This is a genomic window from Pseudoalteromonas sp. SIMBA_162, assembly GCF_046535955.1.
Taxonomy (GTDB): Bacteria; Pseudomonadota; Gammaproteobacteria; order Enterobacterales; family Alteromonadaceae; genus Pseudoalteromonas; species Pseudoalteromonas marina.
The window spans coordinates 1-57,671 of sequence record NZ_JAWJBQ010000009.1 but is presented as its reverse complement, the minus strand read 5'-3'; the positions used below and the strand labels follow the sequence as shown (position 1 = coordinate 57,671).

The window sequence follows — 57,671 nt, the reverse complement described above, 5'->3', positions numbered from 1 at the left end:
TTAACCTTGTATTTAACGCCTTCGGTAAGGTTGGCCGTAACATATACAGATTCACGCTCTGGGCTTACCGATACCTGCGTCGAATCAATATTAAAACGTAAGTAACCACGGTCTAAATAAAAGCTGCGGATTTTTTCTAAATCACCTTCAATGGTTTGTTTTTGGTAGCGATCGCTACCCATAAATTGCCACCAAGGTAAATCTTGCTGAGACTCAGCAAGTTTTAATAATTCTTCGTTAGAAAAAAGCTCGTTACCCACTAAGTTAATTTGGCGGATAGACGCGGCATCACCTTCATCAAACTCCAATTTAAGTTTTACGCGGTTACGTGGCAATTTGGTAACGCTGATATCAACCGTTGCATTGTATTTACCAATACTATGGAAAAACTCTACTAAGCCTTTTTCAATATTATCAATTACGGTTTTATCTAATGGTTCGCCTTGGCGAATATCTTGTTGATCAAGCGACTCGTTAAGTTGCTCATCTTTGATATCTTTATTGCCTTCAAACTCAATAAAGCTAATTGTTGGGCGCTCTGTTACTTTAAAAATAACGTTGTTGCCATCACGTAATGCTTTGATGTTGTCGAAGTGACCAGAACGATAAAGTGACTTTATTGTTTTTGAAATTGTGTAGTCATCTACATTATCGCCTACGTTAATAGGAATATGAGTCAATGCAGCACCAAGTGCTACGCGTTGTAAGCCTTCAACTTTCAAGTCTTCAACAATAAAGGAAGTTTGGCCTAGGGCAGCAAAGCTTGCACCCAATAAACTTGAAACTGCCAAATGTTTTTTTATAGCCATTTTATTATCTTTATCCTTTACAACTGTATTACCGCTTAACACCTAAAATATGGGTGCGTTACAATCGTGTTCTAATTAGTAAATGTTGCGCTGTAATTACAAACGCGATACATCATTGAACAAAGCGAAACATGTTAGAAAAATGAGTAGCAACGCTCCCACTTTAAAACCAAATTCTTGCGTCTTTTCAGAGACCGGCTTTTTACGAAAAAGTTCAATTATGTAATACATTAAGTGTCCACCATCAAGCACTGGCAGAGGTAATAAATTAAATACGCCCAAGTTAACGCTTATCAGGGCTAAAAAGCTTAAAAAAGCAACTAAACCATAGCTTACGCTAGTCCCCGCTCCCACTGCAATACCAACAGGACCACTTAAGTTTTTAACCGAAACCTGACCTGTAATTAAATTACCAATCATGTCAAAGCTCAGCGTAATCAACCGCCAAGTTTCTTTTGTACCACGAACAATACTATCAAGTGGTCCAAAACTTCGGGATTGTACGTACCCCTCTGGCCATTGCTGAACAACAGGTGCTACACCTAAAAAACCTTGTTCTATACCATTGCTGCCAACACGCCCTTGTGGGGTCACTGTTATGCTTTTTATACTATCTTGTCTTTTTACACTAAATTGTAAAGATTTGTTAGCCGATTGCGTAATTACATTAACTAATTGCGGCCAATTGCTTATAGTTTCACCGTTTACAGCCAAAATAGTATCGTTAACTTGCAAATTCGCTTGTTCCGCTGCTGAATTTTTAGTCACCGCTGCAACCGTTAATGTTGCTTGTGGCCTAAAGGGTACAATACCCAAAGAGGTAAGTGGAGGAACATCTTGTTGGTCGAGCTTCCAACCATCAATATTGAGCGTTTTGACTCGTGTTTGTAAGTTTTCATCGCGAACTGTAATCTCTACACGCTCTTCACCTAATCGCGACATAAAAGCAAACGTCGCGTCTTGCCACGTGGATATATTATCATCACCAATTTTAATAATGTGTTGGCTTGGCATAAGCCCGGCTTGCTCTGCTCGGCTTCCTTCAGTAATGCTGCCTACGACTGGTTTTACTGATTGCACACCCACCATGTACATCACCGCTAACGCAAAAATAGCAAACAAAAAATTTGCCATAGGCCCAGCTGCAACAATGGCAATACGTGCTTGTACTGACTTTGAGTTAAACGATAAATGTCGCTGATTTGGTGGAACATCGTCCACACGCTCATCAAGCATTTTGACATATCCACCTAGTGGAATAGCTGCTATGACATATTCTGTATTGTATTTATCGTGCCATTTAATTAAGGGCTTACCAAAACCAATAGAAAAGCGTAGCACCTTAACACCCGCCTTTCGTGCTACCCAAAAATGGCCATACTCATGCACAGTAACTAAAATACCTAATGCCAAAATAAATGAGCCAAGATTCCAAATAAAATCAAACATACTAATGAGCCACTTTATTTATAAACTGAGTTGCGCTGACACGTGCAAGCTCATCGCATTGTAATATTTCATCTAAACTCTGTACGTTGGTGAATTGAGCCGACTCTAAGGTTTGTGCATTAATTTTATAAATATCTGTAAAACCAATTTTACCTTTTAAAAATGCAGCAACAGCTATCTCATTTGCAGCATTAACGGTCGTTGTTGCCCCCTGCCCCGCCGAACATGCATCAATAGCAAGTTGCAAATTAGGGTAACGGGTAAAATCAGGTTTGGTAAACGAAAAATCACAAATATCAGAAAAATTAAGCGGTTTAACACCTGCGTCAATTCGTTTTGGGAACGCTAATGCATGAGCAATAGGCGTACGCATATCAGGATTACCCATTTGCGCTAAAATTGAGCCATCATGATACTGAACCATTGAGTGAATAATGCTTTGAGGATGAATAACAACGTCAATATCATCGCTATTACAGTTAAATAGCCACTTGGCTTCAATAAACTCAAGGCCTTTGTTCATCATAGTTGCGGAGTCTACTGAGATTTTTTGACCCATAGACCAATTAGGATGAGCTACCGCTTCACTAACGGTGACATCTTTTAAGGTACGTATATCACGCGTTAAAAATGGACCGCCTGAACCGGTAAGTAAGATTTTACTGACACCATTATCTTGCAGGTTTTTATCGCTTTGAGCATTTTGTAGTGAGTGAGGTAGACACTGAAAAATAGCGTTATGTTCGCTGTCGATTGGCAGTAACGTTGCTTTGTGCTTTTTAACTTTATCAATGAACAATTGGCCCGACATAACCAGCGATTCTTTATTCGCAAGCAACACTTTTTTACCTGCTTCAACCGCACTGAGTGTAGGTAACAAGCCTGCGGCTCCAACAATGGCAGACATAACTATATCTACATCAGGGTGCGCACATAGATCACTCATTGCCTGTTGTGAATGCATAATCAGAGTTTGGCACGCTGTACCCTTTAAATGCAATGACAGTTCTTCTGCTGCACTTTGTGTTGCCATAACAGCATAAAGGGGTGAATGCTTAATACAAAGCTCAGCCATTTTTTTTGCATTTTGACCCGCTGTTAAAGCAAACACATCAAACAAATCACTGTTTTTTGCTACAACATCAAGTGTACTTAAACCAATTGACCCCGTAGCACCTAAAATAACTAGCTGCTGCTTATGACTCATAAACTTAAAGTCCACGCATAACACATTACAAACATAGGCGCGGCTGCTGTTAAGCTATCAATTCTGTCTAAAATACCGCCATGCCCAGGTAAGCATTTGCCACTGTCTTTAAGGCCTGCTTCACGTTTAAACATACTTTCAAGTAAATCGCCAATTGCTGAAAATAGCGCTATAAATGCCGTCATAATGGCGTAAATCGGCCATACGGCTAAATCCACGTCGGTAAAATGACAAAACGCCATAACAAATAATACTGATGCAACAATACCACCGGCAAGGCCTTCAATTGTTTTATTTGGACTTACTTTAGGCATAAGCTTGTGTTTACCAAAACTTTTACCTGTAAAATACGCACCAATATCAGCGCTCCACACAATACCTAACACAACCAAAATCAGCATAGAGCCAAAGTGAGTAGATTCAAGGTATTGCGCACTACGAAGCGTATTGAGCGCAAGCCATAACGGCACTAAAGTCAGAAGCCCTGCAATGCCACGCATTACTAGCCCTTCATTCCATGCTTTTGCCATGGCTGGATAACGCCATACTAAGTAACTAGCAACAATCCACCATGCAAACGCCAAAGTAAATAAATAATTAGCATCGCCCACTAGCTGACCATTTTGCCAAAGCGACTCTATCGGCCAGTGTAAATTAAGCACAGCGAGTAAAGCTGCAACAAGCACAACAAAGGCGCCTCGTTTTATTTTGTCACATAGCCCCATAAAAGCAGACCACTCCCAAGCGCCCATTAAAACGATGGCGGCGGCAAAGTAACTAAATAACGTCAATGGTGTATAAAAAACCAAGGCAAGCGCTGCGGGTGCTAACACTAGCGAGGTTAAAATGCGTTGTTTTAACAAAATTGTGACCCTTAATCTATTTAGGTTTGAGCGAGTAATTGTTTTATTTGTTCGCCCGTACAACCAAATCGTCGCTCTCTAGCAACGTAACACGCAATGGCCTCAGCAAATGCTGCTTCATTAAAATCAGGCCAAAGTGTTTCGGTAAAGTAAAGTTCTGCGTAAGCTGCTTGCCATAGTAAAAAGTTACTAATGCGAACATCGCCCCCCGTTCGAATAAGTAAATCGGGTTCAGGTTGATCGGCCATGCTCATATGCTGCGCAATACGCTCTTCAGTAATATCTTGTGCGTCTATGTCACCGCTTGCAACTTGCATTGCGAGTTGTTTAGCCGCGTTTGCCATATCCCAACGGCCACCATAATTAGCAGCCACATTTAAACACAACCCTGTGTTATTTTCTGTCAGTTGCTGCGCACTATGTACTTTGTTTTGCAACCCTTCAGAAAACCGAGATAGGTCTCCAATGATGGTTAGTTTTACATTGTTTTTGTGAAGCTTTTTAACCTCTTTTGTTAATACAAACAAAAAAAGCTCCATTAACGTATTTACTTCGTCTTCAGGGCGGCGCCAGTTTTCACTGCTAAATGCAAATAAGGTTAACGATTGTACGCCTAATTTAGTACAAAACTGAACAGATTGACGAACAGCGTCCACGCCTTTTTTGTGCCCATACACACGAGGCCTATTTCTAGCTTGCGCCCAACGTCCGTTCCCGTCCATGATGATAGCAACATGCTTAGGTAAACATTGTTGTGAAATTGTATCAGCGTTTAAAGCCATAAATATCGAGTATTCCATAAAAAAACGCCGCCTAGTATAACCCAGACGGCGTTTCAAAACTAATATATTTGTATACACTAGCTCAGCTTATTTAGCTGTTTAGATTTCCATCAACTCAGCTTCTTTCGCTGTTAATTGAGTGTCCATTTCTTTGATAAATTTATCTGTTAACTTTTGGATTGCATCTTCGCCTTGGCGCGCTTCGTCCTCAGAGATATCTTTATCTTTTAATAGTGCTTTAATATCACCATTAGCATCACGGCGAATATTACGAACAGCAACACGGCCGCCTTCAACTTCGCCACGTACAATTTTAATTAAATCTTTACGGCGCTCTTCTGTAAGTGGAGGAAGTGGCACACGAATAACTGTACCAGCCGACATAGGGTTTAAACCTAAGTCAGACGCCATAATCGCTTTTTCAACGGCTTGCGCTAATGACTTGTCAAAAACACCAATGGCAAGCGTACGTGAATCTTCAATTGTTACATTTGCAACTTGATTTAACGGTGTAGGAGCACCGTAGTAAGACACCATAATGCCATCTAAAATTGCAGGGTGAGCACGGCCAGTACGAATTTTAGAAAGTTGGCTACCTAGTGCTGTTACACTCTTTTGCATGCGCGCTTGCGCATCTTTTTGAATATCGTTAATCACGGTTCAATCCTAATTATTTGATTACTTCATCTGAGGCTTGTGAAGAGATAAGTGTTCCTTCATCTTCACCCATAATTACGCGTTTTAACGCGCCTGATTTATTCATGTTAAATACGCTTAATGGCATATTGTGATCGCGGGCTAAAGTAAATGCCGCTAAATCCATAACTTTTAATTCTTTATCAATAATTTCATTGTAGCTTAAGTGACGGTAAAGTGTCGCTTCTGGGTTTTTCACAGGATCGTCACTGAATACGCCATCAACCTTTGTTGCTTTAATGACTGTATCAGCTTCAATCTCAATACCACGTAGACACGCAGCAGAATCTGTAGTGAAAAACGGGTTACCCGTACCCGCTGCAAAAATAACAACGCGGCCAGTTTTTAATAAGCTTATTGCTTCAGCCCAGTTGTATGCATCACATACACCATTAAGTGGAATAGCAGACATTAATCGACAGTTTACAAAAGCACGATGCAGCGCATCACGCATTGCAAGGCCATTCATTACCGTTGCAAGCATACCCATGTGATCGCCTACTACACGGTTCATACCCGCTTCAGCTAATGACCCACCGCGTAAAAAATTACCGCCGCCAATAACTAAACCCACTTCTACGTCGAGCTCTACTAACTCTTTAATTTCTTGTGCCATACGGTCTAAAACTTTAGGGTCGATGCCGAAGCCTTCGTCTCCCATTAAAGCTTCACCACTTAATTTGAGAAGAACACGTCTAAAAATAGGTTTGCGATTGATAGTCATAGTTTTGGGGCCAACTTTTATTGAATTATGGATAAAAAATAACCGCGCTTATGTTAAACATAAAAGCGCGGTTATTTTAAAGAATTTCTAAGCGTGAAGCAAAAGCAAATAGTACTTTAATTGCATCTAATTTCCTTGTCCTTCACAGTTAGTCAATCTTACTCACCTTTAGCAGCAGCAATTTGAGCAGCAACTTCAGCAGCAAAATCTTCTTCTTTTTTCTCGATACCTTCACCAACTTCTACACGTACGAAGCCAGTAACTGTTGCGTTTTTCTCTTTAAGAACATCGCCAACAGATTTTTTAGGTTCCATGATGAATGCTTGACCAGTAAGAGAAACCTCACCAGTAAACTTCTTCATGCGACCAACAACCATTTTTTCAGCGATTTCAGCAGGCTTGCCTTCGTTCATCGCGATATCGATTTGAACTTGCTTCTCTTTTTCTACAACATCTGCAGGAACATCAGCAGGTGTTAAGTACTCAGGGCTTGAAGCAGCAACGTGCATTGCAACGTGCTTAAGTGTTTCTTCATCAGCAACACCAGCAACAACAACACCAATACGCTCACCGTGACGGTACTCAACTAGGTTTTCACCAGCGATGTACTGTAGACGACGTACGTTGATGTTTTCACCAATTTTAGTTACTAGCTCAACACGGTCTTCTTCAAACTTAGCTTGTAAGTCTTCGATAGAAATTGTTTCAGCGATTGCAGCGTCAGCAACTTTGTTAGCAAATGCTAAGAAGCTTACATCTTTTGCAACGAAGTCTGTTTGACAGTTAACTTCAACAAGTACCGCAACACCTGCATTTTGCTTGATGATGATAGTACCTTCAGCAGCAATGTTACCTGCTTTTTTAGCAGCCTTTGCAGCACCGCTCTTACGCATGTTTTCAATCGCTAACTCGATGTCACCATCAGTCTCAGTTAACGCTTTTTTACAATCCATCATGCCAGCGCCTGTACGCTCGCGTAATTCTTTAACTAGGGCAGTAGTTACAGCCATTAGTAAATCCTCAAATCTGAAATCTGGTTTAGATAAGCGGGTTACCCGCTCTACAAGAATAGCAAGTCTTCATCCTATTAAGATGAAGACTTGATGACAGCTAATTACTCAGCTTCAACGAAATCGTCATTCTCAGCTTGAGCAACGATGTTATTCTCGCGACCTTCAGTGATAGCAGCTGCAACAGCGCTAGTGTAAAGGGTTACAGCACGGATAGCATCATCGTTACCAGGAACGATGAAATCAACGCCGTCTGGATTAGAGTTAGTATCTACGATTGCAACAACAGGAATACCTAGGTTGTTAGCTTCACGGATAGCAATGTGCTCGTGGTCAGCATCGATAACAAAGATCGCGTCTGGAAGACCGCCCATGTTTTTGATACCACCAAGGCTCTTTTCAAGCTTTTCCATTTCGCGGTTAAGCATTAACGTTTCTTTCTTAGTTAATTTCTCGAAAGTACCGTCTTGGCTTTGGATTTCAAGGTCTTTAAGACGCTTGATTGATTGACGTACTGTTTTCCAGTTAGTCAACATGCCACCTAACCAGCGGTGGTTAACGTAAAACTGATCGCTTGCGATAGCAGCTTCTTTAACTGCGTCGCTTGCTGCGCGCTTAGTACCAACGAAAAGAACTTTACCTTTGTTTGCAGCAGCGCCACTTAAAAACTTAAGTGCGTTGTTGAACATTGGTACAGTTTGCTCAAGGTTGATGATATGTACACGGTTACGAGTGCCGAAGATGAAAGGCTTCATCTTAGGGTTCCAGTAACGTGCTTGGTGACCAAAGTGAACACCAGCTTGAAGCATGTCGCGCATTGAAACGTTTGCCATTTTATAGATCCTCTATAGTTGTTTAGGGTTAGGCCTCCACATATCCCATAGCACCAACACCGAAGTATTTAAACTTCTAATGCACCCAAGTGTATGTGACGATACGTGTGTGTGTTAAAATCAAATTGTGTTTGCCTTAAATACAAAAAATCATTTAAGAATTTATTTGTAAAAAGACGGCGCGCTTTATACCATATTAAAATTAAATACTCAACATCGCGTGCAAAAATTATGCAGCGATAAAATGTTAGAAACGCAACTTTGGAGCCTCAATGAGCGCTATTATCAAGACCCCTGAAGAAATAGAGAAAATGCGTGTAGCTGGGCGTTTAGCAGCAGACGTACTTGAAATGATCGGCCCACATGTCGTGCCGGGGATCACCACTGATGAGCTAAATACTATTTGTCATGATTATATTGTTAACGAGCAAAAAGCAGTCCCTGCTCCTTTAAACTATCATGGTTTTCCAAAATCAATTTGCACCTCTGTTAACCATGTAATTTGTCATGGTATTCCTAACGACAAACCGTTAAAAGAAGGTGACAGCGTAAATATCGACATCACTGTTATCAAAGATGGCTACCACGGCGATACATCTAAAATGTTTCACGTAGGTAAACCAAACATTCAAGGTAAGCGTTTGGCTGAAGTAACACAAGAAAGCTTATATCTTGCCATTAAAATGGTAAAGCCGGGTGTACGTTTAGGTGATATTGGCGAAGCAATTCAAAAATACGCAGAGAGCTTCAACTACTCAATAGTACGTGAATATTGCGGCCATGGTATTGGTAGCGAATTTCACGAAGAACCACAGGTTATGCATTACGGTAAAGCCGGTACCGGTGAAACATTAAAAGCGGGTATGTGTTTAACTATTGAGCCAATGGTTAATGCGGGCAAGCGCCAATGTAAACTGCTTAAAGATGAGTGGACGGTTGTAACACGCGACCGCAGTTTGTCTGCACAGTGGGAACACACGTTATTAGTGACTGAAAATGGTGTTGAAATTTTAACGCTACGATCAGATGATACTATCGACAGGATTATCGAACACTAATAAACCTACGCAGTTGATAGTACGTTTATCAATGTGGAAGGTTCAATGAGGAGCCAGCCCACGTGGCATTACCCAACAAAGTAAAAAAGTTGCTTAGCGATGCTGAGCAACTAAGTGACTATCGCGATTGTTCCAGCTATTTTTACAAATGGTTGCATAACGAATTTTCAAAACAACCAGTTGGTAATTTAATTAATGCCCGGGCTGAGTTTATCGACCGCCTGTTGATCAAATTATTTCATGTTTATGATCTATCTCATGAGCCTGATTTAGCGCTGATTGCCGTAGGCGGTTACGGACGGGGTGAGCTTCACCCTTATTCAGATATCGACTTCTTACTGCTTGTAACAGAGCAACCAAATGAAGCGGTATGTGAAAAAATAGGTCAATTTGTCACTATGCTGTGGGATCTTAACTTAGAGATTGGCCACAGCGTTCGTACAATTGATCAAGCAATAGAGCAAAAACGCGAAGACGTCACTTTTGCCACCAGCTTGCTCGAAAGCCGACTAATTTTTGGTAATCATATTGAGTTTGAAAAGCTTAAAAACTTTATACTCGAGACGCCAGTATGGGGCTCTAACGACTTTTTTGAGGCCAAAGTACAAGAGCAAAATCTGCGTCACCGTAAATGTCACGGAACAGCTTACAACTTAGAGCCAAACATAAAAGAAAACCCAGGTGGTCTCCGCGATTTACAAACTATTATTTGGGTAGCCAAAAAGCATTTTAGAGCCGAAACCCTCCAAGAGCTCATAAACCATGGCTACTTAACCCATGAAGAGTTTCAAGAGCTTTCAGAGTGTTTAGAAAACCTATGGAACATTCGCTTTGCCCTGCACTTAGCCGCAGGACGATCAGAAAACCGCTTACTATTTGATCACCAACCCCTTGCTGCAGAAATACTTGGCTTTGGTAGCGATGGTAAAGCGTCGGTTGAACGTATGATGAAGCGCTTATTTCGCATAATGAGCCGTGTACGCGAACTTAACCAAATGCTGCTTTCGTATTTTGAGCAAAGTATTTCGCCACTAAGCAGCGAAGCCGTTGTTGAAGTACTCGACAGAAATTTTGAGCGTGTTGGCCATCAAATTCGTGTTAAAGACCCATCTGTATTTTTTAGGCGCGATCAACTTTTTGTTCTGTTTGAGCACATTGCTGAAAATCCAGAAATTACCCATATTTATCCAAGCACCATACGCACTATTCGCCAAGTACGCCGTCGTTTGTTGGGTGACCTGCAAGATTACGCGGCCTGCCGTGAAGCCTTCTTACGTTTGGTAAAACACCCTAACGGTATGGGCCGCGCATTCACATTAATGCATAAGCACGGCATGCTTGCAGCATACTTACCGCAATGGCGTAATATTTTTGGGCAAATGCAGTTTGATTTATTTCATGCCTACACGGTAGACGAACACACCCACAAATTAATCAATAATATTTACCAATACTTTGATAAAACGGGCGTGAGTGAGTTTCCAATTTGTAGTGAAATAGTCACCCGAATGGATAAACCCGAGCTTTTATATTTAGCCGGTATTTTTCATGATATTGCGAAAGGCCGTGGTGGCGATCACTCAGAGCTAGGGTCGGTCGATGCTATTGCATTTGCTAAGTTACATGGGTTCTCATCATCCGATGGCAAGCTTATCGCATGGCTTGTTGGTAATCACTTACTTATGTCAGTAACTGCACAAAGAAAAGACATAAACGACCCTACAGTAATCAAAGACTTTGCAACACGTGTAAAAACAGAGCGCCAACTCGATTACCTTTATTGTTTAACTGTGGCAGATATTCGTGCCACTAACGACAACCTATGGAACGATTGGAAAAACACCTTATTGCGCGAACTTTATTTGCACACACAACGTGCATTGCGTTTGGGCCTTGAAAACCCAATGGACCAACGCGACCAAATTCGTGATAAAAAGCACCAAGCAAAACAACGCCTGCTTAATTTAGGGTACCTTGAAGAAAAAATTGACTTAATTTGGAGCCGCTTTAAAGCAAACTACTTTACTGCATTTAGCGAGCAGCAAATATCGTGGCAAACCGAGCATTTAGTAAATAGCACCGATTTAAGCCAACCGAGTGTAATTGTGTCGAATGCGCCTATGCACGGCGGCACGCAAGTGTTTGTTTACAGTCCTTACTCGGGTGCCCTATTCGCCCGTTTAGTAAACATAATTGGTACTAAAAAGGCACAGATCCAACACGCACAAGTACTGACCACCAAAGACGGTTATGTACTGTTTAGCTTTGTTATTCTTGAAGTCAGCGGCGACCCTATCGCAAGTAGCCGCGCGCAATCGATTAAACGCGGCCTTGAGCAAGCACTTAATGACCCGCGTAAAAAAATTCGCTTTAAAAAGAGTCGCTCACAACGTTTTAAAGACTTTAATATCAAACCCAAAATTGTGCTGCGCCCACATGCTAGAAAAGATCGCAGCTTAATTGAAATACAAGCGGTTGATATACCCGGTCTACTAACCAAAATAGCCGAAGTTTTCCAAGCACATTTACTCCATATTCATGCAGCCCGCATAACAACGGTAGGTGAACGTGCAGAGGATTTCTTTGTCGTATCAAATAACGAATACCAAGCCCTGACTGATGAAGAACAAGCAAAAATTCATCAGGCATTACGTAAAAAATTCAACGCCGAAACAGAATAAGAGGACACACATGTCAGATTTAAAAACAATGATCGAAAACGCATGGGATAACCGCGACAGCATTAGCCCAAGCACTGTATCTAGCGATGTAAAACAAGCCATTATTGACGTGCTAGAACTACTTGATAGCGGTGCCGCGCGTGTTGCTGAAAAAATATCAGGCGAATGGGTTGTACACCAATGGCTTAAAAAAGCAGTTTTACTATCTTTTCGTATTCGCGACAACCAACCAATGAACGACGGCGTTAATCAGTTTTACGACAAAGTACCGCTTAAATTTAGCGACTACACGCCAGAGCAATTTCAACAAGGCGGCATGCGCGTAGTGCCTAACGCAGTAGCACGTAAAGGCAGCTTTGTAGGTAAAAACGTCGTACTTATGCCTTCGTACGTAAACATTGGCGCATACGTTGACGAGGGCACCATGGTTGATACATGGGCCACTGTTGGCTCATGTGCACAAATTGGTAAGAACGTACACTTATCTGGCGGCGTTGGCATAGGCGGCGTTTTAGAGCCACTACAAGCTAACCCAACCATCATTGAAGACAATTGTTTTATTGGCGCACGTTCTGAAATTGTTGAAGGTGTAGTAGTAGAAGAAGGCGCTGTTATTTCAATGGGCGTTTATATCAGCCAAAGCACTCGTATTTACGACCGTGAAACCGGCGAAATTCACTACGGCCGCGTACCTGCAGGCGCAGTAGTTGTACCAGGTGCACTACCATCAAAAGATGGCACACACAGCCTTTACGCTGCAATCATTGTCAAAAAAGTAGATCAGCAAACACGCGAAAAAGTAGGCATTAACGCCCTACTTCGCTCGATTGATGATTAAATAGAAAACAATGGCATTAGTATAAATTATTGATGAAAAATAAGGCTCTGAACCTTTTTAGATTTAGAGCCTTACATTCTTTTAAAGCGTTCGTTTATATACGTTAATTCCCAAAAGCTACATCTACCATTTTGAATAGTGATCTTCTGCTAAGCCCCACTGCCCGTTGAGTGTTATCACTTCATTAGGAAGCGTTATTTGACCGAAATAACGACCGATTTTTTGTGTGAAATTCGTGGCCACAATGAGTAAATTAGTTTTATCAAAACGTTGGCTTACAGGTTCAAAAGTAAGATTAATCAGGCCGTCGTTTGAGTGGAGTTCCCACTTGTCACAATCAATTTCGTTACCATAACGATTAAACTTAAAATCAACCATATCAATTTTGTATAGCTTTCCGTCAAGCCAAATAGCATTTTCAGTAAATCCTGTTTCAATTACACCTGCTGAAAGGTTTACTCCCAAGTAGCGCCCATCAGGTAATTTGCAGGCAAAGCTTGCCCAATTCCAAAATGTTTCACGACGCATATAGCCTGCACTCCAATCTACACAGGCCAATGCGTTCATATGGCTAAAATCGTAGCGGGTATTTTTTAATAGAAGCGTGCCAGAGCAATTTAGCGCGGCCGATTTTTGGGTGAAATGGAAACCAGTATAACCAGCTCGAGCACATACACTTAAAGGAAGGTAATTATCTGACTCGTTAATTATTGCATCAAGGATCAGCGTGGTACTTATTTTAACTGTTACCTTTCGTTCACCGGGTCTATCTGTGGTATTAACGTAAACGCTGTTATCACCCTTTTTAAAATAACTATTGCCAGAATTTGGCAGCGGCTCAATTAATGTGTTTTTAGAAAATAAATTTACAAAGCTGTGCTCGTCTAACTGCTCTGTTTTTAAATTGTAAACATAAACAAAACAGTTGCTGGCAATTTTTAAATCAACGATTGCAAGCCCAATAACTAATTCATCGCAAGTAATACTTATAAACTGAAACTGGTTAAACTTAAATCTTTTTGCAAGTTTACCGCATGGCTTATCCATTGCGTTTCTTAAATCAAAATCTAAGTAATTAATATGCTCAATCCCCTGTGGGAATAAACCAAAGTTAGCCTGTCCATCAGGGTTAATCAGCTGCAGTTTTTTTGGCATGTAACTTATCCTTTCATTTACAGCCTATATTATTCTCGGACACAAAATAATCAACCTAAGAAGATAATTACATGGTAAATATTCGTTTTGTTATCCATATGCTTTTGTCGTAACAATTTTAATAAAGGGTGATAGTTTACCAACACCAATAAAAAAGCACTTATAAAAATAAGTGCTTTTAGGTTTGCTCAATTAACTTTTTAATTACAGCGCGTTAAATACGTCGTCTGTTTTAGCTGCGCAAATAAAGTCGTTTTTGTGCAAGCCTTTAATTGAATGGCTCCACCACGTTACAGTTACTTTGCCCCACTCGGTTAATAAACCAGGATGGTGGCCTTCGTCTTCTGCCATGTCGCCTACTTTGTTAGTAAACGCGATAGCTTGTTTAAAGTTTTTAAATTTATAAACACGCTCTAGCTGCATAATGCCGTCGCGTACTTCTGGTACCCAGTCTGGTATTTTTGTAATAAGCTGTGCAAGCTCTGCGTCAGACACTTTTGGTGCATCTACGTGGCAAGCTTCGCATTTTTGTTCACTTAATGAAGACATTTTAAATCCTTACTTTAGCGTTTCTTTTAAATTAAAGTTAACTGGCTAATTTTTCTTTTGGTGGAAATTTTGGGTCATGCAAGCCAAGCTCTTTAGCTTGCTCAACCAAAGTCATAATATCCATTTGCGATATATCAAACAGATCATGAATCGAATTAATGGTGTAGTACTGCGGTTGCATAATATCAATGCGATAAGGCGTACGCAGTACATCAATTACGCTCATAGGCGTTATTTCTGGTGTATCTGAATACACATACTGCGTTTCACCCGGGCTTGATAAAATTCCGCCACCGTAAATACGCAGGCCGTTTTCGGTTTGCATTAAACCAAACTCAACGGTAAACCAGTACATGCGTGCTAGGTAAACACGATCTTTTTTTTGCGCTGCGTACCCTAATTGCCCGTATTTGTGTGTGAACTCGGCAAAATCAGGGTTTGTTAGCATAGCGCAGTGGCCAAATATTTCATGAAAAATATCTGGCTCTTGAAGATAGTCAAACTCTTCACGGCTTCGAATAAACGTGGCAACCGGAAACTGCTTATTTGCTAACAACCTAAAAAACTCATCAAAATCGATAAGTGCAGGCACAGGCGCTACTTGCCAACCGGTGGTGGCAAGAAGTACCTCGTTAAGCTCGCTTAGTTGCGGTATACGGTCGTGTGGAAGATTTATTTTTTTAAGTCCTTCCATATACTCATCGCAGGCCTTGCCCTCTATGCACGCAAGTTGGCGTGCTACAAGCTCAGACCAAATTTTATTTTCTTCATCACTCCAATGTATAACACCATTTTCGTCTGGTGTTTTGGATGTGTATTTACTTGCTTTAGCCATAAGTACCTTCTGGGTTGTGAGCCCTAAATCGGTGTCAGTGTGATACTCAAACCTATCGAATATCGGGTGACCCCATACTATGTAAAAGTGAAGAAAAGTTTAATAGACAAGCTAACATCTGTACTTGGCGCGATCACCTCATTCGTAAAGTTAAAATTACACGTGTGACACATTAAAATTACAGCCACGAATATAAAGGCCCTACACGAAGCTTCATGTGTAAACAAATAAATACAGCTAAAGGACTTGAGTAAACGCCTGGTCTAAATCACTAATAATGTCGTTAACATCTTCAAGCCCAACAGAGAGCCTGATCAACCCGTCACTGATACCAGCGGCGGCTCTCTCTTCTGGTGAGTAAGGAGAATGGGTCATAGACGCAGGATGCTGAATCAGTGTTTCGGCATCGCCTAGGCTTACAGCAAGTGTACAAAGCTTCATGCTATCAATAAATTGCGCACCTTGTTGTAAAGTGCCTTTTATTTCAAACGCAATCACGCCACCTGCAGCTTTCATTTGATTACCAATAAATTTATTTCCTGGGTGTGATTTAAGGCCGGGGTAATAAACAATATTAACTTTATGATGCGCCTCTAGGTATTCAGCCACTGTTTGTGCACTCTGACAGTGACGCTCCATGCGTATGGCTAAGGTTTTTAATCCGCGATTTATAAGCCATGCGTCGTGTGGGCTTATGGTTGCACCAATGTCTTTTAGTACGGTCATTTTTATCAAGGTAATATGCTCAAGCGATCCACACACAAGTCCTGCCACCACATCGCCATGGCCATTTATGTATTTGGTTGCACTGTGCATAATGATATCAATGCCATATTGTTTTGGTGATTGCAGCAATGGCGTTAAAAAAGTGTTGTCTACCACGCTAATTAAGCTGTGCTGTTTAGCAATAGCGCCAATAAGTGCTAAATCAATCACAGCCATTGTTGGGTTTATCGGTGTTTCTACAAATATCATTTTGGAATTAGGTTTAATGGCAGCCCGAAGCTCGTCCTCGTTGGTCATATCAACAAACGTAACTTCAATTCCCCAGCGCGGTAACATGTGTGCAAAAAACGCGAACGTACAACCATATAATGCACTTGATGCTACAAGATGGTCGCCCTGTGATAAAAAGCTCAATACCGATGCCGATACAGCGCCCATGCCTGTGGCCGTTGCCGCAGCGGCTTCGCAGCCCTCTAGCTGTGCTATCTTTTGTTCAAGTTCGGTGGTCGTTGGGTTACCTAAACGGGTGTAAATATAACCGGGTTCTTCACCTGCAAAACGTGCAGCACCTTGTGCTGCATTTTCAAAATGAAAGGTGGAGGTTTGATACAAAGGCGACGTAAGTGCGCCATGTGGGTCGTTTGCTTTTTGCGGGCCATGGATACATTGTGTATGAAGATGATGCTTGGTCATTATCTTTGTGCTCATTTTTATTATGTGTTGTTAGTAACATAGATAAAAACGTACCACAGTTTAAATCACAAGCATGCCGGATGCTCAGATGGCTATTTGTGCAAAGTTTACCCGTTTACCTGTACACAAATATTTCCATGTTATTGTGTGGGCTCTGTTTTTCCTCGTTTTAAAATTTTACCTGCAATGCTCTGAACGGTCCCTTTCAATAGGCTGCGCTTGTGTTCTAGTTTAGGTAATGGGCGACTTAACTCCATTGCTTTATAGCCAATTCGCGCTGTAAAAATCCCTGCACTCACACCTTGTGCGGCTCGTCCAGATAGCTTACCAAGCAATTCTGCGCTGAGCGCAGTGGCTGCTAAATCAGAGATAAGCTCTGCACTGCCTACAAACATCACTTGTTTTATAAGCATACGGTAAAGCTTAATCCGGCTTGCGTAACCAAAACCAATGCCATAAATTTTACCTATTTGCTCAATTAACTTAGTACCACGCCAAAGCACAGCCATCATATCCACCAGCGCAATGGGGCTCAGTGCAACTAATAAAGCTGACTCAGTTGCAAAACGGTTTATAAGCTTTTTTGCTTGTGTGTCTTGCGTTATTAGTAAGCTATTTGCGTAAAGGGTCATTATTTCTTTATCACTGTGATGCTGTGCAACTTGCTTTTTAAAGCTGTCAAAATTATTAAGCTTTTGGTGCTTGTTTAGTTTTTCAAGCCACGGCAATGCGCCGCCTACTTGCTCGCTATTTAAAAGTCTGTCGGCTTCGTGGCGGTGTAACTGATTGCGCTTAAGGCTGCGCAACATTCTATATTCGCGCCATAACATGCGCCCAATAAGAAGCACACCACTTACCACTGCGGTTAAATACACACCGCCTAAAACAACCGACTGTTGAAATGCAAACACTAATGAATAAGCAAATTCAAGTAACACCAGTACTAAAAAGCTTATGGTAAACACCCCTTTAAGCGTTTGCCATTTTGACTTTTTATATACCGGCTCTAGGTCTATTTCATCTTCAATAAACTCTTCATCAGGCTCTTCAATGTATTCACTTTGACCCTGGGTAATTATTTTTGCAGGAGCAAGCGTAGGCTCAACCTGCTCATCTGCTTGGGTATCAATTCGCCTACCTGCTTGAAAAGTTTGCTGTGTGTCGCTCATGATAATTTGTCTCCTAATAGATACTGCATCACATGATCAAGGCGAATATGTTTAAGTTGCTTGTCGGGGGTTGGCATAGGCGCAAACGACAAAAACTCAAATCCCTGCGCTGGCCACTCATTTTTATTAAGCATGCGGTTAGGTGGTTGTGGGGGTAAGTAGGTTAGCCAATCTTGCTCGTTAAGTGGCTTGCCATAAATACACTCTAGCGTTTGGCCTTTATCGGTAACTTGGCGCGGCTGCGTTGCAGTAATTGACGACATAGCCATGGTTTCTATTTGTACGCCATCAAATTTTAAATAGTTAGTTTGCTCATGCACTAGCGAATCAAGTAGAAGTGCTAAGTCTTTGTGGTGCTTGGCACTTATGTGGTCTGACTTATTGGCAGCAAAGAGTATTTTATCTATGTTGGGTTTAAATAAGCGCTTAAAAAATCCCGACTCGCCGTAATTAAAGTGAGCGAGTAATTGGTTGATTACGCTACTTTGCTCTTGGAGTGTTTCGTGGCCTTCGTTTAATGCGCTGAGTACATCTACCAACACTATTTGGCGGTCAAAATGTTTAAAGTGCTCGTTATAAAAAGGCTTAACCACTTCTTTTACATAGGCATTAAAGCGCTTAATGAGATGCTCTAAATTAGACCCCGCAATAATATCATCGCTATTAACCTGCTTAAAATTAACAGGGAAAAACAATAATAGCGGTGCGCCTTTTAAATCACCAGGCATAAGCATTCGCCCAGGTTGTAACATAGCTAGTTTAGTGTCTTTTTTGAGACCTACCAACATATGTTGATAAAGTTCAGCAATTTGCGCAAGTACACTCTCATCTACAGGTGCGTTTAAATCAAGCTGATCAAGCGCATTTAAAAATTCACTAGAGGTGTTCACACGCGGGTGCTGTAATAACAGCGGGTACTGCTGCTCGCACCACTGGCTATAACTTTGCTCAAGCATAGGTAAATCAAGTAGCCATTCACCAGGGTAGTCAATAATATCTAAATACAACGTAGATTGTGGCGAAAAATGCCCACGTAACCCTGAGGCACTTTGGTATTTAATAGCCAAACGCAAGGTGTTAATACGCTCGGTTGATGCAGGCCATGTAGGCATCCCATCACTTGGGAGTAAAGCATTGAGTGCTCGCGGATAGTCAAACGTAGGGACCTTTAACGCCTCTTGCGGTACAACTTTAGTGGCTATGTGGCGCTGCTCTCGCATTACATCAAAAAAAGGGAGGTTTTTATCGTTAGCTTGTGTAGTTAACTGCTTGACTAGAGCTGTAATAAAGGCTGTTTTACCGCTACCGCTTAGCCCAGTTACAGCCAATTTTACATGCTGATCTAAACTACGGTGAAGGGCTTTTTGGGCATTGCCTTTAATACTTTTAAAGGTCTTTTTAGCAAATGAAGTACGACTCATAATGGGCTAGCACTTCATTGATGCTTAATCACCGAACAAAGTGCTATTAAATCCTTTAAAGTTTGTTGATTTCACGGCTTACCGTAAACTCGCTTGAGGTAACATGGCGTTCCATATCCTGAAGGCGTGTATCTACTCGCGCTAAACGCTCTTTTAAATCTTGTAAAGCGCGGCGCGGTGGCTCACCCTTTTGCCATACTTTAAATTTTACCTCTAACGGATCGCCAGCTTTTGTTGAGCTGCTCGCATGTGCAGTCGTTGGCTCTTTTTTGTCTAATATAAACCACGCTGCAATGTACGCTACCACAAACAATGGGCCACCTGCTAGCAGTACCGCACTAACAAATATAATGCGAACTAACCATAACTCCATATTAAAGTAGTCACTTAATCCCGCACATACTCCGGCTATTTTACCGCGTTGTGGGTCTCTTAATAATTCGCGTTTGGCATTCATACTTTGCGTCTCCATTGTGGTGACTCTTGGTCTAGCAATGCTTCAAGTGTTTCGACTCTATCAGCCATACGCTCAGCTTTGTGTGCTAATTCTAATAACTGGCGATGTTCGTGTTCACTTAACCCTTGGCTTACTTGTTTTTTGCTACGGTAGTGTAAAATTAACCACAGTGGCGCAACAAAAATCATAAACAAGATAAATGGTGCAACTAGTATCTCTGGATCAAACATAACCCTCTCCTGACAATCCGTTCAAATATGTTAAGCAGTGGGGCACATTACATGCCCCTGCGTAAATTACTTATCAGCAAGCTTCTTTTTAAGCTCAGCTAGCTCATCATCAATTTTTTCATTTTTTTGTAAATCAGCAATTTCGTCTGCTAACGTTTGCTTACCTAAATCGTAAGACTCTATTTGAGATTCTAGTCCATCAATTTTAGTTTCGTAACGTTCAAAGCGATTAAGTGCATCTTCTACCTTCGAGCTATCAAGTGCTTTTTTCACTTCTAGGCGCGACTCAGCTGAACGCTGACGAAGAATTATTGCCTTTTGACGTGATTTAGCATCAGCTAACTTTTCTTGTAACGTGGTCACTTCTTGCTGAAGCTTCTCAATATGAGACTCTACATGCTCAAGTTCACCTTCAACAGCCGTCACTGCATCTGCCGACTTTTGCTTTTCGAGCAATGCTGAACGAGCTAAATCTTCGCGGTCTTTACTAAGTGCTAACTCAGCTTTTTCTTGCCAGTCACTTACTTGAACTTTAAGTGTATCTAGGCGGCGAACAATTTCTTTTTTCTCTGCCAGAGTTTTAGCTGACGTAGAGCGAACCTCTACTAGTGTATCTTCCATTTCTTGGATAATCAGACGCACCATTTTTTCTGGGTCTTCTGCTTTATCTAAAATGGCATTGATATTAGAATTAACAATATCTGCAAAACGTGAAAAAATTCCCATAACATTTACCTCTGTAATTAAAACTTAGTTAGTCTGCTTTAACTAGTATCAATATGCTTGCCAACTTTTTAAAAACTAAAATACACTGTATTTTCATTAAGTTAAACTAAATATACAAATTACTTTAGTTATTCATAATTATGAAATACACTAACAGTTAGTAAAAATGACTAAGACTTAGGGAATATGAGCCAATATCGCCAACAAGACAATTTACTGGGCCAATCAGACAGCTTTTTATCTGTGTTGGATCAAGTATCGCAACTAGCTAATCTAGATAAGCCGGTGCTTATTATTGGCGAACGAGGCACAGGTAAAGAGCTTATAGCTGCCCGCCTGCATTTTTTATCTAAACGTTGGGATCAAAACTACGTAAAACTAAATTGTGCTGCCTTGAACGAAAACCTGCTCGAAAGTGAATTGTTTGGTCATGAAAGCGGCGCATTTACAGGGGCCAGTAAACGTCACGAAGGCCGTTTTGAACGTGCTAACAGCGGTACACTATTTTTGGATGAATTGGCAAATACATCCGCCATGGTGCAAGAAAAACTCCTACGCGTTATAGAGTATGGTGAGTTTGAACGTGTTGGCGGCAAGCAAACTGTAAAAGTAGATACTCGCCTAGTATGCGCCACCAATGAAGACTTACCACACCTTGCTGAACAAGGTGAGTTTAGAAGTGATTTACTTGATAGATTAGCATTTGATGTAATAACGCTTCCCCCACTGCGTGAACGTCAAGACGATATTATGCTGCTTGCAGAGCAATTTGCGATGAACATGGCACGCGATTTAGAGTGGGAGCTATTCAGCGGGTTCACTCGAAGCGCTACAGAAACGCTTTTATCGTATAACTGGCCTGGTAATATTCGTGAGCTTAAAAATGTGGTTGAACGTAGCTTATATCGCCACGGAAGTGAACATATTCCCGTTCACCAGATTATTTTAGACCCATTCGAAAGTCCATTTAGACCTAAAGCGCGTATTAAAGCACCAATAACCACTCAACATGTTAGTGCTGAGCCTGTTTCTGTTGCAGCGCCTGTAAACGTTTCTGAGCAAAAAATTGAAGCCAATATTCAATTTCCTTGTAGCTTAAAAGAACGCTCAAATGAATTTGAAATAAATATGATTAACAAAGCGCTTGAGCATAGCCAATTTAATCAAAAGAAAACTGCAGAAGTCCTTGGTTTAACGTATCATCAATTACGTGGGTATCTAAAAAAATACAATTTGTTGGATCAACAATAGTTAGAGGTTATGCGTGTGCATAAATTTTTACTTGCTTTACTAGCAGGCACTTTAGTTGGCTGCTTAGATAGTGAAGAACGCGTTATTGAAGAAAAAAACCAAGGCTTGGTCTATTGCGCCGAGGCAAACCCTGTGTCGTTTAACCCACAAGTGACAACCACAGGCTCAACTATTGATATTATTGCCAATCAGCTTTATGACCGCTTAATAAGTATTGATCCGGTTACTGCTGAGTTTCAGAGCGAACTCGCAACAGATTGGAAAGTAAGTAAAGATGGTAAATCGGTCACCTTTACTCTTCGAAAAGACGTACCATTTCATACCACCGCGTACTTTACACCTAGCCGGACTTTTAACGCCGATGACGTAATTTTTACCTTTAGCCGCTTATTTGATGTGTACAACCCTTATCATTTTGTGGGTGATGCCAGTTACCCTTATTTTCAAAGTGTAGGCGTTGATCAGCTTATTCGTAAAATTGTTCGCGTGTCTGACCACCAAGTTAGATTTGAATTATTTAATGCTGAAAGTAGTTTTTTAGCTAACATGGCCACTGACTTTGCGGTTGTTTTATCGGCCGAGTATGCAATGAAACGTAAAGCTGCAGAGCAAGAAGAATTTTTTGATCAATACCCTGTAGGCACTGGTCCCTATATTTATCGTGAATATCGACGTGATAATTTAGTCCGCTTTTACCGTAACCCCGATTATTGGAAACACGACGTTGCCCTTGAACAACTCGTTTACGACATTACCCCTAATGGCACAGCGCGCATTGCAAAGCTGTTAACTAAAGAGTGCGACTTAGCCGCTCATCCTAGTAGTGCTCAGTTGAGTATTTTAGCCCAGCGTGAAGATATTAATATTGAAAAAGAAACCAACCTCAATGTTGGCTACTGGGCCTTTAATACAGAGCGCCCACCTTTTGACGACATTCGAGTTCGCAAGGCGCTTGCACATGCCATTGATACAGATAAAATAATGCAAGCGGTATATTACGGTAATGGAACACGTGCCGAATCGATGTTACCACCAACCTCATGGGCTTTTAACGCTCAAACAAGTATGCCATCATTTGACCCTGACCTTGCTAAAAAGCTACTCGCTGAAGCCGGCTTTTCTGATGGGTTTGATATGAATATTTGGGCCATGCCAGTGAGTCGTATTTATAACCCCAATGCACGTAAAATGGCTGAATTAATGCAAAGTGACTTACGCAAAGTGGGTGTTAACGTAAGTATTGTAGAATACGAGTGGAATACGTTTATTCAGCGAATTGGTGAACATAGACACGATAGCGTACTCCTCGGCTGGGCAGCAGATACGCCAGACCCCGATAACTTCTTTAGCCCGTTATTGAGCTGCTCAGCAACATTTAGTGGCAAAAACCCGGCCAATTGGTGCAACCCTAAATTTGATCTATTACTGGCGCAAGCACTCGATACGACAGACTTAAATATGCGAAAAAAATACTACGCAGATGTGCAGTCGCTTATCATGGCTGAATTGCCCTTGTTGCCCATTGCTCATGGGTTACGCTTTCAAGCAAGCAGTGCCGATGTAGACGGCATAGAACTTGGCCCATTTGGGGCTATTTCGTTAGCCAATGCGAGGAAAAAATAATGATTCTCGATTATATTTTACGCCGCCTTGGTTTATTACTTTTTATGCTGCTCATGCTCAGTATTTTTACGTTTTCGTTGGCGTACTTATTCCCTGGTGATCCATTAAGTAACTTAAGTGGTGTTCCGAGTAATAATTTTTCTCAAAATACGCAACTAGAAGATAAATACTTTTACAACAGTAATTATTTTATGCAATACCTCGCCTTCTTAGGCCGAGTTTTTCAGGGGGATTGGGGACTATCGTTTGCTTCTGGCGACAATGTTTTTTCACATATTCTTGATTTATTACCAGCGACATTAGAGCTTAGTGTGTATGCACTTATTGTGTCTATATTTGTTGGCGTGCCTGCAGGTATTTTAGGCTCAGCTTATTACAATCGCTGGCCAGATAAGCTTATTAATTCAACCACCATTGTGGGCTATTCTATGCCTGTATTCTGGTTAGCTTTATTACTAATTATGATTTTTTCGCTCAAATTGGGGTGGTTTCCTATGTCGGGTAGAATGGGGCTTCTTTATGAAATTCCAGCGGCCAGCGGGTTTATGCTCATTGATATCATGCTTGCCGGCTTTCCGTATAAAGGAATGGCATTTGTAGATGCATTACACCACTTAACATTGCCCACAATCGTGCTTGCCACATACCCAACCACCGTGCTTGTAAGATTTACCCGCGAATCAATGTTGAAAATAATGGATCAAAATTTTATTAAAACAGCACGCGCGAAGGGGTTAAACCGACGTCAATTAATCATGCATCATGCACTGCGCAATGCACTTTTACCGGTAATTAAAAAAATTGGTTTGCAATTCAGTACACTGATAACGCTTGCTATGATCACCGAAGTTATTTTTTCGTGGCCTGGTATTGGCCGCTGGTTGATAGACAGTATTTACCAGCGCGACTTTCCTGCAATTCAGGGAGGCCTAATGGCTGTATCTTTATTTGTTATTTTAGCCACTATAACAACCGAACTTCTTTATAGTTTATTCGACCCACTCTCACGGAACCAAGCCCATGGCAAAGTTTAAGGTATTTTCTGAAGAGTCGAATAAATCGCCACTGGCGCGATTTTGGCGAAAATTTAAAAACAATCACCCTGCTCTTGTTGGTTTATGGGTGTTTTTGGCATTTGCCTTACTCGCTGCCAGCGCACCATTTTTAGCGCCTTATGGGGTAAACCAGCAGCACAGTGATGCGCTACTTATTCCACCCTCGTGGCGAGAAATGGGCGATGTGCGTTTTATTTTAGGCACTGATGATTTAGGACGTGATGTGTTGTCGCGTTTAATGAACGGCGCAACCTATACATTTGGTTTATCGGTCGTCGCTGCATTATTGACTACCATAATTGGTGTATTAGTCGGCACATTTGCTGGTATTAGTCGAGGTATGCGTTCAAGCTTTTTAAACCATTTACTTGATATCACCCTTTCAATACCGTCTTTATTATTGGCTATTATCATTATTGCAGTATTAGGCCCGGGCTTGATGAATACAGTATGGGCAATTATTTTAGCCTTACTACCGCAGTTTATTCACTCTATTAGAAACCTAATAGTAGAAGAGTTAAGCAAAGATTACATTACGGCGTTTAAACTCGACGGCGCTTCAAATTGGCATATTATCTCTCGCGGTATTTTTCCTAATATTTATGAACACATAGTGGTTATTTTTACTATGGCACTTTCTACGGCCATACTAGATATTTCTGCGTTGGGTTTTTTAAAGTTAGGCGCACAACCCCCAACCACTGAATGGGGCGCCATATTGGCAGAAAACCTTGGCCTAATTTATTTAGCACCTTGGACGGTTGCCTTACCAGGCGTATTATTATTTTTAGCGGTATTATCGACCAATTTAGTAGGCGATGGACTTAGACAAGTGCTAAAAGAGCGCAAGGCCGATTAAATGCAATTATTAGATGTTAGAAATTTAACCATTGAACTGCGTACTTCAGAAACAGTTATAAGAGCAGTTGATAGGGTCAGCTTTAGCTTAAAAGAAGGCGAAGTGCATGCGCTAGTAGGTGAGTCAGGCTCAGGTAAAAGCCTAATAGCAAAAGCAATTGTAGGTGTATTGAACGAACGCTGGAATATAACCGCTGATAGAATTCACTGGCGTGGTGTTGACCTAATGCGCCTAACTCCGGAGCAACGCAGACAAACGGTTAGCAAAGATATTGCAATGATCTATCAAGATCCTAGCCGTTGCCTTGACCCTACAGCGAAGATTTTTAATCAAATTGCTGAAACCTTACCTGAAGTCGCTCGCAAGGGATTCTTTTTAAAACGAAATCGCGAGCGAAAAGACCGCGTTAAAGCACTTATCCATAAAGTTGGTATTAAAAACCATGAAGCGGTACTAGATAGCTACCCTCATGAGCTCTCAGAAGGTGTGTGCCAAAAGGTAATGATTGCAATGGCAATCGCCCGAACACCTAAGCTATTAATTGCTGATGAGCCGACTACAGCACTTGAGAGTACTACCCGTGCGCAAGTGTTTAGGTTATTAAAAAGCCTTAATCAACTTAAGAATATGTCTATTTTAATGATTTCACACGAGCTTGAAGAGATTGCTGATTGGTCTCATGGGATTCATGTTTTATATTGCGGGCAAATGGTTGAAGCAGGTCCAACACATAAAATATTTAAGCAACCTCGCCATCCATACACCCAAGCACTTTTGAAAAGCTTGCCAGATTACGAGCAAGGCTTAGCTCATAAAGAACCGTTTTATGCCCTTAAAGGTACTATTCCTACTTTACAACATTTACCAATTGGTTGCCGACTTGGGCCACGTTGCCCACAAGCACAAAAAGAATGTGTAGTTACACCAGCTCTCACTAAACACAGTGGGCACAGCTACGCTTGTCACTTTCCGCTTATAAAGGAGGTGAAGTAATGCAGCCTACTCTCAAAGTACAAGCGCTATCGAAAACATTTGATGTGCGAGCGGGTTTGTTTAAACGCAAAAAGTTTGAAGTGCTAAAAAACATTTCTTTTTGTATTGGTAAAGGTGAAACCATTGCCGTAATTGGTGAAACAGGCTCGGGGAAAAGTACATTAGCTAAGTTACTTGCCGGTGCCGATAACGCAAACTCTGGGCAAATATTACTTGAAGGCAATGTAATAGAAGATAACGGTATTCGTGATAACCAATGTCGTCACATTAGAATGATTTTTCAAGACTCAGGGGCGTCGTTAAACCCAGGTTTAACTATTGGCGACATGCTTAATGATTGCTTGCAATATAATACGGACTTTGATGAAGAAGAACGCTCAGAAAAAATAAATACAACACTCTCTAAAGTTGGATTGCTAGTCGATCACCAGCATTACTATCCACATATGTTCAGTGTTGGCCAATTGCAGCGTGTGGCTTTTGCCAGAGCGCTTATTTTAGATCCTAAAGTGATGGTGCTCGATGAAGCTGTATCGTCATTAGACCCATCTATACGTGCCCAAATAGTAAATTTATTACTTAAGTTACAACGTGAAACAGGTTTAACTTATGTCATGATCACCCATCACCTTAGTTTAGTACGCCATATTAGTGATCAAGTAATTGTGCTTGATAAAGGCGAAGTGGTTGAATATGGTTTAACAGAAAGTGTATTTAATAATCCTCAATCAAAAATAACGCAGCGGCTATTAAGCTGTTAATACAGTTTTTTGTTATGTAAGTGCATTTTAGAGGGTCTTGTTATTAACTTTTACTTTTTAACAAGGCCACTCCATGATCAAACACACACTACTTAGTATTACTCCTCTACTGATTTTATCTGCCTCTGCTATTGCCGATACCCCTAACAAAGCAAAAAACTGGGTTGGTGGAATCGATCATTTAGGTTTAACTGTTTCAGATTTAGATTCATCTAAAGTGTTTTTTACTGATGTACTTGGTTTTAAAGTGGTGGGAAATGATGCGACTTATCCTGCATACTTTTTATCTAATAAAAAAACAACCATTACATTGTGGCGAATTAAGAATAATGAAAAACATGTAAAGTTTAATCGAGCAGACAATGTGGGCCTACACCATTTAGCACTCAGTGTTGAGAGCATTGAAAAATTAAGCAAGCTGCATAAGCACTTAAAAATGCAAAATAATATTACTATAGAATTTGCACCAGAGAATTTGGGTAAAGGCCCTGCGCAGCACATGATGATAAGAGAGCCTAGCGGTAACCGTATTGAATTTATTGCGAGGCCTATCTAGCGCCCTAAAATGATGAGTATTGTTACGCAGTGGTATAAACACACTCGAATTTAAAACAATAAAAAAGGCGCTCAGAGGCGCCTTTTTTTATAACCAAAATTAACTTATTCAGCAGCTTGCTCAACTACAGGTAAATTAAGCTCAGCTTTAGCTTTAAGCGACTCTATGAAAACCATATAGTTTTTGTTCGCTTGTGCCATTGTAATACTTTGTTTGGCCTGTGGGTCAATGTCAGCCGTCACGGCAGCATCTGTTACTGAGTTAAGTGCAACAATCGCTGCATCACCGTTATTTAAGTCAACAACATCTACCACTGCAGTATCTGCTGGGTGAGCCATTTTAAATGCCTGAGTAACAATCGCTGGCGATACAGCAAAGCTTTGACGATTTAGTTGTGACTCTTGACGAAGCGTTAAGCCTTGCTCAGTTGCAATATCATTCAAACTTTTACCTGCTTGAATTTCAGCAAACAAACTACGTGCTTTATCTTTGGCAAGCTCAGAGGTCTTGTCATTTACCAAGCGTGTTTTAATCTGTTCACTTACATCACTTAATGGTTTAGTTGACGCTGGCTGATGCTCGTTAATACGCACAATAACAATGTGCTCATCGCCCAACTCAATAACCTCAGAGTTAACTTTGTCTTCAAGTAAGTCAACAGATGTGAGTGCAGTAATGACAGCCGGTGTATTTAACGGCTCAGGTAAAGCGTTCAACGCTAAAAGAGGGGTTGACTGAACTTCTAGTTCAGCAACTTCTGCTGCATCATCTAAACGATCTGAAATTTCAAACGCGATTGCACCCATTTCGGTTTGCTTATCGTAAAATGCATCAATTTTTTCAGCACGCTCTAATTCAGCACGTAAGTCCGCTTTTACATCATCAAATGGTTTAACTTGTTGTGGCTGAATATCAGTCAGTTTAATGATGTGATAACCGAACTCTGACGCAACCACTTCTGAAAAATCACCTTTCGCTTCAAGTGAAAATGCTGCATCTTCAAATGCAGGATCCATTACATCGCGTTCAATCCAATCAAGGTCACCGCCCATCTCTGCGCTAACGATATCATCAGATGAAGACTCTGCGAGTTCAGCAAAGTCTGCACCTTGTTGAAGCTCAGCATAAAGCGCATCAACTTTAGCTTTAGCTGAATCATCGTCTTCACTATTATCTATTAATATGTGTGACACACGGCGTTTTTCAGGCTCAACATATTGCGCCTTATTTTGCTCATAAGACGCTTTCACATCTTCTTCAGTCACTGAACCAACAACAATATTTTCAGCTTTCAATTCGACATAGTTCACCGAGATAAGTTCTGGTGATAAAAACTGCGATGCATTTAGGTCATAGTAATCTGAAACCTCTTGCTCTGATACTTCAACATTATCTGCAAGTGACTCTTTATTAATTACTAAGTAATCAATGCTACGAGTTTGTTGTTGAAGAGCAATAGCACTTTTAAGCTCGCTTTCAAGCGCAAAGTCTGTGCCTGCAACTGCTGATACTAACTGACTGCGTGTCATGTCTTCGCGAAGGTATTCACGAAAAGTATCTGGTTGGAAGTTCATTTGACGAATTACTTGTAAATAACGATCGTTATTAAATTTATCGCCAAGTTGGAAGTAAGGCAATTCTAAAATTGTTTTACGAACTGTATCATCGCTCACGCGAAGGCCTAATTCTGCCGCTAACTGTGATTGCAATTCTTGTTGTACTAAGCGGTCAATTACACCTTGACGAATTTGTGCCATATAATTTGGATCTGCAGCAATTTGTGTAAAGTACTCACCAAATTGTTGCTCTAAACGATTACGTTCGTTTTGGTACGCGCGGTTAAATTCCGTTTGGCTAATTTTAACTCCGTTTACTTCAGCAACAGGTTGTTCCGTGGTTTGACCTAGGTAACTACCGATCCCTGCTAAAGCAAAAGATAAAATCACCGCGCCTAAAATTATTTTGGCTACAGGTCCTTGCGAACCTTCTCTGATTTTCTCAAGCATTTGTTTATCTCTTTTTGATCAAGGCTCAATACCTTGTCACATGTAAAAAAAGCGTATCTTACCAGATACGCTTTTTCACTTGAAGTAACTAGCGGTAAAGTTACTCAATTCAAATGTTAGGCTGATTAAGTAACTTTACTTTCGCCATAACTAATCTGTTTAAACTATTGATTAATTTACTGCGTCTTTAAGCGCTTTACCGGCTTTGAAAGCTGGAATGTTTGCAGCAGCGATTTGAATAGTTTCACCAGTTTGTGGGTTACGGCCAGCTCGTGCAGCACGTTCACGTACTGAGAAAGTACCAAAACCAACAAGTGCAACTGAGTCGCCATCTTTAAGCGCGCCAGATACAGATTCGATGAATGAATCAAGTGCACGACCTGCAGCCGCTTTAGAAATGTCAGCATCAGCTGCGATTTGATCGATTAATTGAGATTTATTCACAATATCATCCTCTTTCATTGTTATTATCAAGAGCGATGGTTTTTTAAACTAACATCACTTTTTTGAAAATTTTAGAGCAAACTTGTAATGCTCACATGATTATATTTTTCTTGAGCCTAGGCCACATAAGGCCTAGGCTTGAAAACCAGTGCTTAACTTATCATACCGTTTAGATTTGAAAAGCCCTAAAAAGCACTTTTTTTACGTTTTTTACTGCTTTTTCTCTGTTTCGACTGAAAAACTCTCAACAGGATGTACCAAAGCAAGTTTTAACACCTCATCAATCCATGTCACTGGGTGAATATCAAGACCTGCCAGTACGTTATCTGGGATCTCTTTTAAGTCACGTTCGTTAATTTTTGGAATAATAACGGTTTTTATTCCACCACGGTGCGCAGCTAGTAACTTCTCTTTTAAGCCACCAATAGGCAGAACTTCACCACGAAGCGTTATTTCGCCAGTCATAGCAACATCAGCTTTAACTGGGTTACCTGTTAAGCTCGACACCAGACCAGTCACCATGGCTGCACCAGCACTTGGGCCATCTTTTGGTGTTGCACCTTCAGGAACGTGAACATGAATGTCACGCTTTTCATAAAAATCACTGTTAATCCGAAAAGTATCAGCACGATTACGCACAACGGTCATTGCTGCTTGAATCGACTCTTGCATTACATCGCCAAGTGAACCGGTGTAGGTCAATTTACCTTTTCCTGGCACGGCTGCACATTCGATTGTCAGTAAATCACCACCAACCTCAGTCCATGCTAGACCTGTAACTTGACCAATACGATCACCATCTTCTGCTTTACCATAGTCAAAACGTTGAACGCCTAAGTACTCTTCTAAATTATCTTGATTAATAGCCACCGTTTTAGTGTCTTTTTCAATCAGAATATTTTTAACAGCTTTGCGGCACAACTTAGAAATTTCTCGCTCTAGATTACGTACACCCGCTTCACGTGTGTAATAGCGAATAATGCCGATAATTGCACTATCGTCTATTTCAATCTCGTTGTCTTTTAAGCCATTACGCTTTACTTGCTTAGTGATCAGGTGCTCTTTTGCGATATTAAGCTTTTCGTCTTCTGTGTATCCTGACAAACGAATAACTTCCATACGGTCTAAAAGAGGGCCAGGGATGTTAAAGCTATTCGAAGTAGCGACAAACATAACATCCGATAAATCAAAATCTACTTCAAGATAATGATCAGCAAAATGGCTGTTTTGCTCAGGATCCAGTACTTCTAACAATGCTGAAGCTGGGTCGCCGCGCATATCTGAAGACATTTTGTCGATTTCATCTAACAAAAATAGTGGGTTTTTAACCCCTACTTTTGTCATGTTTTGAATTAGCTTACCAGGCATAGAACCAATATACGTTCTACGATGGCCTCGGATTTCGGCTTCATCACGAACACCGCCTAACGCCATACGAATATACTTACGGCCAGTAGAACGAGCAATCGACTGACCAAGTGATGTTTTACCCACACCTGGAGGTCCTACAAGGCACAAAATTGGTCCTTTAAGCTTGTTAGTACGCTGTTGTACCGCTAGATACTCTAAAATACGTTCTTTTACTTTATCAAGGCCATGATGCTCACTGTCTAATATTTTTTGTGCACCAGCTAAATCTTTTTTAACTTTTGAACGTTTTTTCCATGGCACGTTAATTAATGTATCGATGTAAGAACGCACAACCGTTGCCTCAGCGGACATTGGCGACATCATCTTAAGTTTATTAAGTTCTGTCGTGGCTTTTTCTTGTGCTTCTGATGACATGCCCGACTCTTCAATACGCTTTTTGAGCGCTTCAAACTCATCAGGAACATCATCAAGTTCACCAAGCTCTTTTTGAATAGCTTTCATTTGCTCGTTGAGGTAATACTCGCGCTGAGATTTTTCCATCTGCTTTTTAACGCGGGTACGGATCTTCTTCTCAACCTGCAATAAGTCGATCTCACCTTCCATTAGGGCCATTAGGTATTCTAAACGCTCTGTTACGCTTGAAATTTCTAGCACTTTTTGTTTTTCAGGTACTTTTAAAGGCATATGCGCAGCCATTGTGTCTGCAAGTCGCGCTGGTTCATCAATACCTGATACCGAAGTGAGCACTTCTGGTGGAATTTTTTTATTGAGCTTTACATAGCCTTCAAATTGGCTAATTGCGCTTCGAATAAATACATCTTGCTCTTGTTCATCAATTAAATCTGATTCAATAAATTGAGCATCGGCAACAAAATACTCGTCGTTATCAACGAAGTCTTTGATTTCAGCGCGCTGTGTGCCTTCTACCAATACTTTTACTGTCCCGTCAGGGAGTTTTAATAATTGAAGTACAGTTGCAATAGTACCAATGCGATAAATATCATCTTGCTCTGGTTCGTCTACAGTTGCATCTTTTTGTGCAACCAAGAAAATTTGTTTGTCTTTATCCATTGCCGCTTCAAGGCATTTTATTGATTTTTCACGGCCTACAAAAAGCGGGATCACCATGTGTGGGTACACCACAACATCGCGCAGTGCTAGCACTGGGATTTCGACTTGGTCGGTTCTCTCAAGCGTCATTATATTTCTCTTCGCACTTCATTTATTTAAAAGATTACTCAAGTATATGGGGATAACCACATTAAAGTTCAACAATTTTCCCCGACTCGTTTAAATTAATTATAAAAAAAGGAGCCCTAGGCTCCTTTTTAATGCAAATAGCTTAAAAACTATTCAGATGCTGCTTTATCTTGATTATTATTTTCATATATCAAGATTGGATCAGACTCACCTTTAATTACCGTTTCGTCAATAACTACTTTGCTGACATCATCCATAGATGGAAGTTCGTACATGGTATCTAGTAAAATACCTTCTACGATAGAGCGAAGGCCACGTGCACCGGTTTTACGAACCATTGCTTTGTGAGCGATAGCAGATAAAGCATCATCACGGAACTCAAGCTCTACATCTTCCATACCAAACAACACTGAGAACTGTTTAGTAATCGCGTTTTTAGGCTCACTTAGAATCTGTACGAGTGCAGCTTCATCTAACTCTGTGAGTGTAGCAACTACAGGTAAACGGCCAATAAATTCAGGTATTAAACCGTATTTCACTAAGTCTTCAGGCTCTACGTCTTTAAACGTCTCGCTTAAAGAACGCGTTTCTGCAGACTCTTTAACACTAACGCCAAAACCAATGCCAGTATTTTTATGGCTACGTTGCTCAATGACTTTATCAAGCCCTGAAAACGCACCACCACAAATAAACAAGATCTTAGACGTATCTACTTGTAAAAATTCTTGCTGTGGGTGTTTGCGTCCACCTTGAGGAGGCACAGAAGCAATCGTACCCTCAATCAGCTTAAGTAATGCTTGTTGCACACCTTCACCCGACACATCGCGCGTGATTGATGGGTTATCTGATTTGCGAGAAATTTTGTCTATTTCATCAATGTATACAATGCCACGCTGTGCTTTTTCCACATCGTAGTCGCATTTTTGCAATAGCTTTTGGATGATATTTTCTACATCTTCGCCCACGTAACCGGCTTCGGTAAGTGTCGTTGCATCAGCCATTGTAAACGGTACGTCAAGTAAACGAGCCAGCGTCTCTGCTAGTAATGTTTTACCACTACCAGTCGGACCTATTAGCAAAATATTACTTTTACTAAGCTCAATATCTTGCTTGGTTGATTGATTACGAAGACGTTTGTAATGGTTGTAAACAGCAACAGACAATACTTTTTTCGCATGGTCTTGGCCGATAACGTAGTCGTCTAGGTGTTTTCGAATTTCTTTTGGAACAGGTAGTTTATCAGACGAGTCATGCTTAGGAGCAATATCTTTGATCTCTTCCCTGATAATATCGTTACACAACTCTACACATTCATCACAAACGTATACTGAAGGGCCTGCAATTAATTTGCGTACTTCGTGCTGGCTCTTGCCACAAAAAGAGCAGTATAACAATTTATTACTTTTGTCGCCGTCTGTAGGAGTGTCAGACATTCAGCTACCTCATCTTATTACGTTGGCCACCAAAATTTGTGGTGGCTATTTCAATACGCTTAACTATAACAAAATTTATTGTTTTTCGCATAGTAACTAAAAGTGATTAACAGGTCCCCTGCTCACCAAGCGCTTACTTTTTATCGCGATTTGCAAATACTGAGTCAACTAAGCCGTACTCTACAGCTTCTGAAGCGCTCATGAAGTTGTCACGATCAGTATCTTTTGAAATCACATCTAACGGCTGACCCGTGTGTTCTGCCATTAAGCGATTTAGCTTATCTTTAATAGATAGTATTTCTTTGGCGTGTATTTCAAAGTCAGACGCCTGACCTTGGAAACCACCTAAAGGTTGGTGGATCATTACACGTGAGTTAGGTAAGCAAAAACGTTTACCTTTAGCACCAGCGGTAAGCAAAAATGCCCCCATGCTCGCTGCTTGTCCTACACAAATAGTACTCACATCAGGTTTGATAAAGTTCATTGTGTCGTAAATTGCCATACCAGCAGTTACTGAGCCACCCGGTGAATTTATGTATAAGAAAATATCTTTATCAGGGTTCTCTGATTCTAAAAATAGCATTTGCGCTAAAATCAGATTTGCCATGTTGTCTTCAACTTGGCCTGTTAAAAAAATAATACGCTCTTTTAAAAGTCGCGAATAAATATCATACGAGCGCTCACCTTTTGGTGTTTGCTCAACAACCATAGGGACCAATGCATTTAGGGGATCTGTAATACCAGTATTCATACTTATTTAATTCCTTATGCGCTTATACTTATCCTTATTATAAGGAAGCATAGTTATCGTTTTTCGCAAATTAAGAGCCAAAAACTAAAAATGGCCCGGGCACGCTGTTTAAACAGTGTAACACGAGCCATTTAATCGTTAGCGAGAGCTTAAGTCAATGACTTATTAAGCACCTTGCTGCGGATTCATGATGTCATCAAATGCTTTTTCAACGTCTGAAACATTTGCTTTAGCTAAAATAGCTTCAACAGCTTGCTCTTCCATTGCAACATTACGCATTTGTTGCATAAGTTGATCATTTGCTTTGTAGTATTCTACTACTTCAGTTGGATCTTCGTATGCAGAAGCCACTGTTGCAATTAATGCTTCAACTTTAGCATCATCAACTTTAATGTCGTTAGCTTTGATTACTTCGCCTAATAAAAGACCAGTTTTAACGCGTGTTACAGCTTGCTCATGGAACAATTCAGCTGGAAGCTCAGGCATGTTTTTAGCGTCGCCGCCAAAACGTTGAGCTGCTTGCTGACGTAATGCGTCAACTTCTTGATCAACAAGTGCTTTTGGCACTTCAATTTCGTTGTTTTCTAAAAGACCTTTGATTGCTTGGTCTTTAACGTTAGCTTTAACCGCTTGGTCAAGTTCACGCGTCATGTTCTTTTTAACTTCTTCTTTAAGCGCGTCTACGCCGCCTTCGGTAACACCGAATTTAGTTGCAAACTCTTCGCTTAATTCAGGAAGCTCTTGCGCTTCTACTTTTTTCACTGTGATAGTGAATTGAGCTGCTTTACCTTTAAGGTTTTCAGCATGGTAATCTTCAGGGAATGTTACATCTGCAATAACTTCTTCGCCTGCTTTCTTACCAACGATGTTATCTTCAAAACCTGGGATCATACGACCTTGACCAAGCTCTAAAGGGAAGTCATCAGCTTTACCGCCTTCAAATACTTCACCGTCGATAGTACCTACGAAATCAACTGTTACACGGTCACTTTCGCCAGCAGCTGTATCAACTTCAGCCCATTCTGCGTGTTGCTTACGAAGAGTTTCTAGCATGTTAGCTAAATCTTCGTCAGTTACTGTTACCGCTGGTTTTTCAACAGCAATTTTGTCTAAACCTTGAACTTCAACTTCAGGGTAAACTTCAAATGTAGCTGAGAATTCTAAGTCTTTACCTGCTTCAAGTGATTTAGGAGCGAATGAAGGCGCGCCAGCAGGGTTAATTTTTTCAGCAACGATTGCTTCAATGTAGTTACGTTGCATTACTTCGCCAGCAACTTCTTGACGAACTGCAGCGCCAAAACGCTTGTTAATTACAGATACAGGTACCTTACCAGCACGGAAACCATCTATACGCTGTGTTTTTGACAGTTGTTGTAGGCGTTTTTTTACTTCGGTCTCAACGTTCTCTGCAGGAACGGTGATAGTTATACGGCGCTCAAGGCCTTGGGTCGTCTCAACAGAAACTTGCATGATTTACCTCAATATTCAATTTTGGCGACTGTTCGCCTTCCTTACAAACAAAGTGATCTGCATGAGTCTTGATAAAGTTTAAGCGATTTTTCACACTTAAAAGCATCCGTCGCTACCATGAGATACCATTGCTGCTTTGCCCTTAGGGCACTATGTTAAACAATAGACGCGGCATTATAACCTAATATTTATGATAGTCGAGTATGGGGGGCAATTATTTGGGATAGATTGGGTACTACAGCACCTAACCGAGTAAAAAACAGGCTAACCGTTGTTTTCAGAGGTTTAAGTGAGTTTTATTTATAGCAATATAAAAATAGAATAAAAAAATACAGAGGAGTTATAAATAAGAAAATGGTCGGCGATGCAGGATTTGAACCTGCGACCCCTTGGACCCAAACCAAGTGCGCTACCAAACTGCGCTAATCGCCGACATTGAAGGCTAAGCTTCTTTTTTCATACTGAACAATTAAACAGAGCGTTTAAAACCACCTTGAGAAAGTGGTCGGCGATGCAGGATTTGAACCTGCGACCCCTTGGACCCAAACCAAGTGCGCTACCAAACTGCGCTAATCGCCGATATTCTTGTAAATGGGGTGACTGATGGGGCTCGAACCCACGACAACCGGAATCACAATCCGGGGCTCTACCAACTGAGCTACAATCACCGCTATATTTACATGTTTTCAAATGGCGCACCCAGAAGGATTCGAACCTTCGACCGACGCCTTAGAAGGGCGTTGCTCTATCCAGCTGAGCTATGGGCGCATCGAAAACTTCATAGTTTACCAATAAGCTATTCGATTATAATTAAATTATAAAAAAATGGTCGGCGATGCAGGATTTGAACCTGCGACCCCTTGGACCCAAACCAAGTGCGCTACCAAACTGCGCTAATCGCCGTTACTTACTATTCTCTACGAGTGACCTCGTTGACAACGGGGTGCATAATAGTGATTTGACGGGGTTAGGTCAAACGTTTTTTTAAGAAAACAAATCAAGTGGTCATTTTTAGCCCACAATGGCTAAATATTATAATAGAAGACTGAAATTTAAACTATTTAATTACTCTAGTACTATATAGATGAAAAGCAACTTGGCGCTGCAATGCTTTTCTGCGAAAATGGCTTAGGTAATATTAAATGAAAAATAAAGTTGTTATTTTCTTTATAAGCATATGCCCCTTTTTATTATGCGTTCATTTGTAAAGTATCGGTATCTAGTTAATTAACCCCAATTAAAGGTCAACCATGACGGCAAACATCATTGATGGTAAAGCAATCGCAAAACAAGTACGTAGTACAGTTGCACAACGCGTAAGCGAACGCGTTTCTAAAGGATTACGCGCCCCCGGACTTGCAGTAGTCCTCGTAGGACTTGATCCAGCAAGCCAAGTTTATGTTGGTTCAAAGCGTAAAGCCTGTGAAGAAGTTGGTTTTATTTCAAAATCATTTGATTTACCTGCAGACACAAAAGAAGATGCTCTTTTAAGTTTAATTGATGAACTAAATAATGATGCAGAAGTAGATGGCATTTTGGTGCAGTTACCTTTACCTGATGGACTCGATGCAGAGAAAATTTTAGAACGCATTACACCACACAAAGACGTTGATGGCTTTCACCCTTACAATATAGGTCGTTTAGCACAGCGTATGCCTGCGCTTCGTCCTTGTACGCCAAAAGGGATTATTACTTTACTCGATTCTACCGGTGTTCGGTATAAAGGCATGCATGCGGTTGTGGTTGGCGCATCAAATATTGTGGGCCGCCCTATGTCGTTAGAGCTATTACTAGCCGGTTGTACGACTACTGTGTGCCATAAGTTTACACAAGATTTAGAAACTCATGTGCGACGCGCAGACCTGTTGGTTGTAGCCGTGGGCAAACCTGAATTTATCCCTGGAGATTGGGTAAAAGAAGGCGCCATTGTTATAGATGTAGGTATAAACCGTTTAGATACAGGTAAACTGGTGGGCGACGTTGAATACAGCATTGCAGAGCAGAAAGCTCATTTTATTACTCCTGTTCCTGGCGGGGTTGGTCCAATGACCGTGGCCAGCTTAATTGAAAATACATTAGAAGCATGCGAAAAATATCATAGCTGAATGTAATTCAAATAAAAAAGGGTTGCCATTCGGCAACCCTTTTTTATTGCAAGCGAGTAGTATTAAGCCTTACGCCACGTTGTTTTACCGGCTGAATCTTCAAGTATTACACCTAATGCATTAAGCGCATCACGTGCTTCATCAGCAGCAGCCCAGTCTTTACTCGCACGTGCTTCATTACGTTTTACTATTAAGGCTTCAATCGTTGCAACTTCATTATCATCTTGCCCGCCTTGTAAAAAAGCCTCAGGCGCTTGTTGTGCAACGCCTAATACTTCGCCAATAGTACGTAATATAAACGCAAGTTGACCCGCCTGTATTGCATCGCTTTCTTTTACGCGGTTTAGCTCTTTTGCCAGCTCAAATAAAACAGGTAAAGCCTCTGGAGTATTAAAATCATCATCCATTGCTTTTCTAAATTTAATCACGAACTCGTTACTCTCAAGCTCACATTCGATAGGTTTAACGTCACGTAAAGCAGTATAAATACGTTCAAGCGATGAACGTGCTTGGTCTAAGTTTTCTTGCGAGTAATTAAGTTGGCTGCGGTAATGGCCTGATATTAAAAAGTAACGAACCGACTCAGGGTCGTACTCTTTTAGCACATCGCGTACAGTAAAAAAATTATCTAACGATTTAGACATTTTTTCTTTATTTACTTGTACCATGCCAGTGTGGATCCACGTATTTACATACTCACCATTATTGGCACAGCATGACTGCGCAATTTCATTTTCATGGTGCGGAAACTGTAAATCAGAACCCCCACCATGAATATCAAAATGTTCACCTAAATGCTTTGAGCTCATAGCTGAACATTCAATGTGCCAACCTGGGCGCCCTTCTCCCCATGGAGATGACCATGAAGGCTCGCCGGCTTTAGCTTTTTTCCATAAAACAAAGTCCAATGGGTCATCTTTATCTTGTGCCACTTCAACACGTGACCCTGACTGAAGCATGGTTAAATCTTGCTGAGAGAGCGCACCGTATTGCTCAAACGTTGAAACATCAAATAACACGTCACCATCAGCTGCTACATAAGCATGCCCTTTAGCTATTAAACGCTCAACCATTTCAATAATTTCACCCATGTGCCCTGTCACTGTTGGTTCTACATCCGGGCGTAACATGTTTAGGCTATCAAAATCTTCATGCATGGCTTTGGTCATGCGCAGTGTTAAATCGTTTATTGACTCTTTATTTTCATTTGCACGTTTAATAATTTTGTCGTCAACGTCGGTAATATTACGCACATATTTTAAATTGTAACCAATATGGCGAAGGTAGCGAACAATGACGTCAAAGCCAACAAATGTACGCGCATGACCGATATGACAGTAATCGTAAATGGTGATACCACACACATACATGTCGATTTTACCATCGACCATAGGTTTAAATTGTTCTTTTTGTCGCGTGAGTGTGTTGTATATTTGTACCATTTAGTTGGTGTCCTTCACTATTATCAAGAAAATGTATGTTACCACTTGAAAAGCATGGGCTCTAGCGCTTTGTTAATCTTAGCTAACTAAGATAAAATAGTGCGACTATTTAAACCAGATATAGGAAAGCACATGGTTGTTCTACACACAAACTTTGGTGACATCACCATTAAAATGTTTGAGCAAGAAGCTCCAAACACAGTAAAAAACTTTTTAGAGTATGCAAACGCAGGTTTTTACAACGGTACAATTTTTCACCGTGTAATTGATGGCTTTATGGTTCAAGGTGGTGGCTTTGTTTCAGGTATGGAGCAAAAAGACGTTAACGATCCAATTCAAAACGAAGCTAACAACGGCCTGTCTAATAAAGTAGGTACTTTAGCTATGGCACGCACACCAGATCCACACTCTGCTACAGCACAGTTTTTTATTAATGTTAACAACAACGATTTTTTAAACCACAGCAGCGAAACGTCTCAAGGCTGGGGTTACTGTGTGTTTGCTGAAGTAGTTGAAGGCATGGACATTGTAGAAAAAATTAAAGGGGTAGCTACTGGTAGCAATGGTTTTCACCAAGATGTTCCTCTTGAAGACGTGATCATCGAAAGCGTTACTGTTAACTAATAGTTCGCTTACCCACATAACGTGGAGTATCAGCGGGTGTCATTGCAACATGCATGCGCCCGCTTTATTTTTATCGAAAAGATATCCCTATGACTCAAAAAACGTATTTTATTGCTGATTTACATTTAACTGAAAACAGACCTGATATTAGCGCTGCTTTTTTTAAGTTTTTAGAATCTAACATTTTGAATCAAGACGTTGATGCGCTTTACATTTTAGGTGACTTTTTTGAAGTATGGGTAGGTGATGACTACGTCACTGAACTTGCGCGCAGTGTAGCTACAAAGCTTAAAGCAATAAGTGATTCAGGTATTCCCGTCTATTTTATTCATGGTAATCGCGACTTTATCCTGCGAGAAAACTATGCAAATTTAGCAGGTATGACACTGTTAGATGAGCAAACTGTTATAGACCTTTACGGCACACCCACTGTTATTTTACATGGGGATGAAATGTGTACCCAGGATATTGAGTATCAAAAATTTCGTAAAAAAAGCCGTGGTTGGTGGTGGCCAAAATTAATGCTTGCCATGCCATTATGGTACCGAAAAAAAATAGCTCGCAATGCCCGTGAAAAAAGTAAGCTTAGCCAAGCAGATAAACCGATAGAAATTTTAGACGTTGTTGATGATGCTGTCCTTTCGACATTTAAGAGGCACAAAGTTGTTAACATGATCCATGGTCATACGCACCGACCAAATATTCATACATACTCACTAAATGGACAAACGCTTACACGCACTGTTTTAGGTGACTGGTATGAACAAGGCTCCTACTTAATTGTTACACCTCAAGAACAAAGGCTAATAAACACACCATTTAAATGAGCTATATAAAGCCATTTTTAGAGCCTCAAACCCTAAGTGTAGTTCCTTTAAGGCCCTATATAGCATTTAAATAATACGTTAAAAGTTAAATGTGGGTACTCACTTAATTTTTAGGCAACGTAATTGTAAATCGAGTTTTAAATTTATCCTCCCATTGAGGATCAGACTCTAAAACCAATTGCCCTTTTAAAATTTTAGTGACCCATTGAGAAACCATATAAAGCCCAAGCCCTATGTTCCCTTTACCGCGCGCTGATGTATGAAAGGGCTCAAAAATAACAGATTGCTGCTGCTGATTAATCCCGCATCCGCTGTCTGATACGCTAATATTTATATCTCCTTTATCACTTTCCTCAACCTTAATTTCAATCTCACCAGATTGATTCTCTTCAAAAGCGTGGTTAAGCGCATTCATTATAAGGTTTTCAATAACCTGTGAAATAATCCCAGGGCGACTTTTAAGCGTGCAGCTATCATTAAACAAGGTTTTAATTTTAACCTTTGAAGTTTTTAATCGAGAGTTCAGCGTAATCAACAACTCTTTTATTATTGTTTCAACATTACATTCAATAAATTCTTCATTGTTTCTATCAATAGCCATTTTTTTAAAGCTTTTTACAAGTACAGCAGCTTTATCTAGGTTTACTCTGGCTAAGCCTAAATTATCATCTAAGCTTGATACGCTGTTCTCTAGCAGAGACTTTGTTAAGCCAGTTTTTATACCTTCATTGAGGCGGCTCATCACCGACTCAGCGTTAGTAACAGAAATAATAGCACCGCCAATAGGCGTGTTCATCTCATGAGCTACACCCGCAACAAGCATGCCTAATGAAGATAATTTTTGCGCTTCAACAAAGCTATCCTGCAAAAGTTGCTGCTGCCTAATGGTATTTGAAAGTTGATTATTGACAGAATCCAGCTCCAACTTTTCAGCGCGTAACTGGTCAAATAAATCTTTTAGCGTTTTTGTATAGCAATATTCTCTATATAAAATGAAGCCACCAATAAACAAAAGAATAATACCGCCAATACCAGCATAACCTAGCGCCGTAAAGTGTATTTTATTCATCAACTTATCTTTACTTTTGATGTAAATATAAATGACTTCATTAAGGGTTTCATTATGCCTTTTTGAAAAAAGTGCGGGCAGCTTGTCTAACGAATAAATGTTTGAATCAAAATATCTTACTGTATTTTCTTGTTGGTTTTGCATAGACTCCCAGAGTGATGGGTTATAATTAGCAATTGTTAGCTCTGGCAATCCAAGCATAAACCCCCACTCTTTAGACTTATCATTGTTAAAAATCCAATACCCATCTTTGTTTACAATATTAATTTGAGCGTTTTCAGAAGAGTAATTTCTAATTTTCTGAAAAAAGTCAGATAAGTTAAAATTAATTATAATGAGGCCATCAACTATAAATTCGCTTGAGCTAGTTCGATAAGTAACTCTAATGGTGGGTTCGTATGGCTCAACTATTGAACCATACTCCATGTTTAAATCAATTCTTGATAAAAATGAATCAGGTGCCTCTATCGATATACCTTGCCTAAAGTAATAGCGCGACATTTTGTTTTGGAGCTCTTTTTGCTTAACAACTTTTGCCTCACCGTTTTTAAAGTCAACTCTAAAACGTTCGTTCCCGGTAATATCAATCCACCGAATTTGCGAAATGATAGGCGATAATAACCCAAAATTAACGAAGTAATCATTTATGCTTCGTATGGATTCTCGGTCTCTAAACATATACCTGAGCTTATTGCCCCTTTTTAGGTTTTTGTTGTCTGCTAAAACTTGTGTTAGTTTTTTTATACTACTTAGCTCTTTTACAAACTCTGTCTGCACTAGAGATAGTTTGTCGTCTTGATAATCTTGAACAAGCGTAAGTCTTGCTTGGTAAATTTGCCAATAAACTAAAAAACTAATAACGCCAGCAGCAACTATAATAAACAATGCTTTAACATATATTTGTTTGTTATTTAAACTAACAGAAAGTTTATGATCAAACTTTTCCATATTGCTTTAACCATGTTGTTAAATCGTCAAAAAACAGTGGTTTTGAAAAGTAATAACCTTGGGCTACATCACAACCTATTTTTTTAACCCATTCACACTGCTCTAGTGTTTCTACACCTTCAACAATAATCGAAAAATCAAATCGTTTGGCTAAGTTTACAATCATTTCTAGGATGTATTGGTTATTAGCATTGCGCTCAATATCAGTTAAAAAACATCTATCTATTTTTAAAATATTTGCAGGTATCTCAGTTATGTGTGAAATAGATGAATAACCTGTTCCAAAGTCATCAATGCTTACTTTAATACCCAGCGCCATAAATTTATCTAACGACTCTCTAATTAAATCGTAATTACTGATCGCTTGAGTTTCAGTAATCTCTAGCTCAAGCATTTCTGGAGGTATATTGGCATCTTTTAACTTATGAAGAATTTTTTTACAGTAGTCCGGGTCAACTAAATCAAAGGCAGATGCATTAAAAGCAATAGGCAGATTTACGCCTATATCACTTAACTTATGAATGGTCGAAATTATCTTATCGAAAATAACGCTGTCTAATTCACTAATTAAACCAGCTGTTTCAGCAAGTTCAATAAATACTTCTGGGCTTACAAAACTTCCGTCTTCTAGTTGCCAACGAGCCAATGCTTCAAAGCCCACAGGGGTTAATGTTGCTAAGTCCATTTTCGGCTGTAAGGCTACTTGTAACGTACTAGCACCAATTACTCTTCTTAATCGGGCCATTAAACTATATCGGTTAGTTAATGCTTCTGTTTTTTCTTGGGTATGCTTGATGTATTTTAACGATGCATTATGGCTATCATTTAAGCTAGACTCAGCAATACTTATTATTTTTTCGGGTACAATATTTAAAACAGAACTGAGCGCTAAATCAAGAATTCTCAAATCAGCATATTGTTTTACAGAGGTAATTATACATTTTTGCCTTATTAGGCTAGCTATCATTTCGTCAGTTATATCGAAGTTTGCGTTTATAAGTAATCCAAAGCTGCTGTTATTAATAATGGCAATACGCGCTGAATAACCATCAAAAATAGTCATTAAATTTTTATAAACTTCTTTTAATAGCTTTTGACAAAAATCGTGGCCAAACGAAAAAGCTTTTTCTTCAAATTGCTCAACTTCAAAAACTAATAAACGTGTTTGATACTGCTCGTGGAGGTTCATATTTTTTATTTCACGAGTGAGCCAGTTACGATTGTGCATGTTTAACGACACATCGGTATATGCAAGTTCAGTAAGCTTGTTAAGCAGAGCTATATTACTGAAGCCTGTGCTTACATTTTCACTGAATACTTTTAATAAATATTCATTTTGCTCTGATATTTCATTGTCCGATTGAACAATCGTTATATAGCTTTCCCCAGCTATTTCTTTGTTACAAAAATAAAATACCGTGTGGTGTTCAGAAAAAACGTGCCTTTTTTCATCTAAAGCTCGCTCAAAATCACTGTAGATTTGTGGAAGCAAAACCCTATCGTCAATAAGCTTTCCCTCATAACCATCAAAACAACCATTAGCTGTCGAAATATGCGCTCTGATAATTTCGCCATCACTTTGGGTAGAGCACATAATCCCCCCTCCCTCGGTGACGTTTAAAATATTACTGATTTCTTCTAAAACAGCTTTAGAGAAAGATCTCATATCGTGTTTACTGTTTATGCTTCTTGAAGCATCTAAAACTAGCTGAAGACCTTTTCTGGCTGAAGATATTTGTGAAATGTATTTCCAGGTGCGTAAGTTGCTTGTAACAATAGATTGTAATTTTTCAGCAGAGACGTCTGATTTATTCCAATACTCGTCTATATCAAGCGTTTTCATTATTTGCTGTTCGGGAGCAAAACCTGGTTGACCTGTAAGTAAAACAATACGCATGTCTGCATTACCAATCACTTCCCTTATGGTGCTAACTAGCCTGAGACCTGAGTCATCATCTTCCATAACAACATCTATAAAGGTGAGTGCTATATCTGGATGCAAACTAAGCACTAAAGCTGCTTGTGAAACCGAGTTAGCTGTGAGGACTTCTATTTCACAATTATCATCTGGTCTCATTTCTTTTAAGCTATTGGTTAAAGCATGTTGATAATTTAGATCGTCCTCAACAGTGAGAACTTTTATTTTTTTTATTGTTGAGCTGTCTTCTTCACGCTCCTCATCAAATACAAACAAACTGTTGCTATCGGACATCCTACACCGCCTATATAAAAAACATACAACTAAATTTAATAGATATAGTTCGTAAATTTGTATGTAACTATTTACTATATATATAGTAGAAGGCGATTTAAGTTTGGTCTAATTTTTAGTGCTTTATCTCATCAGTTATGCAAAAAATAAAGCACTGGGGGGATTATGCTGGAGTACCACTATGAAATTTGAAGTCTTCATCTGCTGATACAATAAGTTCAGCTTCAATTTCACCAAATTCCTTAACCCTTTGCGTAATATCAAAATCGGCAATTTCTTGCGCCAAGGCTAGATAATCTTGATAATGACGTGCCTCTGAGCGCAGGAGCGAAATATAAAAATCACCTAGACGTTTATCTACATGGGGCGCCAACTTTGCAAAACGCTCACACGAGCGTGCCTCAATGTAAGCACCTACAATTAATTTGTCGACAAGTGCATTTGGCTCGAATGTTTTAACATTTCGTAACATCCCTTTAGCGTAACGACATGGTGTAATACTTTGGTACTCTACACCATACTCATCCATTATTTCTAAAACTTGGTAAAAGTGATGTAACTCTTCTTTTATGAGCAACACCATTTTGTCAATTAAGTCTTGCCCGTAAGGAGAGTTAGACTTGGGAATGATTGATTTAGTAAGCTTGTTTTTTGCTGCTAAATCACGCCAGTTACCTTCACGTTTATAAATAAGTGTTTCGAATGGTTTAAGCCAAGCTAAAAGTGCATCACCGCTTTCTTTATCTACTGCATACTTACGAATTAAAAACATTGCTGACTGAGCGGCTTTTAACTCACAAATTAAGTGATCTATTAAAATAACTGACAGATTTTCTTTTTTGATTGCTTTATCTACCCACTGAGTCGGTGTTTTGCACAATAAAAAGTCATGAATAGGCTCTAACAGCTGGCTATGTGACACGTTTAATACTCATTGCTAATTAAAATTAAAGAACCTGTATTTTAACACGAATTCACGGTTTGATTAAATCAAAGCCAACTTCATTTATTTGTTAAAAATTAGTTAACTTGACTTTGTACACTATGTGGCCCATAACTGTAAATGAACTGTATAAATAATACACTACAAAAAAAACAATAATACCTTCCTAAACGGAGTACACACTATGATATTAAACCACCTATGGGGCTTATACGCTCACCCACTTGAAGAGTGGCAAACAATTGATAACCGACACGAAAGCTTGACCTATAGCTTGTCACACATTTTACTTATTGCTTTGTTTCCATCAATAATGGGGTATTACTCGTCTGTTTACTTGGGCTGGAGCATTGGCACTGGTGGTCTAGTATTCTTAACACATGAGAGCGCGCTGTTAATAGCTATAGCCATGTATGTAGCTTTAATTATAGGTGTATTTGCACTTGCCTATTTAGCCCATTGGATGGCCGTTACTTTTGGCTCTAAACCCACCTTTACTCAAACGCTTGAACTAGCGGCTTACACAGCAACACCGGTATTTATGTCTGCGCTTGCCGCTTTTTGGCCTGTGCTTTGGTTTGTTGTATGTGCTGGTATTGCTGCATTAGCCTACTCGGTTTATTTACTTTATACCGGAGTACCTATACTCATGCACATACCTGAAGAACGTGGTTTTATTTATGCAAGCTCGGTCGTTACCTGTGGGCTTATATTATTAGTCATCATATTAGCTGCCACTGCGATTCTTTGGACAAATGGCATTGTAAGCCCCATGTTCACATAATGAATTTTTAGTAACTCGATTAAGTAATATTCAACCAACAAAAAAGGAGCTCATTAGCTCCTTTTCTAAAATAAAAAATACTCGAAAGTATTAATCAGTCTCGTTTTCTTCTTGGTTATGTATTTCTAACCCTGATGACATCGCTGTTTCGCGTGTGCTCTTAGCTGTATCATTTCTCAGTTTATCTATTCGGTTTAAATAGTTTTGATCTATATCACCTGTTATATATTGCCCGTCAAACACAGAAGTTTCAAATTGAGTTATTTCTGGATTTTCTTGGCTTACAGCGGCCATTAAATCTGTTAATGACTGAAAAATCAATCCGTCAGAACCAATACTTGCGTTTATATCTTCAACCTCACGGCCATGCGCAATAAGTTCAGCTGCCGATGGCATATCAATACCATAAACATTTGGAAAGCGTATTTCAGGAGCTGCTGAAGCAAAATATACATTTTTAGCACCAGACTCTCGCGCCATTTCCACAATTTGTGCAGATGTAGTACCGCGCACTATTGAATCGTCAACAAGTAATACATTTTTACCTTTAAATTCACGGTCAATTGCGTTTAGCTTTTGACGCACTGACTTTTTACGCATTTCTTGACCAGGCATGATAAACGTACGGCCAATGTAACGGTTTTTAACAAAGCCTTGGCGGTACGGTAAATCAAGTACACGAGCAATTTCAAGCGCGACGTCACACGAAGTTTCTGGAATAGGAATGACAACATCAATGTCTTTATCTGCCCACTCACGTGCTATTTTTTCACCCAGTTTGGTACCCATGTTTACGCGTGTTGCATAAACCGACATTCTGTCTATTGTTGAGTCTGGACGAGCAAAATAAACAAATTCAAAAATACAAGGCGAGTAAGACACTTTATCTGCACAATTTAATGAGTGAAACTGTCCATCTTCAGTCACAAAAATAGCTTCACCTGGGGCTACATCGCGAATAAACTCAAAGCCATCAGGTTTTAGTGCCACACTTTCTGAGGCAAACATGTATTCCGTGCCTTTTTCAGTCTCGCGTTTACCAAAAACAAGAGGGCGAATACCGTTAGGATCACGAAACGCTACAACGCCGTGACCGATAATCATAGCAATGGCTGCATAGCCACCCGTTACTTTTTTGTTTACCTCAGCAACAGCTGTGAACACATCTTCAGGGTCTAGGTGCAACTTGTCTGAGCGACTAAGCTCATGTGCCATAATATTCAGCAATATCTCAGAATCAGACGTTGTATTAACATGTCGACGTGCTTCTGAAAATAACTGTTCTTTTAGTTCTTCAGCATTTGTAAGGTTTCCATTATGCGCAAGGGCGATACCAAATGGTGAGTTTACATAAAAAGGCTGTGCCTCAGATGAACTAGAAGAGCCTGCTGTTGGATAACGTACATGGCCAATACCAATGGTGCCTTGTAGTCGCTTCATGTGACGTGTGTGAAATACATCTTTCACTAGGCCGTTTGCTTTACGTAAGCTAAACGTATTATTTTCAATGGTAATTATTCCCGCGGCGTCTTGCCCACGATGCTGCAAAACAGTTAAGCCATCATATATCGCCTGATTCACAGGAGACGTTCCGACTATTCCAACGATACCACACATGTAATTTATCCTCGCCGATTAACGGTTTACTGAATTTAAAAAGCTGGAGTTGTTTTCGAGGTACGAAAAAAACCATTCAACAACAAAGCCAAATTCTGGAATCAAAATAGAATTACCCCACCAGTGCGTATTAGGTGCACCAGTAAAAGCATCAAGAAAGAAGAGTAACGCGCTCACGACCAACACGCCTCGTAGAGCACCAAACACTATGCCAAAGACACGGTCAGTACCCGATAAGCCAGTACGAAGTACAAGCTGACCTAAAATATAGTTTAGTAAACCGCCTAACAGGAGCGTCGCAAAGAAGAGAATGGCAATGGCCGCCGCATTTCTTAAAAGGGGTTCAGAAATGCTTGTTAGGAAGGAAGCTAAATATTGGTAAAATAAACTTGAGATGATAAACGCGCCTGCCCATACCGCTAATGACATAGCTTCTTTTACAAAGCCGCGTATTAAACCGATGATGGTAGACAGTGCAATGATGCCAAGAATGGCGTAATCAACCCAGATCATAATAACCAATTAGTCGCTATTTTGGGGCGCATTCTATACCCAAACATCCTCAGTATGCAAGTTTAAACGGGAGATAACCGCAGCCAACCTGAAACATTTAATTAACATTTTGACGGTTAATAAATTGGCCTAAGTAATTGTGTAACATCAAAGAAAAAGGCCTTATTGTTTAAGGCCTTTTTAATTAGTTAGTTACTTCGTATTGGGTTATTTTACCGTTAAGCTTAGTAAGCTTTTTAAGTTCTGGTAATTGCTTTTCCAACTCAGTTTTATCAAGTGACGGGCCAACAAATACTTTTGTTAGCGTTCCGTTGGGTGTTTTTATAGGTTTAGTAAACGTATTAAACCCTTTTGAAGTTAATTTAGCCTGTAATGCTTTAACATTTGCAGCATGAGAAAAACTACCTAACTGCACCACATAGGCCATATCAGTTAGGTTTTCATCACTTTTACGCGGCGTAATAGGCTTAGGTGCCTCTTTAACTACTTTTTCGGGAACCTTAGTCTCTTCTTTCGCTTTAGCAACTTGCGGTTCAGCAATGTCAGTTTTTGTAGCTTTAGGTATGACTGACGCTTCAACTATTTTCTCTTCACTGGCAAAGTTGCTTTGTGAAATAGTATCGTCTTGCTCTAAAACGTCATCATCAGGAGAAATATCTTCAATGTTATCTTGTTTTAACGGCTCAGCTATAGCTACTTGATCATTAATTGAGTCTTGCAAGTCAATCGTTTTGAACTCAGGTCGCTCTGGGATCGCTTTAAAGCCTTCCTTGTAGTGCACTTTTTCGCCATCAAGTATGTTTGGGATAAACACAATAGCTGCGATCACCACAATACTTGTTCCAACTAAGCGATTTATAAAACTTGAGTTCACCGATATCCTCTCTATTTTTTAAAATAATTAATAGCATCTGCTACTGTAAAAAATGAACCAAATACAATTAAAATAACATTGTCTTGCTGCTTAGGTAAAATAACACTCAGTGCTCGTTCAACGCTTTCAAAGCTTTGTACCTTGTCGTGAGTAGATACGCTTTGTAGGGCTTCTTTTAAGTTATTAGCACTATCACCACGAGGGCCGCCTAAGCTAGCAAGAAACCAATCATCAACAAGATGGGCTAGCTCTTTGAGCACCGCTGCTTTATCTTTATCAGCAAGCATAGCGGCTAATGCATGAACTTTAAAGCCTTTATCTTTGTAACTTAATAACTTATTGGCTAAATAGCGAGCTGATTCTGGGTTGTGAGCGACGTCTGTAAATACCAATGGCTCTGTGCTTAACTGTTCGAAGCGCCCTTCCACCACCAAGTTAGCTAAGCAATTCTTTATTACATCAACATTTGGTAATAAATTTAAAACGCTTAGTACTGTTAGAGCAGTCGCTGCATTTTGCGCGGGTATTGCAGGCTTATTGAGTGTCAGGTTATGTTTTTCAAACTGCCAATTAAACGTTTTTTGATGCTCATTAAATATAAAGTCAGTGCCTGATAATGTCATATTGGCACTAATCTCGTTACCGTAATCAATCATTGTATGCGGGATACATAAGTCCCCAATGATAGCGGGAGTGTCTTTGCGGAATATACCCGCTTTATCGTACGCCACCAGCTCTCGGGTATCGCCAAGGTATTCTTTATGGTCTAAATCGATGGTTGTAATCACACTTGCGTATGGCGTTACTATATTTGTTGCATCAAAACGCCCGCCTAAACCAACTTCTAATAATACATAATCTACTTCAAAGCGCTTAAAAATAGCCAGTGCCCCCAACGTACCGTACTCAAAATACGTAAGCGGTGTGCGACCCCGGCCTTGCTCTAGCGTATTGAAGGCATCAGCATGGTATTGATCATCAAGCTCTTGACCATTTATGCGAACACGTTCGTTATATCGAATTAAATGAGGAGAGGCGTAAGTACCTACGCTGTAACCTTGCGCAAGTAGTAGCGACTCTAAGCAACGAGCGGTAGTCCCTTTGCCATTTGTGCCACCAATTAGAATTATTTTACTGGGGGTATTTAGTAAACCAATATTATTGGCAACATCTGCAACGCGCTCTAAGCCCATTGCAATGTTGGCTGGGTGAACACTTTCTAAATAAAAAAGCCAATCATCAAGGCTTGATGATTGGCTAGGGATTGTTTTTGTCATAGCATAAATCAGAAAAGCTTAAATTTACGCTACTCTATGCTCTTGTTCAGTAGAAGGCAAGTTCATAAATTTAGCAAGCACACGTGCTAACGTATCACGCATTTCACGGCGGTCAACAATCATGTCTATTGCACCGTGCTCAAGTAAAAACTCACTACGCTGAAAACCTTCTGGTAAGGTTTCGCGAACTGTTTGTTCTATTACTCGCGGGCCAGCAAAGCCAATTAAGGCTTTTGGTTCAGCAACGTTAATATCACCTAGCATTGCTAATGAAGCCGATACACCACCCATTGTTGGGTCGGTCATTACCGAAATAAATGGCAATCCTTTTTCGCTCATTTTAGCAAGTGCTGCACTGGTTTTGGCCATTTGCATAAGCGACATAAGTGCTTCTTGCATACGTGCACCACCTGAGGCAGAAAAGCACACTAATGGCATGTTGTGCTCTAAACATTGGTCTACGGCATCAACAAACCGTGCGCCAACAACCGAAGCCATTGAACCACCCATAAATGAGAATTCAAAAGCAACCGCAGCAACAGGAATGCCTTTTAAGCGGCCCTTCATTGCAACTAGCGCGTCTTTTTCGCCACTTGATTTTTGGGCTGCGCTAATACGGTCTGAGTATTTTTTAGAGTCTTTAAACTTTAATACATCTTTAGGCTCGTGCTCAGTACCAAGCTCCGTGCGGTCACCTTCATCTAAAAAGTGCTCTAAACGTTTACGGCCGCTCACACGCATGTGATGGTCGCATTTAGGACATACGTTTAATGATTTTTCTAGTTCAGCTTTATATAAAATTGAATCGCAAGCTGTACATTTAGCCCAAACGCCTTCTGGAATTTCTTTACGACCTGACGACTTAGTCGTTTTAGGTAAGATTTTTTCTAACCAACTCATTTGCAACTCTCTTAATGCTGTTCTGTGTCGCGAGTCTGCTAATAAGTAGCAGACAGATTTTTTCAATTAAAACATGAATTACACAAACACGGTATAAAAAACTGGTCTTAGTAGTTAGAGGAAATTAAATTTAGCGATTAATAATTCTAACTAAATATCAACATCAGGTAAAAATAATGGCCCTAGTGGGGTTTTAGGAATATTAAACTGCTCTGGGTAATCAACATCGACTAAATACAAACCAGCGGCTTTAGCGGTTGCACTCGCTTTTGCACGCTCTTTTAAATCTAATAGCTCTTTTAGCCATACAGGTTGGTGCTTGTGTAAGCCAATATCCATTAAGCAACCGGTTATATTGCGCACCATATGATGCAAAAATGCATTTGCCTTAATATCAATTACAACGTAATCACCTTGGCGCTGAACAGATAAGTGATGAATTGTACGTTTAGCGGTATTAGCTTGGCAGTGTAATGCTCTGAATGATGTAAAGTCATGCTCACCAATTAAATGCTGACACGCCTCTTGCATTACCTTTTCATCTAGCTTGTGATGGAAATGAGTAACACCTTCGTTCATAACAGCTCCACGGTATGGATAGTTATAAATAACGTAACGATACCTTCTTGCGGTTGCACTAAAACGTGCATGAAAGTCTTCTGCAACAGGTTGAGCAAATCGAATAGCAATATCTTTAGGTAGCAAAGTGTTCATACCCATAGTAAACGCGACCATTTCACGAGATGCATTGGTTTCAAAATGAACAACTTGGCCTGTTCCATGCACTCCTGCGTCAGTTCGCCCTGCACACACAATTTCAACTTGGTGGTTACAGATACTCGACAGCGCCTTTTCTACTTCTTGTTGTACGCTATTTACGTGCGATTGACGCTGCCAACCACTATAACGTGCGCCATTATATTCAACCCCAAGTGCTACTCGCATATTTATCGTTTTACCTACTGTACTAATTAACGGCGCATTTTATGCTATCTCGCGGCGCAATAAAAGCGACCGTGATGTAATCATATAAAAACAATAAAAAACCCATAATCAGCATCACCAATTATGGGTTTATCGTATTTAAATTAACACAAAAGCTATTGTTGTAATTTTGCTTGCAAACTAAGCGCTTCTTCTTGAACTTCTTCAGGCCCTTTTGCTATTACGTCTTCAATCACTTTAAGCGCGGAATCGAAGTCGTCAATTTCAATATAGGCACGTGCTAAGTCTAACTTAGCGGAATAACCTCCACTCTCGGCATCAACGTCTGTTGGATTATCACCAGCAAGCAATGCATCAAACTCACTTAAACCTAAATCTATATTTACGTCATTGTAAGGCTCATGCTCAAGTTCAGCATCGTCACTTTGCTCAAGTAATGAGTCAATATCTACAAAATCGTCTTCACCTAAAGGTTTTGCGTCTTCAGCTTCAGGGACAGGCTCTTTATGATTAAACACTTCTTCATCAACTAAGTCTTCTTTCAATAAAGAATCAAAGTCAACATCAAACTCGCTGCTATCTTCTATAGCAAGTTCATCGGGAGCGGCTAACTCATTGAGCAATGAATCGAAATCGGTTTCACTTAAATCAGCCATAAATTCATCATCAAGTGCTTCATCTGATACAAGGTTAGTATCACCCTGAGAGTCAACTTGAGTTAGTTCAGCTTCACGATCAACATTAGTTTGTTCATTTATTTCATCGTCCGATTCACTTATAAATGCTGGATTGTCTAGCCCAACGCTGCTATCAGGCGCTAAATAGTCCGCATCAGCGTTATTCGACTCTGAGAGTAAATCATCAAGTGTGTCATCGTTTAAGTCGTTAAGATTGTCGAGCTCACCATCTAGTTCATTAAATTCATCAATTAACAGGTCGTCATTAAAGTTAATTCCCGCGCTGTCTATATCATCTTCAGCTGAATTTTGATTATCAGCTTCGTTGTCATTAAGCTCTGGAGTTAACGCATCGTCACTGGTTATTTCACTATTATCTTCACCTGAACCTGAGAAATCAGCACCATTACTCGGTCTATTAGGAAGTAGCTCTTCAACTTCTTCTGCTGAAACCGCATCATCGTTAACTTGAGCAATTGATCCCTCAACCTCGTCATTGATTTCAAGCTCAGCATCTAGTTCATCTAGTTCACCTAGTTCATCTAGTTCATCTAGTTCATCTAGTTCATCTAGTTCATCTAGTTCATCTAGTTCATCATCAACAGTTTGCTCGATGCCTAAATCAGATGATTCAAACTCTACGCTATTAGGTAAATCAGTGCTATCAGCGTCATCATCTGAAACTGGCACCTCATCTATTTCAACAGGTAAAGGATCAAGTTCTAAATCAACACCGGTTTCTGCTAAATCGTTTTGTGAGTATTCAAGGTTTTCTTCTAAAAATTGTTTTTCATCAGTAACTTCAGGCGCTGCAACTTCAGCCTTGTCATTAGTTTCTAGCACTAACTCTGATTCATCAAACTCATTATCAATTAATGGTTCATTATCAAAGTCATCTTCTAGGCTATCTAAATCAAAATTTGATGAAAGTGCTTGCGATAGTTCTTGCTCTGTTTGGCTTGGTGATAATTCTGGTTCATGCTCAATGTCGACTTCCTGAGCAATCGGACTGCCGCCATCATCTAAATCTTGTTCAAATTCTTTAGTATCCGTTCTCTCAATGTCGTTTGGGGGCGTTTCTAAAACTTGCTCTTCAACACCTTCTGCACCCACTGAATCAAACTCTAAATCAGCGCCTAGTAATGAATCTTCGTCCGTATCCTCTGGGACTAAAACGTTGGCTTCTTCATTAATTTCAGGCTCTAAACTTGACTCGTCAAAATCGCTATCAATTAATGGCTCATCATCAAAATCATCTTCTAAGCTATCTAAATCAATATTTGATGAGAGCGCTTGCGATAGTTCTTGCTCTGTTTGACTTGGTGATAGTTCTGGCTCTAGGCCTGCATCTAAAGTTTCATCAATTGTGGTATCACTAACAACTTCATCTAAATTTAATCCATCTAGCTCTTCGTCGTTATCAGTATCACCATCTGGCGTCTCTGAAACAAGCTCCTCAAAGTCTTCTGCATTGACAGAATCAAATTCTAAGTCGGCGTCTAACCCTGCTAAATCAACCTGTGAGTCATCAAAGTCCTCTTGCGATAACAATGCTTCATCTGTAATTTCTGGTAGTGGTTCTTCACTTTCTGAATTAGTATCATGTCCTGAATCTGACTGTTCAAACTCACTATCGATTAACGGTTCATCATCAAAGTCATCTTCTAGGCTATTTAAATCAATACTTGATGAGAGCGCTTGTGATAATTCTTGCTCTGTTTGACTTGGTGATAGTTCTGAACCAAGCTCTTCACCAGCCAGCAAATCGGTATCATTATCCGAAAAATCTGAAACCTCTTCTGCAAATTCTTCGTCATCATCTAATTCTTTATGCTCTTCTTTTGTCGCGAATTCTTCAGCATCGCCTACCGCCAATAGCTCATTGTCATCAATTATTGGGGCTTCATCAAAATCAGCAGTGGCATGGGGCTCATCATCAAGTTCCTCGTCAAAGTTACTCAAGTCTGCGCCCTTAGAAATAGAGTCAGCTAAATCTTTTTCTGTTTGACTAACAACATTTTCACCTTCATTGCTAGTAGATTCTTGCGTTTCAGCCCCTTGATCTTCAGCTATTTCTAACTCAGGGTAATCGTCTAACTCTTCACTAGGCGTTATTGATTCTGTTTCTAGTATTTCATCCTCAAGGGATAAATCAGAATCTGTGTCTTCTGCTAATGGATCATCACCTAGATCAACTTCAACCTCTTCAATTTCATCGTCCAGATCATCAAGTGTCCAATCAGGGCTTTCTACGTATTCTGAGTCTTCTGGTTGTTGTAATTCATTTAAGAGTTCGTCTACACTTTGCAACGCATCATCGTTATATTCATCCAGTAAATCTTCTGGATCTAAAAGCGTGTCTGATGTGTCTGTAAAATCATCGGCCCCAAAGTCTTCAAGCACTTCATTAGGCTCTAGCTCTTCTTCAAGTGCTGGCTCCTCTTCAAGCTCTGGCTCTTCTTCAAGCTCAGGCTCATCTTCAAGCTCGGGCTCCTCTACAAGCTCTGGCTCTTCTGCAAGCTCTGGCTCCTCTTCAAGCTCTGGCTCTTCTGCAAGCCCTGGCTCTTCTTCAAGCTCTGGCTCTTCTGCAAGCTCTGGCTCTTCTTCAAGCTCAGGCTCTTCTGCAAGCTCAGGCTCTTCTGCAAGCTCAGGCTCTTCTTCAAGCTCTGGTTCTTCATTAAGCTCTGGCTCTTCTTCAAGCTCAGGCTCCTCTACAAGCTCTGGCTCTTCTGCAAGCTCTGGCTCTTCTTCAAGCTCTGGCTCTTCTTCAAGCTCTGGCTCTTCTGCAAGCTCTGGCTCTTCTTCAAGCTCTGGCACTTCTTTAAGCTCTGGCTCCTCTACAAGCTCTGGCTCATCTTCAAGCTCTGGCTCTTCTTCAGACTCATTCTCCGATTCAGATTCATCAATCAAAGCTGAAGCTAAAGATTCGACATCATCAACATTTAACTCTTCTTGCGCATCAGCTAAATCATCGACAGAACCGGCCAAAGCAGTATCAATGTCATCGCTTTCTTCTACTGAATTGTCTGTTGATGTTTCATTTGCTGAGCCGTCGTCCGCTTTATCAATTAAGCTGTCGATATCGTCCAAATCAAAGTCATCGCTTTCTTCGACTAACTCATCAGTTTGCGTTTCATTAGCTGAATTTTCATCTGCTTCATCAATTAAGCTGTCGATATCGTCCAAATCAAAGTCATCACTTTCTTCAACTAACGACTCTGTTTGCGTTT

49 protein-coding genes and 5 tRNA genes (1 of these 54 running past the window's edge) are annotated in these 57,671 nt (G+C 40.2%); 14 read left to right on the top strand and 40 right to left on the bottom strand.

The window, feature by feature from the left end; genetic code table 11:
• The 9 genes from bamA to rpsB form a co-directional block, all read right to left on the bottom strand.
• Positions 1 to 809: the 5' end (the start) of an outer membrane protein assembly factor BamA gene (bamA, locus tag R0J88_RS08720; protein ID WP_010557176.1), read on the bottom strand. Its footprint begins 1,663 nt before the window's first position; only the first 809 of its 2,472 coding nucleotides appear in the window; its start codon is at positions 807 to 809; its stop codon lies off the left edge, out of view.
• Positions 810 to 905: 96 nt separating this feature from the next.
• Positions 906 to 2,258, bottom strand: coding sequence for a sigma E protease regulator RseP (rseP, locus tag R0J88_RS08715; RefSeq protein ID WP_410899680.1), 1,353 nt, complete (start codon positions 2,256 to 2,258; stop codon positions 906 to 908).
• Position 2,259: 1 nt separating this feature from the next.
• The gene (gene ispC, locus R0J88_RS08710) at positions 2,260 to 3,465 is read right to left on the bottom strand and encodes a 1-deoxy-D-xylulose-5-phosphate reductoisomerase (protein WP_410899679.1); all 1,206 of its coding nucleotides are present in this window, start codon (positions 3,463 to 3,465) and stop codon (positions 2,260 to 2,262) included.
• Entirely contained in the window at positions 3,462 to 4,328 is an 867-nt protein-coding gene (locus R0J88_RS08705) for a phosphatidate cytidylyltransferase (RefSeq protein ID WP_006793631.1), read from the bottom strand. Before R0J88_RS08705 ends, ispC begins: the two co-directional genes overlap by 4 nt.
• A 20-nt stretch (positions 4,329 to 4,348) precedes the next feature.
• Positions 4,349 to 5,128, bottom strand: a complete 780-nt coding sequence (locus R0J88_RS08700) for an isoprenyl transferase (protein WP_008126663.1) — start codon at positions 5,126 to 5,128, stop codon at positions 4,349 to 4,351.
• A gap of 81 nt (positions 5,129 to 5,209) precedes the next feature.
• Positions 5,210 to 5,731, bottom strand: coding sequence for a ribosome recycling factor (frr, locus tag R0J88_RS08695; protein ID WP_282447153.1), 522 nt, complete (start codon positions 5,729 to 5,731; stop codon positions 5,210 to 5,212).
• A 49-nt stretch (positions 5,732 to 5,780) separates the two neighbouring features.
• Positions 5,781 to 6,530 carry a UMP kinase gene (pyrH, locus tag R0J88_RS08690; protein ID WP_410899678.1) on the bottom strand — a complete coding sequence of 250 codons (750 nt, stop codon included), beginning with the start codon at positions 6,528 to 6,530 and terminating at the stop codon, positions 5,781 to 5,783.
• A 158-nt stretch (positions 6,531 to 6,688) separates the two neighbouring features.
• Positions 6,689 to 7,540: a translation elongation factor Ts gene (gene tsf, locus R0J88_RS08685; protein WP_006793635.1), complete on the bottom strand. Its 852-nt coding sequence runs from the start codon at positions 7,538 to 7,540 to the stop codon at positions 6,689 to 6,691.
• 104 nt (positions 7,541 to 7,644) lie between these two features.
• Entirely contained in the window at positions 7,645 to 8,373 is a 729-nt protein-coding gene (gene rpsB, locus R0J88_RS08680) for a 30S ribosomal protein S2 (protein ID WP_006793636.1), read from the bottom strand.
• A 272-nt stretch (positions 8,374 to 8,645) separates the two neighbouring features.
• Between rpsB and map the strand changes: the two genes are divergently transcribed.
• The 3 genes from map to dapD all read left to right on the top strand — a co-directional run bounded on the left by map (position 8,646) and on the right by dapD (position 12,950).
• Entirely contained in the window at positions 8,646 to 9,431 is a 786-nt protein-coding gene (gene map, locus R0J88_RS08675) for a type I methionyl aminopeptidase (RefSeq protein ID WP_006793637.1), read from the top strand.
• A 62-nt stretch (positions 9,432 to 9,493) separates the two neighbouring features.
• Positions 9,494 to 12,112 (top strand): [protein-PII] uridylyltransferase, encoded by a 2,619-nt coding sequence (glnD, locus tag R0J88_RS08670; protein ID WP_008126657.1) that lies wholly within the window; start codon positions 9,494 to 9,496, stop codon positions 12,110 to 12,112.
• 10 nt (positions 12,113 to 12,122) lie between these two features.
• Entirely contained in the window at positions 12,123 to 12,950 is an 828-nt protein-coding gene (gene dapD / locus R0J88_RS08665; protein WP_058405714.1) for a 2,3,4,5-tetrahydropyridine-2,6-dicarboxylate N-succinyltransferase, read from the top strand.
• Positions 12,951 to 13,073: 123 nt separating this feature from the next.
• Here dapD and R0J88_RS08660 read toward each other — a convergent pair whose 3' ends face one another.
• The 9 genes from R0J88_RS08660 to pspA all read right to left on the bottom strand — a co-directional run bounded on the left by R0J88_RS08660 (position 13,074) and on the right by pspA (position 20,911).
• On the bottom strand, positions 13,074 to 14,105 hold the full coding sequence (locus tag R0J88_RS08660) for a DUF2804 domain-containing protein (RefSeq protein WP_410899677.1): 1,032 nt from the start codon (positions 14,103 to 14,105) through the stop codon (positions 13,074 to 13,076).
• A gap of 204 nt (positions 14,106 to 14,309) precedes the next feature.
• Positions 14,310 to 14,654: a 4a-hydroxytetrahydrobiopterin dehydratase gene (locus R0J88_RS08655; RefSeq protein WP_410899676.1), complete on the bottom strand. Its 345-nt coding sequence runs from the start codon at positions 14,652 to 14,654 to the stop codon at positions 14,310 to 14,312.
• 37 nt (positions 14,655 to 14,691) lie between these two features.
• Complete coding sequence (phhA, locus tag R0J88_RS08650; RefSeq protein ID WP_008126648.1) at positions 14,692 to 15,489, bottom strand: phenylalanine 4-monooxygenase; 798 nt, start codon at positions 15,487 to 15,489, stop codon at positions 14,692 to 14,694.
• Positions 15,490 to 15,726: 237 nt separating this feature from the next.
• Entirely contained in the window at positions 15,727 to 16,908 is a 1,182-nt protein-coding gene (gene megL / locus R0J88_RS08645; RefSeq protein WP_410899675.1) for a methionine gamma-lyase, read from the bottom strand.
• 140 nt (positions 16,909 to 17,048) lie between these two features.
• Positions 17,049 to 18,077 carry a TIGR01620 family protein gene (locus R0J88_RS08640; protein WP_410899674.1) on the bottom strand — a complete coding sequence of 343 codons (1,029 nt, stop codon included), beginning with the start codon at positions 18,075 to 18,077 and terminating at the stop codon, positions 17,049 to 17,051.
• Entirely contained in the window at positions 18,074 to 19,498 is a 1,425-nt protein-coding gene (locus tag R0J88_RS08635) for a YcjX family protein (RefSeq protein WP_058429498.1), read from the bottom strand. The genes R0J88_RS08640 and R0J88_RS08635 overlap by 4 nt, the downstream gene beginning before the upstream one ends.
• Positions 19,499 to 19,553: 55 nt before the next feature.
• Positions 19,554 to 19,955, bottom strand: coding sequence for an envelope stress response membrane protein PspC (gene pspC / locus R0J88_RS08630; protein WP_410899673.1), 402 nt, complete (start codon positions 19,953 to 19,955; stop codon positions 19,554 to 19,556).
• Positions 19,952 to 20,185 (bottom strand): envelope stress response membrane protein PspB, encoded by a 234-nt coding sequence (gene pspB, locus R0J88_RS08625; protein ID WP_006793647.1) that lies wholly within the window; start codon positions 20,183 to 20,185, stop codon positions 19,952 to 19,954. Before pspB ends, pspC begins: the two co-directional genes overlap by 4 nt.
• A gap of 66 nt (positions 20,186 to 20,251) precedes the next feature.
• A complete protein-coding gene (pspA, locus tag R0J88_RS08620; protein WP_006793648.1) occupies positions 20,252 to 20,911 on the bottom strand; it encodes a phage shock protein PspA in 660 nt (219 codons plus the stop codon).
• Between the two features lie 186 nt (positions 20,912 to 21,097).
• Between pspA and pspF the strand changes: the two genes are divergently transcribed.
• From pspF to R0J88_RS08585, 7 genes are all read left to right on the top strand, one after another.
• Positions 21,098 to 22,162: a phage shock protein operon transcriptional activator gene (gene pspF / locus R0J88_RS08615; protein WP_410899672.1), complete on the top strand. Its 1,065-nt coding sequence runs from the start codon at positions 21,098 to 21,100 to the stop codon at positions 22,160 to 22,162.
• 15 nt (positions 22,163 to 22,177) lie between these two features.
• The gene (locus R0J88_RS08610) at positions 22,178 to 23,785 is read left to right on the top strand and encodes an ABC transporter substrate-binding protein (protein WP_410899671.1); all 1,608 of its coding nucleotides are present in this window, start codon (positions 22,178 to 22,180) and stop codon (positions 23,783 to 23,785) included.
• Entirely contained in the window at positions 23,785 to 24,819 is a 1,035-nt protein-coding gene (locus R0J88_RS08605) for an ABC transporter permease (protein WP_006793651.1), read from the top strand. Before R0J88_RS08610 ends, R0J88_RS08605 begins: the two co-directional genes overlap by 1 nt.
• Positions 24,806 to 25,699, top strand: a complete 894-nt coding sequence (locus R0J88_RS08600; protein WP_006793652.1) for an ABC transporter permease subunit — start codon at positions 24,806 to 24,808, stop codon at positions 25,697 to 25,699. Before R0J88_RS08605 ends, R0J88_RS08600 begins: the two co-directional genes overlap by 14 nt.
• The gene (locus R0J88_RS08595) at positions 25,700 to 26,692 is read left to right on the top strand and encodes an oligopeptide/dipeptide ABC transporter ATP-binding protein (protein WP_058429500.1); all 993 of its coding nucleotides are present in this window, start codon (positions 25,700 to 25,702) and stop codon (positions 26,690 to 26,692) included.
• A complete protein-coding gene (locus R0J88_RS08590; protein ID WP_410899670.1) occupies positions 26,692 to 27,453 on the top strand; it encodes an ATP-binding cassette domain-containing protein in 762 nt (253 codons plus the stop codon). The genes R0J88_RS08595 and R0J88_RS08590 overlap by 1 nt, the downstream gene beginning before the upstream one ends.
• 73 nt (positions 27,454 to 27,526) lie before the next feature.
• Positions 27,527 to 28,009, top strand: a complete 483-nt coding sequence (locus R0J88_RS08585; RefSeq protein ID WP_410899669.1) for a VOC family protein — start codon at positions 27,527 to 27,529, stop codon at positions 28,007 to 28,009.
• A 104-nt stretch (positions 28,010 to 28,113) separates the two neighbouring features.
• On the opposite strand, the gene R0J88_RS08580 is transcribed toward R0J88_RS08585, so the two are convergent.
• The 11 genes from R0J88_RS08580 to R0J88_RS08530 form a co-directional block, all read right to left on the bottom strand.
• Positions 28,114 to 30,015, bottom strand: a complete 1,902-nt coding sequence (locus tag R0J88_RS08580) for a SurA N-terminal domain-containing protein (protein WP_410899668.1) — start codon at positions 30,013 to 30,015, stop codon at positions 28,114 to 28,116.
• Between the two features lie 171 nt (positions 30,016 to 30,186).
• Entirely contained in the window at positions 30,187 to 30,477 is a 291-nt protein-coding gene (locus R0J88_RS08575) for an HU family DNA-binding protein (RefSeq protein ID WP_157849304.1), read from the bottom strand.
• A 192-nt stretch (positions 30,478 to 30,669) separates the two neighbouring features.
• Positions 30,670 to 33,030, bottom strand: coding sequence for an endopeptidase La (gene lon / locus R0J88_RS08570; protein WP_410899667.1), 2,361 nt, complete (start codon positions 33,028 to 33,030; stop codon positions 30,670 to 30,672).
• A gap of 149 nt (positions 33,031 to 33,179) precedes the next feature.
• On the bottom strand, positions 33,180 to 34,463 hold the full coding sequence (gene clpX / locus R0J88_RS08565; RefSeq protein ID WP_006794855.1) for an ATP-dependent protease ATP-binding subunit ClpX: 1,284 nt from the start codon (positions 34,461 to 34,463) through the stop codon (positions 33,180 to 33,182).
• A gap of 133 nt (positions 34,464 to 34,596) precedes the next feature.
• Positions 34,597 to 35,214, bottom strand: a complete 618-nt coding sequence (gene clpP, locus R0J88_RS08560) for an ATP-dependent Clp endopeptidase proteolytic subunit ClpP (protein WP_008126622.1) — start codon at positions 35,212 to 35,214, stop codon at positions 34,597 to 34,599.
• Between the two features lie 165 nt (positions 35,215 to 35,379).
• On the bottom strand, positions 35,380 to 36,684 hold the full coding sequence (gene tig, locus R0J88_RS08555; protein WP_276754624.1) for a trigger factor: 1,305 nt from the start codon (positions 36,682 to 36,684) through the stop codon (positions 35,380 to 35,382).
• 355 nt (positions 36,685 to 37,039) lie between these two features.
• Positions 37,040 to 37,116: transfer RNA gene (locus tag R0J88_RS08550), tRNA-Pro, on the bottom strand.
• A gap of 70 nt (positions 37,117 to 37,186) precedes the next feature.
• A tRNA-Pro gene (locus tag R0J88_RS08545) sits at positions 37,187 to 37,263 on the bottom strand.
• Between the two features lie 13 nt (positions 37,264 to 37,276).
• Positions 37,277 to 37,352 (bottom strand) — tRNA-His (locus R0J88_RS08540).
• 23 nt (positions 37,353 to 37,375) lie between these two features.
• Positions 37,376 to 37,452: transfer RNA gene (locus R0J88_RS08535), tRNA-Arg, on the bottom strand.
• A 58-nt stretch (positions 37,453 to 37,510) separates the two neighbouring features.
• Positions 37,511 to 37,587, bottom strand: a tRNA-Pro gene (locus R0J88_RS08530).
• A gap of 347 nt (positions 37,588 to 37,934) precedes the next feature.
• Between R0J88_RS08530 and folD the strand changes: the two genes are divergently transcribed.
• A complete protein-coding gene (gene folD, locus R0J88_RS08525) occupies positions 37,935 to 38,789 on the top strand; it encodes a bifunctional methylenetetrahydrofolate dehydrogenase/methenyltetrahydrofolate cyclohydrolase FolD (RefSeq protein ID WP_008127813.1) in 855 nt (284 codons plus the stop codon).
• A gap of 62 nt (positions 38,790 to 38,851) precedes the next feature.
• Here folD and cysS read toward each other — a convergent pair whose 3' ends face one another.
• On the bottom strand, positions 38,852 to 40,231 hold the full coding sequence (gene cysS / locus R0J88_RS08520; protein WP_010557191.1) for a cysteine--tRNA ligase: 1,380 nt from the start codon (positions 40,229 to 40,231) through the stop codon (positions 38,852 to 38,854).
• A gap of 132 nt (positions 40,232 to 40,363) precedes the next feature.
• Between cysS and R0J88_RS08515 the strand changes: the two genes are divergently transcribed.
• Entirely contained in the window at positions 40,364 to 40,855 is a 492-nt protein-coding gene (locus tag R0J88_RS08515; protein WP_008128620.1) for a peptidylprolyl isomerase, read from the top strand.
• A gap of 89 nt (positions 40,856 to 40,944) precedes the next feature.
• Positions 40,945 to 41,682, top strand: coding sequence for a UDP-2,3-diacylglucosamine diphosphatase (locus R0J88_RS08510; RefSeq protein WP_410899666.1), 738 nt, complete (start codon positions 40,945 to 40,947; stop codon positions 41,680 to 41,682).
• A gap of 103 nt (positions 41,683 to 41,785) precedes the next feature.
• Here the strand turns inward: R0J88_RS08510 and R0J88_RS08505 are convergent, their stop codons facing one another.
• The 3 genes from R0J88_RS08505 to miaE all read right to left on the bottom strand — a co-directional run bounded on the left by R0J88_RS08505 (position 41,786) and on the right by miaE (position 46,833).
• Positions 41,786 to 43,699 (bottom strand): sensor histidine kinase, encoded by a 1,914-nt coding sequence (locus R0J88_RS08505; RefSeq protein ID WP_410899665.1) that lies wholly within the window; start codon positions 43,697 to 43,699, stop codon positions 41,786 to 41,788.
• Positions 43,686 to 45,911 (bottom strand): EAL domain-containing protein, encoded by a 2,226-nt coding sequence (locus R0J88_RS08500; RefSeq protein ID WP_410899664.1) that lies wholly within the window; start codon positions 45,909 to 45,911, stop codon positions 43,686 to 43,688. Before R0J88_RS08500 ends, R0J88_RS08505 begins: the two co-directional genes overlap by 14 nt.
• Before the next feature lie 163 nt (positions 45,912 to 46,074).
• The gene (gene miaE / locus R0J88_RS08495) at positions 46,075 to 46,833 is read right to left on the bottom strand and encodes a tRNA isopentenyl-2-thiomethyl-A-37 hydroxylase MiaE (protein WP_010557196.1); all 759 of its coding nucleotides are present in this window, start codon (positions 46,831 to 46,833) and stop codon (positions 46,075 to 46,077) included.
• Between the two features lie 205 nt (positions 46,834 to 47,038).
• Here miaE and R0J88_RS08490 point away from each other — a divergent pair, with 205 nt between their 5' ends.
• Entirely contained in the window at positions 47,039 to 47,638 is a 600-nt protein-coding gene (locus tag R0J88_RS08490; protein ID WP_305401839.1) for a Yip1 family protein, read from the top strand.
• A 90-nt stretch (positions 47,639 to 47,728) separates the two neighbouring features.
• On the opposite strand, the gene purF is transcribed toward R0J88_RS08490, so the two are convergent.
• The 7 genes from purF to R0J88_RS08455 all read right to left on the bottom strand — a co-directional run.
• Positions 47,729 to 49,255, bottom strand: a complete 1,527-nt coding sequence (gene purF / locus R0J88_RS08485) for an amidophosphoribosyltransferase (protein ID WP_010557197.1) — start codon at positions 49,253 to 49,255, stop codon at positions 47,729 to 47,731.
• Positions 49,256 to 49,273: 18 nt separating this feature from the next.
• Positions 49,274 to 49,768, bottom strand: coding sequence for a CvpA family protein (locus tag R0J88_RS08480; RefSeq protein ID WP_006793890.1), 495 nt, complete (start codon positions 49,766 to 49,768; stop codon positions 49,274 to 49,276).
• 184 nt (positions 49,769 to 49,952) lie between these two features.
• A complete protein-coding gene (locus R0J88_RS08475; protein ID WP_276755970.1) occupies positions 49,953 to 50,642 on the bottom strand; it encodes an SPOR domain-containing protein in 690 nt (229 codons plus the stop codon).
• 11 nt (positions 50,643 to 50,653) lie between these two features.
• Positions 50,654 to 51,919 (bottom strand): bifunctional tetrahydrofolate synthase/dihydrofolate synthase, encoded by a 1,266-nt coding sequence (folC, locus tag R0J88_RS08470; protein ID WP_410899663.1) that lies wholly within the window; start codon positions 51,917 to 51,919, stop codon positions 50,654 to 50,656.
• Between the two features lie 24 nt (positions 51,920 to 51,943).
• Complete coding sequence (gene accD / locus R0J88_RS08465; RefSeq protein WP_008128641.1) at positions 51,944 to 52,819, bottom strand: acetyl-CoA carboxylase, carboxyltransferase subunit beta; 876 nt, start codon at positions 52,817 to 52,819, stop codon at positions 51,944 to 51,946.
• Positions 52,820 to 52,969: 150 nt separating this feature from the next.
• Positions 52,970 to 53,764: a tRNA pseudouridine(38-40) synthase TruA gene (gene truA / locus R0J88_RS08460; protein WP_410899662.1), complete on the bottom strand. Its 795-nt coding sequence runs from the start codon at positions 53,762 to 53,764 to the stop codon at positions 52,970 to 52,972.
• A gap of 155 nt (positions 53,765 to 53,919) precedes the next feature.
• The coding region (locus R0J88_RS08455; RefSeq protein ID WP_410899661.1) for a FimV/HubP family polar landmark protein at positions 53,920 to 57,671 on the bottom strand (3,752 nt) is incomplete at its 5' end.

Bases quoted from the DNA above. Each gene is read 5' to 3' on its own strand.
- pyrH (WP_410899678.1), bottom strand. From the start codon at position 6,530: ATGACTATCAATCGCAAACCTATTTTTAGACGTGTTCTTCTCAAATTA.
- purF (WP_010557197.1), bottom strand. From the start codon at position 49,255: ATGTGTGGTATCGTTGGAATAGTCGGAACGTCTCCTGTGAATCAGGCG.
- tsf (WP_006793635.1), bottom strand. From the start codon at position 7,540: ATGGCTGTAACTACTGCCCTAGTTAAAGAATTACGCGAGCGTACAGGC.
- megL (WP_410899675.1), bottom strand. From the start codon at position 16,908: ATGACCAAGCATCATCTTCATACACAATGTATCCATGGCCCGCAAAAA.
- R0J88_RS08580 (WP_410899668.1), bottom strand. From the start codon at position 30,015: ATGCTTGAGAAAATCAGAGAAGGTTCGCAAGGACCTGTAGCCAAAATA.
- lon (WP_410899667.1), bottom strand. From the start codon at position 33,030: ATGACGCTTGAGAGAACCGACCAAGTCGAAATCCCAGTGCTAGCACTG.
- folD (WP_008127813.1), top strand. From the start codon at position 37,935: ATGACGGCAAACATCATTGATGGTAAAGCAATCGCAAAACAAGTACGT.
- R0J88_RS08500 (WP_410899664.1), bottom strand. From the start codon at position 45,911: ATGTCCGATAGCAACAGTTTGTTTGTATTTGATGAGGAGCGTGAAGAA.
- R0J88_RS08600 (WP_006793652.1), top strand. From the start codon at position 24,806: ATGGCAAAGTTTAAGGTATTTTCTGAAGAGTCGAATAAATCGCCACTG.
- R0J88_RS08510 (WP_410899666.1), top strand. From the start codon at position 40,945: ATGACTCAAAAAACGTATTTTATTGCTGATTTACATTTAACTGAAAAC.
- rpsB (WP_006793636.1), bottom strand. From the start codon at position 8,373: ATGGCAAACGTTTCAATGCGCGACATGCTTCAAGCTGGTGTTCACTTT.
- R0J88_RS08590 (WP_410899670.1), top strand. From the start codon at position 26,692: ATGCAGCCTACTCTCAAAGTACAAGCGCTATCGAAAACATTTGATGTG.
- cysS (WP_010557191.1), bottom strand. From the start codon at position 40,231: ATGGTACAAATATACAACACACTCACGCGACAAAAAGAACAATTTAAA.
- rseP (WP_410899680.1), bottom strand. From the start codon at position 2,258: ATGTTTGATTTTATTTGGAATCTTGGCTCATTTATTTTGGCATTAGGT.
- truA (WP_410899662.1), bottom strand. From the start codon at position 53,764: ATGCGAGTAGCACTTGGGGTTGAATATAATGGCGCACGTTATAGTGGT.
- pspB (WP_006793647.1), bottom strand. From the start codon at position 20,185: ATGTTTGATCCAGAGATACTAGTTGCACCATTTATCTTGTTTATGATT.
- dapD (WP_058405714.1), top strand. From the start codon at position 12,123: ATGTCAGATTTAAAAACAATGATCGAAAACGCATGGGATAACCGCGAC.
- R0J88_RS08640 (WP_410899674.1), bottom strand. From the start codon at position 18,077: ATGAGCGACACACAGCAAACTTTTCAAGCAGGTAGGCGAATTGATACC.
- R0J88_RS08605 (WP_006793651.1), top strand. From the start codon at position 23,785: ATGATTCTCGATTATATTTTACGCCGCCTTGGTTTATTACTTTTTATG.
- map (WP_006793637.1), top strand. From the start codon at position 8,646: ATGAGCGCTATTATCAAGACCCCTGAAGAAATAGAGAAAATGCGTGTA.
- pspC (WP_410899673.1), bottom strand. From the start codon at position 19,955: ATGAATGCCAAACGCGAATTATTAAGAGACCCACAACGCGGTAAAATA.
- pspF (WP_410899672.1), top strand. From the start codon at position 21,098: ATGAGCCAATATCGCCAACAAGACAATTTACTGGGCCAATCAGACAGC.
- R0J88_RS08660 (WP_410899677.1), bottom strand. From the start codon at position 14,105: ATGCCAAAAAAACTGCAGCTGATTAACCCTGATGGACAGGCTAACTTT.
- R0J88_RS08575 (WP_157849304.1), bottom strand. From the start codon at position 30,477: ATGAAAGAGGATGATATTGTGAATAAATCTCAATTAATCGATCAAATC.
- clpX (WP_006794855.1), bottom strand. From the start codon at position 34,463: ATGTCTGACACTCCTACAGACGGCGACAAAAGTAATAAATTGTTATAC.
- accD (WP_008128641.1), bottom strand. From the start codon at position 52,819: ATGAGTTGGTTAGAAAAAATCTTACCTAAAACGACTAAGTCGTCAGGT.
- phhA (WP_008126648.1), bottom strand. From the start codon at position 15,489: ATGGCTAAAGCAAGTAAATACACATCCAAAACACCAGACGAAAATGGT.
- R0J88_RS08515 (WP_008128620.1), top strand. From the start codon at position 40,364: ATGGTTGTTCTACACACAAACTTTGGTGACATCACCATTAAAATGTTT.
- R0J88_RS08655 (WP_410899676.1), bottom strand. From the start codon at position 14,654: ATGTCTTCATTAAGTGAACAAAAATGCGAAGCTTGCCACGTAGATGCA.
- R0J88_RS08595 (WP_058429500.1), top strand. From the start codon at position 25,700: ATGCAATTATTAGATGTTAGAAATTTAACCATTGAACTGCGTACTTCA.
- frr (WP_282447153.1), bottom strand. From the start codon at position 5,731: ATGCAAAAGAGTGTAACAGCACTAGGTAGCCAACTTTCTAAAATTCGT.
- folC (WP_410899663.1), bottom strand. From the start codon at position 51,919: ATGACAAAAACAATCCCTAGCCAATCATCAAGCCTTGATGATTGGCTT.
- R0J88_RS08490 (WP_305401839.1), top strand. From the start codon at position 47,039: ATGATATTAAACCACCTATGGGGCTTATACGCTCACCCACTTGAAGAG.
- ispC (WP_410899679.1), bottom strand. From the start codon at position 3,465: ATGAGTCATAAGCAGCAGCTAGTTATTTTAGGTGCTACGGGGTCAATT.
- R0J88_RS08585 (WP_410899669.1), top strand. From the start codon at position 27,527: ATGATCAAACACACACTACTTAGTATTACTCCTCTACTGATTTTATCT.
- tig (WP_276754624.1), bottom strand. From the start codon at position 36,684: ATGCAAGTTTCTGTTGAGACGACCCAAGGCCTTGAGCGCCGTATAACT.
- R0J88_RS08700 (WP_008126663.1), bottom strand. From the start codon at position 5,128: ATGGAATACTCGATATTTATGGCTTTAAACGCTGATACAATTTCACAA.
- clpP (WP_008126622.1), bottom strand. From the start codon at position 35,214: ATGAATACTGGTATTACAGATCCCCTAAATGCATTGGTCCCTATGGTT.
- R0J88_RS08635 (WP_058429498.1), bottom strand. From the start codon at position 19,498: ATGAGTCGTACTTCATTTGCTAAAAAGACCTTTAAAAGTATTAAAGGC.
- R0J88_RS08505 (WP_410899665.1), bottom strand. From the start codon at position 43,699: ATGGAAAAGTTTGATCATAAACTTTCTGTTAGTTTAAATAACAAACAA.
- R0J88_RS08480 (WP_006793890.1), bottom strand. From the start codon at position 49,768: ATGATCTGGGTTGATTACGCCATTCTTGGCATCATTGCACTGTCTACC.
- pspA (WP_006793648.1), bottom strand. From the start codon at position 20,911: ATGGGAATTTTTTCACGTTTTGCAGATATTGTTAATTCTAATATCAAT.